Consider the following 57,671-nt stretch of genomic DNA (forward strand, 5'->3'; position numbering starts at 1 on the left):
ACCACGCAGCACGCGAACCGCGGGCCCCGGACACAGCACAGTGTCCGGGGCCCGCGGGCATTGGTAGGGGCAGGAGGTTTTTCCGGCGCCCGGGATGGGCAGTGGCGGCGCTGGACTGTCAGGGAACGGGTTCGACGTCGTTCGCGTGCTCCAGGGGTGAGGCCGCCTTGCGTCGGGGTGCTTCGGCCTCCGTCGCCGATGCAGTAGCCAGGGCCGGGCTGCGCAGTTCATCAAGCCTGACCAGGATGACGCCACCGACAATGAGCGCCCCGCCCAGGAGTTGGATGGCGCCGGGAAGCTCCCCGAGCAACAGCCATGCCCAGACCACGGCAAACAGCACCTCGGTCAGCGAAACGAAGGATGCCACCTTGGAGCCCAGGGCACGGGCCGCCATGATGCCGGATACGTAGGCCAGGACCGTTGCCAGGACTACCAGTCCGCCCAGTGACACCCACCAGGGCGCAATCCACGGGCCGAGCCTGGTGTCCGCCGTACTGAAGGCCATGGGCAGCAAGCCGGTTGCGGCGGCGAGCCACATAACGGAAGCCCCCACCATGAGGCCGCCGGACGCCAGGACTATGGGCGGCAGGGAATCGTTCTCCTTGGCGGTGATGAAGAAGTACATAGCCAGGCACACTGCCGCCGCAATTCCCCAGAAAACACCAATGACGTCGATTTTGACCGCTCCAGTGAGGTCAAGGACCAGCACGAGGCCGGCGAGGGACAACAGCGTACCGCCGAAGGTTAGCGCGCGTGGCCGCTTCCTGCTGGCAGCCCAGAGCCACAGGACGATGATGACGGGTGCCAGGTACTCCAGCAGGAGCGCGACACCAACGGAAAGCCGGGCCACAGCGTTGAAGTAGAACAACTGGCACGCGGCCACGCCGATGAGGCCGAACAGGACGATGGTGACCCAGTTCTCGCGCACCTGGTGCCACCGGCCACGCAGGGCGGGGATGGCCGGAATCGCCAGGATCAGGGCCGCACCGGTGAGGCGCGCAGTTACTGCGGCGCCCGGAGACCAGCCCGTTTCGAGCAGCGCCTTGGCGAAGGATCCGGAGAGTCCGAAGACAGCGGACGAGAACAGTGCGACTCCCAGGCCGGAGGCCATAAAGCCACGGCGTGCCGCGGAGGTGCTCGGGGAGTTGGTGGCGGCAGGCATCGTCGCCTCCTGTCAGGAGTAAAGTAGGGTAATGCTCATGACATTACGCCGGGTCCTGTAAGGAGTCAAGATGGTCTTTGCCCCTGACACCGAGGTGGCTCTCCGCACCGTGGTGAACCTGATCAACACTGCCGCCAACGGCCAGGAAACCCTGGCCACCGTGTCGGACCTGGACCGCTTCCTCGAGGCCGAAGGTTTCAGCGGATCCCGGACACGCGACGCGGCGGAACTGGCCAGCATCCACAAGCTGCGCGGCGAGCTCGCCAGAGTGTGGATCTCCGATGAGGATTCGGCGGTGGAATCCGTGAACCGCATGCTGCGTGAGGCTAATGCCCTTCCCCAACTGATGAAACATGACCAGTGGGACTGGCACCTCCATGCCACCACCCGCGAAGCGCCACTTGCGGACAGGATGGGAACCGAAGCAGCCATGGCCCTGGTGGACGTGATCCGGAGCAAGGAGATGGACCGCATGCTGGTGTGCGAAGGGGATGACTGCGATGCAGTGGTCCTGGACCTCACGCGGAACCGGTCCAAGCGATATTGCGACACCGGCAACTGCGCCAACCGGGCACACGTCGCGGCCTACCGGGCGCGCCAGGCAAAGGCGAGCTAGAGCGGACCGGCCCGTCGGGTGCGCAGGATCAGCGGCCGGTCGGTCCGTCGGCGTCGGGGGTGCCGGGCTCGTCGGAACCAGGCTGTGAGCCTTCCCGACCGGCCCGCGGAGCCGTGCCACCGAATCCATGGGAAGGCTTGCGTGCTGAGCTCAGGTTGACACCTGATCCCTTGCCGAGGTGCTCGGCATTGTCCTTGTAGCTCATCGAGAGCATCGCGGCAATGACCAGCGTAACGATGAACGCGATGCCGGCTCCGGTGAAGGCGAGGTCGAACCGAGGGGCGCGTGAACTGCCGCCCGACGCGAAGATCAGGACTGCAAAAAAGGCGAGGACGGCCCAGAACGCGGAGAACATCAGCGGCCCCTTCACCGAGGTCCGCATCTTGCGCGGTTTTCCTGGTTGCTGGTCTGCCAAGGTGATTCCTCCCCTGCAGGCACGGCGCGAAAGGCCTGCCCGGTTCGAATGTGCGGTGGTGTGTAGGGTGCGTGTGTACGGCGAAACTTCTACGCCGGGTAGAACCGTACCTGTCTAGTTTACGGCTTCGCGGCAGCGCCCCGGGCATCATGCCGCAGGGTCAGCGCGGACAGCACCCAGAGGACGCCGGCAAGGATGGCGCCGCCACCGGCGACCCCCAGCAGCGCATGCGCACCGAGGCTGATGAAGAACGGGAGTGCCGCGGCCGTTCCGAGGCCAATGACCCCGGATGCTATCCAGTCCCTGGCCAGGACGTGCCCGCCACGGTGCCGCAGTCCGCACACCAGCTCGATCGCGCCTGCGAGGCCCAGGCCCAGCGCCGCCATCACGCCGAAGGGCACGTCGCCATGGAACAGCAGCAGCGCCGCGCCACTGCCTGCCAGGATCAGTCCTGCGGCCGAGAGCAGCTTTCCAGGCGTACTGTCGCGGGTGAAGCCGGCCTTGGGGGTACCCCACAGGACCAAGGCGCCAGTGGCCAACAAGTAGGTTCCGCCCGCCCAGGCCATCACCTCAACCGACGGCGTGGCCCAGAAGATCGTGACGGCGCCGAATACCAGCGCGGCAAGGGCCCGCAACAGGACCGGCTTCCACAGGTCTTCCTGGGGAGCGGTACCGGGTGTGGCTTCTGCGGGCGTCAAAGGGCGGGTCACCGGTCCAGTTTAGTAGGCGTGGCTGCTACTGCGAACCGAGCACCATCCACCTGTCGGACCTGGCACGGGCGCCGAGAGTCAGGGCGCGGGCAGCCATGTACCCCAGCGCGAAGGCTGCCCACAGCCACCCCAGCCCGGCCAGCCCGGAAGCGCCTGAGCCCGCCACAGCCAGGAGCAGCGGGATGTAGACGGCGAGGTTGACGACGCCGGCAATCGCCAGGTACTTCGCATCGCCGGCACCGATCAGCACACCATCGAGGACGAACACGTAGCCGGCCAGGGGCTGACCGGCGGCGAGTACCCACAAGGCGACGGTCAGCACAGAGTGGACTCCGGCGTCGGACGTGAACAGAACCCCTGCCCAGGGCGCAGCCGCGGCGAGCAGCACACCCGTGACCGCACCAAAACCTATGCCCCACCTGATCATCGTTCTGGTCAGCAGGCGCGCCTTGGCAGCATTGGATGCCCCCAACTCCTTCCCAATAAGGGCCTGGGCCGCGATGGCCAGGGCATCCAGGGCGAAGGCGAGGAAGGAAAAAATGGTCATGGCAAGCTGGTGTGCGGCCAGGTTCACCGGGCCCTGGGCAGTAACCACCAGCACCGTTGCGAGAATGGCGATGCGCAGGCTAAGCGTGCGCAGCATCAGCCACGAACCGACGCGCGTCATGGCGTGGATGCCGCGCCAGTCGGGAAGCAGGGGGACGCCATGCCGCGAGGCGTTCCGCTGGACCATCACAACGTAGACGGCAGCCATGGCCCATTGCGCGATGCTGGTCCCCACGGCAGAGCCGGTCACCGACCAGCCCAAGCCGTAGACCAACCACAGGTTCAGGACAATGTTCAGGGCAAAGCCGGCCGTGGCCACCACCAGGGGTGTCCGCGTGTCCTGGAGCCCGCGGAGAACGCCCGTGCCGGCGAAAATGAGCAGCATGGCCACCAGCCCGGGCATGGACCAGCGGAGGTAGTCGGCGGCGAATACCCTGACGTCGCCGTCCGCACCCATGAGGCCCACGAGTGGATCGGCGGCTACGAAGCCTGCCGCAGCCAGCAGGATACCCAGCAGGAGCGCCAGCCACACACCGTCCCGTCCTGCCGCGAGGGCCCGGCCGAGCTGGCCGTCACCGAGCGCCCGCGCAACGGCCGGAGTGGTGGAGTAGGCGAGGAAGACCATCAGGCCGACGGCGGTGTGCAGCACAGCGGAGGCGAGGCCGACCCCGGCCAACTGGGCAACGCCGAGGTGGCCCACGATCGCGGAATCCGCCAGCAGGAACAGCGGCTCAGCAATCAGGGCACCGAAGGCGGGGACGGCGAGCCGCAGGATTTCCCGGGAGTGGCCGGCGGGAGTCTTTGCGGCAGCAGGGGCAGCTTGATGAGGCACGATTGCCAGCCTATCGGGGCCTCCGGACATCCGGCCGGCTGCCGAGACGCTCCCCCTCACGGGTTTCCGTGGAAACCATGACAAACAACACACCAAGACACAATTAGTTGACACTTCAAGTATAGGTTTGGAAGACTCGGGACATGAACACGACCTCGCTTAACACCACGGCAGTGACGATTCTTCGCGTCATCATCGGCTTCATCTTTGCCGCCCATGGCTGGCAGAAGTTCAACGAATGGACCATCGCCGGAACCCAGGCCTCCTTCGCCAAAATGGGTGTTCCCGCTGCCGAAATCGCCGCTCCTGCGGTGGCAGTCCTGGAACTTGGTGGCGGAATTGCGCTCATTCTTGGTGTCCTGACCCGGGTGGTCGCCCTCCTGCTGGCCCTTGACATGCTGGGGGCATTGTTTCTGGTGCATGCCTCTGCGGGGGTCTTCGCGGCAACCGGCGGCTACGAACTGGTACTGCTTCTGGCAGCTGCTGCCCTGGCGGTGGCGCTTACCGGCGCCGGCCGCATCTCGGTGGACCGGGCCCTGTTCGGCCGTACGAACTCCAGGCTGGCCGTGCTCGCCTAACGGCTCACATCATGATCGAACGACGGCGGTGAGCACCCGGGTGCTCACCGCCGTCGTTGTTTTGTTCCCACACATTCCGTGACGCCCGGACCGTGAGGTGCTTCTTCATCGGGGCGGGGCCGGAGCTACCCTCGGGTAACGCGGCGCCTCAGTAAGATCGCAGCATGACTGAGACCGCAGCCAACTCCGTAACCCTCCGTTTCCTGGCCGCCCCCATGGATGTGGGACACAGCGGGTCCGTTGACGCAGGGACCGTCCTTGAATGGGTGGACAAGGCCGCGTACGCTGCCGCTGTCGGCTGGGCAAAGTCCTACTGCGTCACTGCCTACGTGGGCAACATCCACTTCGCTGACCCCGTCAACAGCGGCGATATGGTGGAAGTCGAGGCCACCATCGTGTACACAGGGCGCTCTTCCATGCACATCCGTACCGTCGTCTCCTCCGGGGATCCCAAAGGCGGACCAGCGACGATGCGCAGCCAGTGCATGGTGATTTTCGTGGCCGTGGGCGAGGACGGCAAGCCTATCCCGGTGAAACAGTTTGAGCCGGTCACCGCCCAGGAAATCGAACAGCGCGAGCACGCCCTCGCCAGGGTCAAGGTCCGGGAACAGATCGTTGCAGCCATGAAGGACCAGGAATATACCGACGCCGGAACGGCCGAGCGCGTCACGCTGCGGTTCATGGCGGCCCCCACCGATGTGAACTGGGGCGGGAAGGTCCACGGCGGCATCGTGATGAAGTGGATCGACGAGGCGGCCTATGTCTGCGCGTCCCGCTACTGCGGCAAGGACACCGTTGCCGTGTTTTCAGGCGGCGTCCGCTTCTACCGCCCGCTGCTTATTGGACACGTGGTGGAGGTGGAGGCGCGGCTGGTCTACACCGGAACCAAAGGCATGCATATTGCCGTACACGTCCGCTCCGGGGACCCCAAGGGTAAGGAACTGAACCTCACCACGTACTGCCTGACAGTGATGGTGGCGCGCGACGCCGAAGGCACGTCAGTGCCCATCCCCCGCTGGGTGCCTGTCTCGGAGGAGGACAAGCGGCTGCACGCGCATGCGCGCGAGCTGCTGGAAATCCGGGGCACTGCTCCCGGAAACCGCCTGCCCAACCACTTGCTGGCGCAGGGCTAAGCGGGCCAGCACCAAACGGTACGGGAGGTCAGAAGCCGCCACCACCGGCGTCGGCCGCCATGTTGGCGAACCTCGAGTAGTGGCCCTGGAAGGCCACCACGATGTCCTTGGTGGGACCGTTACGGTGCTTGGCGATCAGGATGTCAGCCTCGCCAGCACGCGGTGACTCCTTGTCATAGACGTCCTCACGGTGCAGGAGGATCACCATATCCGCGTCCTGCTCGATCGAGCCGGATTCGCGAAGGTCAGAGACCATGGGCCGCTTGTCCTGCCGCTGTTCGGAACCACGGTTCAGCTGCGAAAGCGCGATGACCGGAACCTGGAGCTCCTTGGCCAGCAGCTTGAGCGCACGGGAGAACTCCGAAACTTCCTGCTGGCGCGACTCCACCTTCTTGCCGGAACTCATGAGCTGGAGGTAGTCCAGGATCACAAGCTTGAGATCGTGCTGCTGTTTGAGGCGCCGGCATTTGGCCCGGATTTCCATCAGCGACATATTGGGGCTGTCGTCGATGAACAACGGGGCATCGTTCATCCGGCCCATGGTGGTGGCGATTTTGGACCACTGCTCATCCTTGATGGTGCCCTTGCGGAGGTCCTGCAGGCCAATGGTGGCCTCGGCGGACAGGAGGCGCATGGCGATCTCGTTCCGGCCCATTTCGAGCGAGAACATCACCGTCGCCAGATTGTTCTTGATGGCCGCCGACCGGGCGAAGTCCAGAGCGAAGGTGGACTTACCCACGGCGGGGCGGGCGGCGATGACAATCATCTGGCCCGGGTGCAGGCCGTGGGTCAGTTCATCCAGTTCGTAGAAACCTGTGGGTACACCCACCATGCCTTCACCGCGGTGGCCCGAGGCTTCGATCTCATCCACCGTGGACTCCATGACGTCCTTCAGGACGACGTAGTCCTCGGCCGTACGGCGCTCTGCCACTGCGTAAACTTCGGCCTGCGCCTGGTTGACGAGGTCTTCCACTTCGCCATCCGAGCCGTAACCGAGCTGGACAATCTTGGTTCCGGCGTTGACCAGGCGACGCAGCACGGCGCGTTCGGCCACGATCTCGGCATAGTAGCCGGCGTTGGCTGCGGTGGGCACGGTCTGGATGAGTTCATGCAGGTACGCGGGGCCGCCGATCCTGTTGATCTCGGCGCGCTTGGTCAGTTCATCCGAGACGGTGACGGCGTCCGCAGGCTCGCCGCGGCCGTAGAGGTCAATGATGGCTTCGTAAATGGTTTCGTGGGCTGGACGGTAGAAGTCCTGGCCACGGAGGATCTCCACCACATCGGCAATCGCATCCTTGGAGAGCATCATGCCGCCCAGGACGGACTGTTCCGCGGGAATGTCCTGCGGAGGTTTCCGGCTGCCTTCTGATCCGCGGGTGCCCTCGATCGAGTCCAGATGCGTTACTGACAAAGCTGCCGTCCTCCATTGTGTGCCGCGGCGGAACCGGTCCGGCCGTGGTTAAAGCTCTTCTTCCTGCGGGTACCTGCGCCGTGGAACATCCGAAACGCAGGCACCAGGACAGGTCTATCCGAAGGCACCGACAACTGGCCATCCGGTTGCCCTGTCGGGTCCAAAGGCTTTGCGCACAAAGAGTTATCCCCAATATCCACAGGTTATCCACAGAGCTACCCGCCGCGGCGGGATCCAGGGATTCCGCCGCGGTCCTTCGCGTACTCCGCAGCAGCGTTTTCGCGTCCCAAAAACAGGTATCCCGCTACGCTAGCCCCCCTTTCCCCAAGGGCAAAGCCGCATGTACCCACGGTCTGTGGATAACCTGTGCACTAAGCGGCATAGCTTGTGCACAGCCTGTGGGTGACCCTGTGGAAACAAAAAAACTTTCCTCTCCCATAAGCCTCTGACCTGCGGGAACGTCCGTCCGGACGTGTGGAGGAAATATTCTTTTACTCAACCTTCATCCACAGCTTGCAAGCCGAGGCTGTTGACTGGGAACCGAATTCCGGGTCCAATCCTCCGCATCCATCCCTAAAGCGTGATCAATTCCATAGCACGTGCCCCGAATTGACGCCTTAGCAGGGGACCTGTATGCGAATCAAGGAATATGCTGTGGATAACCACGATCTGGCATAAGCTCTATACATGGGCGAAATACTGATGGTGCTGTTGCCTGCGTTGGTTTTGGTGGCAGTAATCTGGGCTCTCTCAACAGCCCTGAGCCCTCGTGACTCCGGAATCTCCGACGCCGAAAAATACCAGCAGGACCTCGCGATGCGCTCGGCCGAGCACTATGCCGCCCAAGTCCGTGCCGCCACTGCTGCCCGTGCCCGGCTGGAGGCCAACACGCGGCCCAGCCAGAATGAGGCACAGCAGTCACAGCAGGCGGACAACGCCCGTGCGGCATTGCACGCGCAGGCAGGCGGGCCGTCCGGCCAGCACGGGTACACAGCCCTTCCGGGCGGACAGCTCAATCCTCAATTCGCCCTGCAACTCCAGACGATGGCCCGCAGCGGGCAAAAGCTCCAGGCCATCAAACTCCTCCGCCAGGCGACGCACTTTGACCTGGCTACCGCCAAGAAGTACGTAGATCGGCTTTAGAAATGGAATCGCTTGTGATCCCCGCCCTCATCCTGGTGGTAGTTGCCGCCGCAGTGGCCTTGGGTGCCCGCGCCGTCAGCAGGCGCGTGGCGGCTTCCAACGCAGCCGGCACGGCCGCTCCCGCCACCGACCCTGTGGAGTTGGCGCGCGCGGCCGCCGCGAAGCTTACGGAGGACCAGCACCGTCGCCTGTACGCCCTCATCGCCCAAGGGCAGGCCATGGCAGCGATCAAGCTCTACTACGAGGCCACAGACGCCGGCCTGAGGGCGTCACGGGATGCCGTAGGCGCGCTGGCGGCCCACCCGCAGCCGTACCGCAGCCCCGCGTCCGCGGAGCCCGTGCAGGATCCCGACGATGACGACACCCCCCAGCGCTTCCCGTACCGCTACCGGGCCATCGCCAGCAAGGGCGACGTAACCCGCGAAGTCAGCAGCAACATGCTCAATGACGAGATCTACGGGCGGATCAGGACGCTGGTCCGCAGCGGCGACATAGAGGCCGCCGCCACGGCGCTGACCAAGCACTCTGACATCACCCTCAAGCAAGCCCGCGAGTTCATCGCGCTCCTGGAGGACTAGGGCCTAGCCTTCCTCCCTGCATTCCTCCCCGCGGCTGTGATGTCCGGGGGCTAGAAGTCGAAGAGGTCCCCCAGCCAGCCTTCCTTCTTTTTGTGTCCGCGGCGATCGTAGTCGCGGTCATGGCCCTGCTTGCCGTACTTCCGGTCGTCATATCGCGGCTGGTCATACCGCGGCTGATCACGGCGCGGCTCAAAGTTCGGGTACAGCGGAGGCGGAGTCGGACCAGGCGCCGGGACCGCCGGGCGGGCGGGCGCCTGGGATCCTCCGGCCATGGCCTCGTTGGCGCGGTCGATGATCTTATCCAGTTCACCGCGGTCGAGCCAGACGCCGCGGCACTGGGGGCAGTAGTCAATCTCCACACCACTGCGTTCACTCATGATCAGGTCAATTGAATCCACAGGACATTTCATGTCCCGGTCAACGAGTGGCGGCTCCGGATAGTTCGGCAGAGGTGTCCGGACACCGGATAGCCGCCACCGGAGCCTGCCTCAACGTCCGCCCGAGATACCCGCCAGGAGCTGTTCGAACGGCAGGGACTCCAGGGCCACCGGCTTGCGGCCAGGCTGCTCCCCTGTCAGGAGTCCTGCAAACTCGGTCGCTGCCCGCTCGATCCGGGACGAAAGGGGCGAGCCGCCGTCGTCGGTGTTTCCCCAGTCCTGCGGGCCGGCGAAGACGCCCGTGGCCGCCGTCCGGGTGCGCAGGTAGCTGAACAGTGGGCGCATCGCGTAGTCCAGGACCATCTGGTGTCGGTCGGTGCCGCCAGTGGCCCCCAGCAGGACGGCCTTACCGTCCAGGGACTTGGGATCCAGCAGGTCAATGAAGGACTTGAAGAGGCCACTGTAGGACGCACTGAACACGGGGCTGACCGCGATGATGCCCTCGGATGCCTCGACCCCGGCAATGACGTCGGCCAGGCGCGGGGCGGCATAGCCGGTGACGAAGTTGTTCGCGATGTCCACTGCGAGGTCCCGGAGCTCAACCACGTCCACCGTCACGTCGTAGCCTGCACCGGAAAGTTTGCGCTCTGCGGCAGCGGCAAGCTGGTCGGCGAGCAGCCTGCTTGAGGACGGCACTCCCAGGCCGGCGGACAGGACGGTGATGCGGCGGGTTTCCACTGTGGACTCCTGAAGTTCGATACGGACTACGATACATGCATTTGCATGTACAGAGGTAACCGGCGGTGATTCGGGTTTATTCCACGCCCCTGGCGGATCAGGGTTGCACTGGCTCACCGCGGCAGGTATCAGCTGGTGCTGGCTGGCGTGGTCCGCGTCTGCGAAACTACGAGCATGGCAGAGAACAAGACCAAGCCCACAGATGTTCCTGCGGCAGAATTCCTTGCCGAGGTGGAGCATCCGCAGCGGCGTGCGGACGGCTTCGAATTGTTGGAGATGATGACCCGCATCTCCGGGCAGGAAGCCGTCATGTGGGGTCCGACCATCGTGGGGTTCGGCACCTACCACTACAAATACGAAAGCGGGCGGGAGGGCGACGCCGCGGCCGTCGGATTCTCACCGCGGAAGGCAAACTTGGTGCTGTACGGCCTCACCGACGGACCTGATGCCGACCGGCTGCTGCCCGAACTGGGGAAGCACAGGACCAGCGCAGCCTGCCTCTACATCAACAAGCTCGACGACGTGGACCGGAACGTTCTCGAGGAGCTGATCCAGTCTGGCTACCGGCATGTCACCACGGAGCTTAACAGCCCCTAACCTGCGCACGAGGTGGCATTTGGCGGTAGTCCGGAGCGTCAACACTGCCCTGAAGTGCCCTCTCGATGCAGCGTCCGCACACAGAAAACCCCCGCCGCCGGTCAGGCAACGGGGGTTTTCGTGCAGTTCAGTGCTTCGTAGCTGTTAAAACTACTTGCCTGCGACTACGTCGAGTTCGATCACTGCGGCAACGTCGTCGTGCAGACGAACGTTGGCCTGGTAGGAACCGACCGACTTGATGTGTGCCGGCAGTTCAACCTTGCGCTTGTCGATGCGGCCAAGGCCAGCGGCCTCAACGGCGTCGGCGACGTCGCCCTGCTTGACGGTGCCGAACAGGCGTCCGGTCTCGCCAGCCTTGACAACGAGCTTGACCGGCTTGGCGGAGAGTGCAGCGGCCTGCTTCTGAGCGTCTTCCAGGGAAGCGTGCTCGCGGGCGGCACGGGCAGCCTTGATGGACTCAACCTGCTTCTCGCCACCCTTGGACCAGGTAAGGGCGAAGTTGCGGGGGAGCAGGTAGTTACGTGCGTAACCGTCCTTGACCTCGACAACGTCGCCAGCAGCACCGAGACCGGTTACTTCGTGGGTCAGAATGAGCTTTGCCATGTTAGTTAATCCCTTCCTTAGCCGCGGCCAGCGCCGGAGTAAGGCAGCAGGGCAACTTCGCGGGCGTTCTTGATTGCCTGTGCGATCTTGCGCTGTTCCTGCACCGTGACGCCAGTGACGCGACGGGCGCGGATCTTTCCGCGGTCGGAGATGAACTTGCGCAGCAATGCTACGTCCTTGTAGTCGATGACAGTGATGTCAGCGGCCTTCAGGGGGTTGGACTTTGGTTTGGGCTTACGGAGTTCAGCCTTAGCCATCGTGGAGCTCCTATTCTATGGAGCCCGTGGATATTGATCCACGGGATGGTGGTGGTCCGACGGCGGCAGTCGCTTCGGTGCCATGCGGCACTTCCGGCGGTCCCGGCGTCGGGCCTTAATTTTTGGTGGTTAGAAGGGGGGTTCGGAATCCGGGCCGTTGCCCCAGCCGCCTGCGTTGGAGACACCGGGCGTTGCCCAAGGGTCTTCCTGCGCTGCGGGCTGGTTGCCGCCCCAGTTTCCGCCGGAGTTGCCGCCCTGGCTTGCACCAGCGCCGCCTCCCCCGAACCCACCGCCGCTGTTGCCGCCGCCGAAGCCACCCTGTCCGCCGTTTCCGGCACCCCCGGCGCCGGAGCGCTGGGTACGGTTGACTTTGGCATTGGCGTAGCGCAGGCTCGGGCCGATTTCATCGACTTCGAGCTCAATGACGGTGCGCTTTTCGCCTTCTTTGGTTTCGTAGGAACGGCTCTTCAACCGGCCGGAAACGATCACGCGCATGCCCTTGGTGAGGGACTCGGCGACGTTCTCGGCTGCTTCACGCCAGACTGCTGCGCGGAGGAACAGGGTTTCCCCGTCCTTCCACTCATTGGACTGGCGATCAAAGGTGCGTGGGGTGGAAGCGATGGTGAAGTTCGCTACTGCCGAACCTGACGGTGTGAACCGCAATTCCGGGTCATTGGTGAGATTACCGATGACCGTAATGGTGGTTTCGCCTGCCATCTACTGCCTCCTTGTTCGATCCTGGATGAAGAATTCGATCCTGCGGGGTGAAGAATGAAAATCGGAGCTGAAATTACTCAGCAACAACCTTCTGCTCTTCGGGGCGGGTGATCTTGGTGCGCATGATGGTCTCGTTAAGAGACAGCTGGCGGTCAAGTTCCTTGGCGGTGTCCGGCTTGGCGGTGAAGTTCACCACGGCGTAGATACCTTCGGACTTCTTCTTGATGTCGTAGGCCAGTCGGCGACGGCCCCAGATGTCAACCTTTTCGATGGTTCCACCATCGTTGGTGATGACATTCAGGAACTTCTGAAGCGACGGCTCAACGGTACGCTCTTCGACCTCGGGGTCGATGATTACCATCAATTCGTAAGGACGCATATGTGAACCCACCTCCTTTGGGCTAAGCGGTTACGGCATTTCCGTAACAGGAGGTTCATTTGCGATGCCATGCACATGCCCGGCCACCGGAACGGAGGCAGGACGCAGCACAGACTTCAATATCTTAGTGCATTTGGACCGGATAGGCGATTCGCGCTTGACTCCACGCTATGCGCCATGGTTCCACAGTGGAAGCAGCCATGAGGATATGTGGAAAACCGAGGCTGGGGACCAGGGTCCTGTGCGCCGCAGCTAGAGTACAGAGCATGGACGCCGCACCGCTCATCGACCGCCCCGGCCCGGTCAGGCGCAGCCGGCTGCGGTTCCTGGCAATGCTGGTGGCGGGAATCGCGGCCACGCTGGCGACGGGCGCTGCCGGCCGATGGTTACAGGCCCCGGCCACAGGGTGGGCCACGGCAGCGCTGGTGTATGTCGGCTGGGTGTGGCTGGTAGTCGGGAGGATGGGTCCAAAGGAAACCAAGGCCCACGCCACCGCCGAGGACCCGTCCCGGACCACCACTGACCTGCTGATCCTGGCGGCGAACGTCGCGTCGCTGGCCGCGGTCGCCGTCGTGGTTATGGACTCACACAATGGCGACGGCGGCACGCAACTTGCTGGGGCTGCACTGGTCCTGGCCAGCGTGGCCCTGTCCTGGATGCTGGTCCAGACCCTGTTCACCCTCAGGTACGCGGAGCACTATTACGGCGGGGCGACCGAAGGCGGCGTCAGCTTCAACCAGGACGAACCGCCGCAGTACACGGACTTCGCCTATCTGGCTACCAGCATCGGCATGACGTACCAGGTCTCGGACACCAGCCTGGAGAACCCGCACATCCGGCGCGAAGCCCTGAAGCACAGCCTCCTGTCCTATGTTTTCGGTACGGTCATCCTGGCCGCCACGATCAACCTGGTGCTGGGCCCGGCGGCCTGAGGACGTCCGGAGACTTACGACGCTTGTGCTGCGCCGACGGCGGCATCCTCACCCTGCGGAGCCTCAGCTGCCGGTCCGGCCGGGCCACCCTTCCGGTAGCGCCATACCCCGATGCCAACCACCACGGCGGCCAGTGCCAGAGAGAGCATCAGGGACTCGCGCGTGGATTCCAGGATCACCATGCCGATCAGCAGCGCCACGATGCTGGCGATGGAAACCCAGGTCAGGTAGGGGAACAGCCACATCTTCAGGGCGAGGTCCTTGGCGGCGGCACCCATGCGCTTGCGCAGGATCAGCTGGGAGGAGGCAATGACCAGCCAGACAAAGAGTGCGATCGCGCCCGAAGTGTTCACGAGGAACAGGAAGACGGTCTCCGGAGCGATGTAGTTCAGCCCCACGGTGACAAAGCCGACGACGGTGGAGGCCAGGACTGCGGAGGCAGGTACGCCCCGCTTTGAAATCCGGGTCCAGGCCACCGGCGCGTCGCCGCGCTTGGAGAGGGAGAAGAGCATGCGGCTGGCGGTGTAGAGGCCGGAGTTCAGGCAGGACAACACGGAGGTGAGGACCACAATATCCATGATGGTGCCGGCACCGGGGATGCCGAACAGTTCAATTACGGCGACGTACGGGCTCTTGGCTACGTTGGCATCATTCCAGGGCAGCAGGGTGACCACGATGGCGATGGAGCCGATGTAGAAGACCAGGATCCGCCAAACAGTGGACTTGACGGCTTTCTTGACTGCGTCAACGGGGTTCTCGGACTCACCAGCGGCAATAGTGGCGATCTCTGCACCGAAAAAGGAGAAAACGACCACCAGGATCCCGGCCAGGACCGCTCCCGGCCCGTTGGGCAGGAATCCGCCATTCTCGATGAGGTTGCTCAGGCCCGGCGCCGGCACTCCGGGGATAAGGCCCATGATGGCTGCCACTCCGAAGAGCAGGAACAGCACAATGGCTGCGACCTTGATGGAGGCGAACCAGAACTCGAATTCTCCATAGGACTTTACCGATCCCAGGTTGGTCAGCGTGAGCAGGACCATCAGGATCAGCGCCCACACCCACTGGTCGATTCCGGGGACCCACCGGTGCATGATCGCGGCGCCGGCGGTTGCTTCGATGCCCAGGACGATGATCCAGAACCAGGCGTACAGCCACCCGATGCTGAAACCTGCCCAGCGGCCCAACGCCTTGTCGGCGTAGGTCGAAAAGGACCCGGTTTCAGGGTTGGCGGCCGCCATCTCGCCGAGCATCCGCATCACCAGGATCACGACAATTCCGGCAGCCATATAGGCCAGCAGGATTCCCGGGCCGGCCTGTTGGATCGCGGCACCGGACCCCACAAAGAGGCCTGCCCCGATGACGCCGGCAATGGCGATCATGGACAGATGCCGCGGCTTGAGCGACTTGGCGAGTTGTTGGTCAGCGGGCATAGGTGCGCCGTCCTTCGTGTTGGTGCGGAAATTTGGCTGCCTTGCGGGGCCATAACGACGGGGCGGGAGGCCATCGTGGTTGCTCCGTGCGGTGGATCACACGTTTTATCCCACCCTAGACGCGCACCGGGCGACGATTGATGTGCACTGGCACAGAACGCCGGAGGCCAAATCAGATGTTTCCACAGGATGGCACACCATTGCGAACCATCCACTGCCTTGCAGGCAACTTTGAAATGCTCTCGAAACCTAAGTACTCAGGGCTCCAAAACCTGAGTACTCGCGGCTCAAATTACTCTGGTGCGGGCTCTGGAACGGGGCTATATTGACATCCAACGGTTGGGTACCGTGCTGGACGTAACGAAGCGGCCAGGAATTTCCCCGGCTCACTCATGGGAATGAGTGGACGGGGCTTCGACGACACATACAGGAAGTACAAGGCAATATCGGTCTCCTTCAACGATGGATGGGGACCACATGTCGTTAATCGGGCGAAGCAAGGAGTTGGACCGGATCCTCTCAGTGATCCGGGGGCCGAAGGAATCCGCCCTGAGCGTTGTAGGCCGCCGTGGCGTGGGTAAATCCGCCCTCCTGTCCGAGATCCCGCGGCTCTCTGACTACCGGACAGTTTTCCTGCGGGCCAGTGCCTCCGAGTCCGACTGGCCGCTTTCGGGCCTCACTGCGCTGCTGAACGGAATCGATGATCCCGTCCTCAACCGGTTCGCCGATGAACTGCTGAGAAATTCCACCGCCGCACTGGATGTCCCCACGGTGTCCACGATGCTCCTGAATGGACTGCATCAGCGATCGTCCTCACGCACCGTCGTCGTCGTTGACGATGCAGACCAGTTGGATCCCAGCAGCCAAGCTGTGATCGGGTTCCTCGCCCGCCGCCTATCCGGGACGGACGTGGCACTTTTCATGAGCGTGCGTGAAGAAGTGCCGGACAGCCCGTTCGGCAGCCTCCCGGCCCTTCACCTCAAGCCGCTGAACTACAACGACACGGTCCGGATGCTGGAGTCGATTCCGGCGCGGCAAGTCGCAACAGCGGCAGTCCACGCGGTGGCTGCTACAACCCAGGGCAACCCGCTTGCCGCCGTCGAGCTTTACACCTGCCTGTTGGAGCGCCAGGCCGAGGGGAAGTACGCCCTGCCCATTCCACTGCCCTGCAAGGGGAGCTTCGAATCCGAATTCGCGGCAACGGTGGGCAGCCTGACCCCGGCCGCGCGGCAGGTCCTTGACCTGATGTCGCTGTCGTGCCGGAGCGATATCGCCACCCTGGAGAAGGTTTACAGCGACCTGTGGACTGGGGTGGACGAACTCCTGGCCAACGGCATGGTCAGCAGGTCCGGACCGCATCTGCGGATCCAGGACCAGTTGCTGCGGGGCTTCGTCTTTACCGCCATGACGCCGGCTGTCCGGACCACCAACCACCGTGCGCTGGCGGATGCTGCCGGCGAGACAGATCCTTACGCCAGGCGATGGCATCTGAGCTTTACGGCCTTGGAGCGCCAGACGCCGTTTGGCCTCCTGCGATTTGCCGTTGACCTCATCCGCAACGGGGAAGTGTCCTTCGCCGTGGAGTACATCGAGCGTGCCCTCACCATCAACCCCTGGGAAGCGGAGACTGCGGCACGGCTCGCCAACGTGGCTGAACTGCTGTTCAACAGGGGAGAGTTCGTTTATGCCAGGCGGTACCTGGAATGGGCGCAGCGTGTGACACGCAACCCCGCTCTGATCCTGCGCCTGACCGGCCTGGATTTCGAGATCCAGTTCATCCAGGGCGCCGCTGTGCGCTCCAGCATGGTGCTACGCCTGGTGAAGGAGTTCGGCCAGCACGATCCTGCCTATTCAGCCACCCTGCTGGCGATCGGTTCGCTCTTTTACGCTGAGCGGTGGGAGTTGGAAGACGCCCTCCGCCTGCTCCGCCACGCCGAGCAGTTCCAGGACGCTGCCTCCAAGGACTGCCTCGCAGTGACGGACCGTGCCAAACTCCTGATCGAAGCAATCAGCGGCAACACCGGGAATCTGGGCCGCAAGCATGACGCCGGCGCCACAGTAGCTACCCTTCTGGTGCAAGGCCGCGCCCTGACCTACGCAGAGCATTATGAACTTGCCCAGGAGGCCTTCGCAGTGGTGCGGAACTCCGTTGAGGCGAACAACGTCAACTGGCGGGAAACCGCGGACTACCTGGCCGTGGACAACGAGATCCGGGCCGGGAATGTGCGGACCGCCGTCCGGTTCATTGAAGACCTGGAACTCACGGAGCCGGAATCCAAATACCACCGCGGGATGCGGCACATCTTCCGCGTGTGGCGCGCCCACTCACTGGGCGACGAGGCGCTGGCCCGGCTTTACGTGGCGGAGGCACAGCATTTCTCCGGCGCTGAAAGCCACCCCGCCATCACTGCCCAATTGGCAGCCTGCCAGGGACATTTCGCACTCATGCGCGGCAACCTGGCCGAATCATTCGCCCAGTTGTCCCGCGCCGTGGAGATCGGCATGGCCTTCGGCAACCCGACACTGCTTCGCTGCGAAGCGGACCTGGTGGAAGTGCTGGTGCGGCTGGGACGGCACCGCGAGGCCACCCAGGTCCTGTACCGGCTCGAAAGCCGCTCCGTGGGGCTCAGATCCCCATGGTTGCTGACCGCCGTCGCACGCAGCCGAGCAATGCTCGCTGACGGTGAGCAGTCGCTTCAGCTGTTCAACCACGCACTTGAGAACAGGGGTGCCCACGACTCGCTGCTGGAACGTGCCAGGACGCTGCTCTGCTACGCGGAGCGGCTAGGGGCCTTCGGCCGGCTGCGGGATGCCAGGGACGGCCTGCTGCGGGCCAAAGTGATGTTCGACGAGGTCGGCGCCGACGCGTGGACCCAGCACGTTGATTCCCTGTTGCTGGACGAACGCGTTGAACCTGCCCGCGCCCCTGGCAACCCTTCCATGCTGATGCTCGCCGACCATGAGCGGGCCCTCGCGCAGATGGTGGCGCGGGGCATGCGCAACAAGGAAATCGCAGCCACGTTGTACGTCTCCGTGCGGACGGTGGAAGTGCGCCTTACCGCGATCTACCGCAAGCTGGGTGTGGAGTCTCGCGCACAGCTCACCGCCCTGGCCGCAGGCAAGGATTCCGCTGCCCGGGAACCCTACGTTCTGCCTGTCCTCTAGGGACCAAAACGCTGGAACCCGCAGTATCCACATTCTTCCCTTCCCGCTACCACAAAGCGCCTGCTTTTCCCCGTAATAACCGCCGTTTCCGGGCTAATTTTGCTTCACAAGTGGAACCCAATGCGGACTCTGCGGGAAGCGATGATCATGGCGGAAATTCCAGTAGCCCCTTTCCGAAGCGCGTCGTTTGGCTGGCCGGTTGAATCCTTGGCCGCGCAGCGGAATGCAACGTCGCCATTGCGTCTGCCGGAATCCTCACCGAAAGGGACCCCGCAGCCACCGGCTGCCGCCCCGGCAACGCCAGGACGCAAGGCGACGGCGGCGTGGATCTCCACCCACATCAACCTCCTGCGAATCACTGACTCGCTCGTGGTGGCCTTGGCCGTGTTTGCCGGCTACCTGCTCTCCAGCGTCGGTTTCACCCCCGGTGTAGAAAGCGACAAAGGCGGAGTCCTGACCGCCACCACGGTTACGCTGCTGTGGCTCATGGCGCTGGAAATTTATCGGACCCGCGACTCGAAAGTCCTGGGTGTCGGCGCGGACGAGTACAAGCGCGTTGCCTCCGCAACCCTGCGGATCTTCGGCCTGATGGCCATTGCCGCCGTGGTCTTTTCCGTCCATGGCGGGACCGCGTTCGTCACGGTTTCCCTTCCGTTGGGGCTGGTGGCCTTGACGGGCAACCGCTGGGTGTTCCGGCGCCGGCTCACCAAGGAAAAGGCCCGGGGACACCACCTGTCCCGGGCCATCGTGGTGGGGGAACCTGAGGAAGTCCGTTACGTGGTGCACCAAGTGGCCAAGAAGTCCGGACCCGTCTACAAGATCCTGGGAGTCTGCCTTCCCGGCGCCCGGCGCGGAGCCAGCCTGCGCGTGGATGGCCAGCAGATCCCGGTTCTCTCCTCCACGGACGACATTGCCCGCACCGCCAGGCTGACCGACGCCGACGCGGTCATCGTTGCGGGCCCTCTGCCCGGCGGAAACAAGTTCATCCGCGAACTCGGCTGGAAACTGGAGGAATGCGCCGCGGAAATGGTCCTCGCGGCCACCCTGACAAACGTTGCGGGTCCCCGCATCCACTGGCGCCCGGTGGAAGGACTCCCCCTTATGCACGTGGACATTCCCCAGTACTCGGGGGCGAAACACGCGCTGAAGAGGGTCATGGATGTGGCGGTAGCGCTGGCTGCCCTCCTTGTGCTGTCGCCACTGCTCCTGGTGCTTGCCGTGATTGTGCGGTTGGACAGTCCGGGTCCGGTGCTTTTCCGGCAGGACAGGGTTGGCAAGGACGGCACCGTGTTCGGGATGTTCAAGTTCCGGTCCATGGTGGTGGACGCCGAGGCCCGTCTGGCCGCCCTTACTGAGCAGAACGAGGGTGCCGGAGTGCTGTTCAAGCTGCGCGATGATCCGCGGGTCACCCGGTGCGGGCGGTGGATGCGGAAGTACTCCCTCGATGAACTCCCTCAACTCTGGAATGTTGTGCTCGGCGACATGAGCATGGTGGGACCCCGTCCGCCGCTGGCCCGGGAAGTCCACGGCTACGAACACCACACTCACCGTCGCCTCCTCATCAAGCCGGGAATCACCGGCCTCTGGCAGATCAACGGCCGCTCGGACCTTTCCTGGGACGAGTCAGTGCGGCTGGACCTCTATTACGTCGAGAACTGGTCCATCGCCGGTGACCTGCTGATCCTGTGGCGGACATTCCGCGCAGTACTCCGGCCCTCCGGCGCCTACTAGATCGTGCGAGAAGAAGGACAGCCATGAAGAGCTTCATTGATCCCTTTCATACACCGGCCCATCGGCTGCCGGCCCGGAAACTGTCAATCGCCGTCGTCGGTGCCGGATATTGGGGGCCGAATCTGGCCCGCAACCTTCAAGCGAGCCCCGTCTGGGACCTGGTTGCCATCTGCGACGTGAACTCAGAACGAGCGCGGGCGTTGGGTACCCCGTTTGCTGACGTTGCGGTGGTCGAATCCCTTGATGAACTGCTGGACACCTTCGAGGTGGATGCGGTCGCCATAGCAACCCCGGCGCATGCCCATTACGGGACGGTCATGACGGCTCTACGGGCGGGAAAGCACGTCCTCGTGGAGGAGCCGATGGCGGACAGCCTCAAGCACGGACTTGAGATGGTGGCCGAGGCGAAGGCAAACGGCCTTGTGCTGATGGTGGACCACACGCACTGCTACTCCCCAGCAGTACTCAAGATGCAGGAGCTGGTGCAGGCCGGCTCGTTGGGCGAGATTCTCTTCGTGGACTCCACGCGGATAAATCTGAGTCTGGAGCGCCCTGAGGTAGACGTGTTCTGGGACGTGGCGCCACACGACCTGGCGATTCTTGACTTCGTTCTTCCTGGCGGCCTGAATCCGACCGAGGTCTCCGCGTTTGGGGGTGACCCGCTTGGTATCGGGAGAAACTGTGTTGGCCACCTAAACTTCAGGCTTCGGAACGATGGCACGGCCCACTTGCACGTGAACTTGCTGAGCCCCACGAAGATACGACAAATGGTCATCGGCGGATCGCTGAGGACCCTGGTGTGGGATGACCTGAACCCGAAGCAACGGCTCAGCGTCTTCGACAGGAGCGTCTCGCTGGACCCGTCATCAAAGTCGGCCAACGAAAAGAGGACGTCCGCTACGGCCTACAGAACGGGCGATATTTGGTCTCCCGCCCTGCCGGAGCGCGAGCCCCTGGGCCAGGTCATAGAGGAGTTGGAATTCTGCATCCGCAACAAGCGTGAGTCGCGCACGGGTTGGGATTCTGCGTTGCGCATTCTCGCAGTGCTGGAAGCAGGGGCGCGGAGCCTCAGCCGTGATGGTCAAACGTCCGTTGTCGCAAGCACCGAACTGGCAGACTCAGCCCTTGCGGGGGCCGAGATCCGGAACATGAGGGCACTTTGAGCGGCCGGGTGGGAGTTTGTGGGCACGAGAAGGATAAGACCGCCGAGACAAGGAAAGTTGGTGCCCGATGACTGCGGAAACAGTCCTCGCGGGGATGAGTGCGATGAAGCCATGGCTCGGTGATGAGGAAGCACGCGCACTGGCTGAAGTTGTGGCCTCCGGTTCGATAGCCCAAGGGCCGAAGGTCAAGGAGTTCGAGAAGGACTTCAGCTCCTTGCAACACGTGCGCTACGCCGTCGCAACCTCCAACTGCACATCTGCGCTTCATCTGGCCCTCATAGTGGCCGGCATCGGTCCCGGGGACGACGTTGTGGTGCCGTCACTGTCGTTTATTTCGACGGCGAACGCGGTGACTTACGTCGGCGCACGCCCGATCTTCTGTGATGTCGACCCCGCCACTGGGAACGTGACTGCCGAGACCATCCATGCGGCACTCACCTTGGACACCCGTGCTGTGATCGTGGTGGACCAGGGCGGCGTGCCAGTGGACCTGCACCCCATCCGCGAACTGTGTGACCGGCACGAGATCACTGTGATCGAGAACGCCGCATGCGCAATCGGCTCCACCTACAAGGACAGCCCAGTGGGCACAGGGGCCGATCTGACTGTGTGGTCCTTCGACCAGGAGAACATAGTGACCACGGGTGAGGGCGGCATGCTCACGACCCGCCGCGCTGACTGGGCTGCACGGGCGCGAACCCTCCGCGACCATGCCAGGAGCGTCACGGGCATGGGCCGACCCGAATCGCTGGCGGCACTGCCCGAGGTCTACCTTGAGATCGGCTTCGACTACCGGATGACTGACCTGCAGGCCGCCATCGGAATCGTGCAGTTGGCCCGGCTCGCACAAATTGTGGAGCGGCGCCGGACCCTGGCCGGCCAGTACGTCGCCGGGCTTGCCGGGTTGAGGGGTTTGCGTTTCGTCGCGGATCCGCCGTACGGCACGACCAACTTCCAGTCCTTCTGGGTGGAGGTCCTGCCGGGATTTCCTGTCAGCCGCGAGGAGCTGCTGGGCAGGCTGGCTGACGCGGGTATCTCCGCCAAGCGGGGCGTCATGGCGGCGCACCGGCAGCCGGCCTACCGCTGGCGCGACACGGGCAACGCCAGGCTGCAGCACACTGAGCGCCTGACCGACCGGACGCTCATCCTGCCCATCTTTCACGAGCTGGACCCCGTCAGCATGAACCGTGTCATGAACACCATCCATGCCGCCGCCAACGGGGTGGGCAGGTGAGCGAGCTGATCCTGATCGCCGCGAGCGGGCTGGCCCGCGAGGTACTGGCGATGGTCCGCAGCAGCGGCCAGTACGACGTCGTGGGCTTGCTCGATGATGACAAGGAGATGGCGGGAGTCACCGTGGACGGGGCACCTGTCCTGGGGACCATCGACGATGCACCCAAATACACGCACGCTTTTGTGCTGGTGTGCCTGGGCTCCGGAAAATCGCGGGAAGCGGTGGTGGAGCGGCTCACCGCGATGGGCCTGCATGAGGCCCGGTATGCCACAGCGATCGACCCGTCCGTCCAATGTCCGGAGGGATGCAGGATCGGCCGGGGCAGTATCCTGCTTCGGAACGTGACGCTGACGGCGTCGGTCACGCTCGGTTCGCACGTGGTGGCCATGCCATCGGTCACGTTCACGCACGACGACGACGTGGCGGACTTCGCCACGTTTGCCGCGGGTGTGTCGCTGGGAGGCGGAGTGCGGATTGGCCGGGCCGCCTACCTGGGCATGAATTCCAGCGTCCGGGAACGGACGTCTGTGGGCGCCTATGCCACGGTTGGGATGGGTGCCGCCGTGCTCAGCAACGTTCCCGACGGCGAGACTTGGGTGGGTGTGCCGGCCCACGAAATCGACCGGGAGATTTTCTGCTTTGGGAACGGACGCTAAGGATCCGGGAGCCTCGCGGGACTGAGCCCTGGACCCTGGCCGCTGCCCGCGACCCTTACGCGGCAGTCCGGAAGAACAGTTCCGTCACCGCAGCCAGCCGGTGCGGGTCTTCCACGCCGCAGAGTTCGCGCGCAGAATGCATCGACAGCAGTGGCACCCCAACGTCCACGGTCCGGATCCCTAGCCGCGTGGCGGTGAGCGGGCCGATGGTGGAGCCGCACGGCATCACGTTGTTGGACACAAATTCCTGGTACGGCACCTTCGCCTGCCCGCAGAGCCGGGCCCAGAATGCGGCACCGTTTGCGTCCGTGGCGTAGCGCTGGTTGGCGTTGATCTTCAGCAGCGGGCCGCCGTTGAGTTCAGGATGGTTGGCGGGGTCGTGCCGCTCGGCGTAGTTGGGATGGACAGCGTGCCCGGCATCCGCGGAGACACAGAACGACGCCGCCAACGCCTGCCGCCGCTGGCTCACCGTGGCACCCAGGCCGTCGGAGATCCGCACCAGAACATCCTCCAGGATGGGTCCGCACGCCCCGGAACGGGAGTTGGAGCCGATTTCCTCGTGATCGAAGGCCGCCAGGACTGCGACCGGCGCATCGGCGCGGACAGAATCAGTCCCAGAAGTGGAAGCATGCGCGATGAGCGCCGCCAGCCCCGCGTGCGTCGCCGAAAGGTTGTCCAGGCGCCCGGAGGCAAAGAACTCCCCATGGGCCCCGAAAACCGCAGGCGGCTGCGTGTCCGCAATCACGACGTCGTACCCGCCAATCCGGGCGGGATCAATGGATGCACCGTCAACATGTGACGCCAGCACGGCAAGGAGGTCCACATTCGCCGGGTTGCCGAGCCCCCACACCGGGTTCATGTGCCGCTGCTTATCCAGCGTGAGGCCGTCGTTCACCGCGCGGTCCAGGTGGATGGCCAGCTGCGGGAACCGGAGCAGCGGCCCGGTCGCCGTGAGGTGCTGGGCGCCGTCGAGCATGACCAGCCGGCCGGCCAACTGCAGTTCCCGGTCAAGCCAGGAGTTCAGCAGCGGCCCGCCGTAGATCTCGACTCCGGCCTGCAGCCAGCCATGGGCTCCAGTGGTCGGCTTGGGCTTGAGCTTGAAAGAGGGGGAGTCGGTATGCGCTCCCAGGATGTTGAAGCCGGTAGCCGGCCCTGCACCTTCCGGCACCACCCAGGCGATGAGGGCGCCGTCACGAACTATGTAGAACGAGCCTGCCCCGCCTTCCCACGGTTGCAGCTCATCCAGGCCTGTGAACCCGGCCGCATCCAGCCTGCGGGCAGCCTCATGGACGGCGTGAAAGCTCGACGGCGAGGCGCTGACGTAGGCGCCAAGGTCCTGGATGTGGTCTGCGGCGTTGGAAAGGGAAGGCATGGTCTCGAGTCTAGATGGTCACATTGAGCCCGGCTGTGTATCCGGCGGCAGCCGATCCAGTCATGCTGGCAAGCTGGTAGATCCCGCCGTCGTCACCGAAGACGTTGTCCGATTGCAGAGTGGTCCGGGGAAAGTTCCGCGCACTGGTTTCATAACCGGCCGTGGCGTAGACGTCCTTGCACGCTGCATCCGTCAGGGCGATCTGTGAAACAGCCAGCACCTGCCCGGCCGAGGTGGCATTGCTCATGGACTCGAACACCTCAAAATGGATGTGCGGCCAGCGGCCCATGTAGGCGCCCGGAAAGATCGACGTGAACGTGACCTGGCCGTTCGCATCGGCCTCCTGGACCCCGCGAAGGAAGTTCTCGTTGTCGAGCCCGGAATCATACATGGAGTACTTCCCGTCGCGGTCGCAATGCCAGGCGTAGACGGCCGCACCGGCGAGGGGCACGCAGCCGTTGGAGTTGTCCAGGAGCGTGAGGGTGAAGGTCAGGGGCACTCCCTCGACCTTGGTGCTGGACGTTCCAAAGCTTGTGGTGATGTCCTGCCGGACCACGCCGGAGGCCTCCAGGACGTTGGGCCCGTTGGAACCGTCTCCGGGATATGGTCCCGCCGTTTCCTGGGGGATTTCCGCACCGCACTCGGCAATTGCGCGGGTCAGCGTGGGCGTCGGAGTGGCTGTGGCGGTTGCGGTGGGGGCGGCAGTGGCCGTGGCCGACGCCGAGGTGCTGGCTGTGGACGTCGACCCGCCGGGTGTGCAGGCCGCCAGCGCCACAGCGGCGCCGCCGGCACCGAAGAACATGCCCAGCGACCGGCGGCTCATCAGGGTGGAGAGGTCGAACTCGAGGCCACGGTCGTGGTTGGGGTGGGGCTGGTGATTGGTCATGCGTCCATACAACCGCCCTCCCCTATGCCATGCATAGAGAGTTCCTGTGAGGGTGCTGTGTGCCAGCAGGATGCTACCGGGGGATTCAGTAGTCAGGGTTGCTCGGGACCACCAGGCCGGTTTCGTACGCATACACCACGGCCTGGACACGGTCACGCAGGTGCAGCTTTGTGAGGATACGGCGGACGTGGGTCTTCACGGTGGCTTCGGACAGGAAATACCGGTGCGCGATCTCTGCGTTGGACAGGCCCTCTGCCATGGCCTCAAGCATCTCCGTTTCGCGGGGCGTCAGCTCCTCCAGCAGCGGATCACGCGGCGCGGCAGCGGGAGCAGGGCGGGCAGCACCACGGACGTATGTTTCCAGGAGCCGCTGCGTGACGCGTGGCGCAACCACTGCGTCCCCGCTGGCCACTACGCGCACGGCATGGATCAGTTCCGACGGCGCCACATCCTTTAATAGGAATGCGGACGCGCCGGCCTGGAGGCCCGCGAATGCATACTCGTCCACGTCAAAGGTGGTGAGGATGATGATCCGTGCGCCGGATCCGGATGCTGTGATGGCACGGGTGGCCTCGATGCCGTCCAAGACGGGCATCCGGACATCCATCAGCACCACATCAGGGTTGAGCTCGCGGACCTGCCTGACGGCGTCAGCGCCGTCGGAGGCCTCGCCCACGATGTGGAGGTCGTCCTCGCCCTCCAGGATGAGGCGGAAGCCCATCCTCAGCAGCGGCTGGTCATCGGCCAGCAGGACGGTTATTGGTTGGTTCCCTGTCACGTTTTGCCTTGCAGTTGGTGTGGACGGTTGAGCGGCTCAGTAGGCCCGTCATCGGGACAGGTGAGGACGGCACATACGCGCCAGCCCCGGCCGCTGCGCCCGGCTTCCACGGTGCCGGAGTAGATGCGTGCCCGCTCCGCCATTCCTGCAAGCCCCTGGCCTGGACCCGGAAGCGCCGGGCCCGAGGTGCTCGAACCTGGCCCGCCGCCGTCGGAGGTTCCCTGCCCCGCAACGCCGGCGCCGTCGTCGAGCACTTCAATGGTGACGGTTGAACCGGCCCGGGCGATGCCCACATCCACGCGGCCAAGCGACCTGCCGTAGCGCAGGACGTTCGTAAGCGACTCCTGGACGATCCGGTAGACGGTCAGCTGGAAAGCCGCGTCGCCGGGCAGCGCGGGACCGGTATGCGAGTAGTGCAGCGGCAGGCCGGCGGTGCGGAATCCTTCGAGGAGTGTCGCGAGGCTGTCACCGGAGGCCAGCGGCTGCCGCGGCGCCATCGCCCCGGAATCATCCCGCAGTACGCCCAGCACACGCCGCATGTCCGCCAACGCGGTCCGGCCTGTCCGGGACAGTTCACCGAGCACCTCACCGGCGCGGTCCGGGCTTTTCCGGACCACGACGGCGGCACCGTCTGAGAGGCTGATCATCACGGTCAGCGAGTGGGCCACGACGTCGTGCATTTCCCGCGCGATCCGGTTCCGTTCGTTCACGGATGCCAAGCTTGCAGTTCGCGCCACCCAGGCTGCGATTTCCTGCTCATGTTCCCGCCGCTGCCGCACCGAAATTCCGATTCCCGTGGCGATGACGTTGGACAGGGCGATGGTCGCTCCCGTAGCGATGCTGGTCAAAAGGTGGAAGTCACCGGGGTTACTGCCGGGGTCATGGACGAAGGAGGTGTCCATGGGTCCGACAGCGGCCAACAGATACAGCAGTGCCAGCGGAGCCGTGGCCACCGCCATGGTGACGAGCGCGAACCGGCGGGTGTGCACCACCGCCACCGCATACAGCGAGAACCATAGCCCGGCAGAGACGTTCGAACCCCACGGGTGGAGCAGGGTGACAGCCACTTCCACCACCGCTATGAAGGCAACGAGTGCCACGGGATAGGGACGCCGGAAGAAGAGGGCTCCTGCAACGGCGAGGAGGAGCACCGCAGCCAGCCATGCCCCTGACATCACAGCGTCCACCACGGTGGGGGCCACCAGCAGGGTGTAGCTGACCACCACTACGCCGTCCATCACCCGAGGGTGCTTGTAAAGGTACCGGCGGAGCAGGCCCCGGCGCTTGGCCGTGATTTCGGCAAAGGACGCGTCGGCCAAGCCGGCCGGCGCGTCCCTTACTGGTGCCGTTTCATTCATGGTCTGAGCCTAGCTGCAGCTTAGACGTCGCGTTTCTTCAGGACGATAGCGGCGAGAACTACCGGGATGACCACCCAGGCACCGAGGACAAGTGCAGCCTGCCACGCCTCGAGGGTGTCCGGCACGTGCTGCACGGCAGTCATGGGGTCGACTGTATTCCCTGGGAGGTACTTACGGGTCTGGACAAAGAACTCACCCGGGATCAGCTGGAAGGCGATGGGTGCCACGAAGAAGAGGCCAACCAAGGTCATGATGCCGCCCGCCGAGTTCCTGAGGAGCGATCCCAACGCCATGCCTATGGCGGCGACGGCGGCGACATAGAGGCTGTTGATGAGCAGCATCTTCACCGACTGCGAGCTGGCCAAGTCCAGCTTGAGGTCGTAGTTGTCCAAAATCGGCACGGAGACCAGGCCCGCAACGTATACCGAGACGGCGGTGACTACGAATGCGGTGACCATCACCACCAGCAGCTTGGCGACAAAAGCCGGCGTCCGTTTGGGCACCGCGGCGAAAGTTGAGCGGGCCATGCCCGTGGAGAACTCGGAGCTCATCAAGAGCACGCCAAGGGAGCCGAGAATGAGCTGGGCAAAGGCAATACCCGACGTCGGGACGCCGACGGCGATGTCCCCGCCTTGGGCGGCAAAAGCCGCGGCCGCTTCCGGGTCGTTCAGGGCCTGCTCTGCGAACTGGCCCGTGCCCCAGGCCGAAAGGGCGCCAAAACCAACCACTACCAGAACGGTGCAGGCGAGGAGGATCAGCGTGGACAGCAGGGTGCGGAACTTGATGAACTCGGAGTTCAGCACGCGGAAGAAGGACGGTCCCGGTCCTGTGCTGATGGCATCGCCGGTCAGTTTGCGGGAGGACGCGGAACCTGCGTGCGCACCTCGGCGGGACGGGTTGGGTTCGAGGGTGGTTGAGCTCATGGCCTAGTTGCCTCCGGGCTGGGCGGGAGCCGAGGCGCCCGTGGTGATCAGTGAGTGGTATTCGACCTCATCCTTGGTCAGCTCCATGTAGGCCTCCTCAAGGCTGGCCTGAAGCGGCGTCAGTTCGTAGATCATGACGCGGCTGTCGAGGGCGGCGCGGGCGATCTGCCTGGGATCCAGGCCCGTGACCTCGAGCAATTCGTTTTCCTGCACTTCAACGGAGACACCATCCCCGGCGAGCAGGTGCATCAGCTGGTCTGGCTGATCGGTGCGGACGCGCGTGCGGATCCGTCCCTGGCCGTTGATGATGTCACGGATGGGAGCGTCGGCAATGATCCGGCCGCGCCCGATCACAATCAGGTGGTCCGCCGTGACTGCCATTTCGCTCATGAGGTGGCTGGACAGGAATACGGTACGGCCCTCGGAGGCCAGGTATTTGACCAGGTTTCGGACCCAGACCACGCCCTCCGGGTCCAGGCCGTTGACGGGTTCGTCCAGGATGACGGTCTGCGGGTCACCCAGCAGTGCGGCGGCAATGCCGAGCCGCTGCCCCATGCCGAGCGAGAAGCCGCCGACCTTCTTTTTGGCGACGTCCGACAGGCCGGTCATCTCGATGACCTCATGCACGCGTTTCTTGGGAATGCTGTGTGTTGCTGCCATTGCCCGAAGATGGTTATAGGCCGTCCGGCTGGTGTGGACGGCCTTGGCGTCCAGCAGTGCGCCGACGTCGCGCAGGGGAGCGGCGTGCCGGGCGAACGGTGCACCGTTGACAGTCACAGTGCCCGACGTCGGCCGGTCCAGGCCCATAATCATGCGCATGGTGGTCGATTTGCCGGCACCGTTGGGGCCGAGGAAGCCGGTCACGCGCCCGGCTTCGACGGTGAAATCGACGCCGGAAACGGCCGTCTTTTCGCCGTAAACCTTGGTCAGGCCTTTTGCCTCGATCATGGATTGTTCCTTCGAACAGCAGCCAATGGCTGCGGGGATTTTCGGAGAGTGGTGTATCCACCACGCTACAGACGCAGACCATGGATTTCGCCGGTCTCAGGGATGATTCAGGGTTGAATCAGGGTAGTCCGTCCGGATGACCGGATCCCCCGCAGTGTCCACGGGCGCTCCGCAGGAAACTGGCTCAGGACTGTGGCGAGTAGTACGTCAGGTGACGGTTGGCCACCCGGAACTCCGCCGTACGGACACCGGCCAGGGCTTCGCCGTCGACGGCCAAAACCATCGGTGAGCCGTCGGATTCGACGCGGATCGTAGAGGCTTCGGACAGGTGGGTGATCCGGGAAGTAGCCACAGTTCCCGTCAGGACGGACCATAGGAGGCGGAGCCTTGCGAAGGACTCATCAGCAGTGATCATGCGGACATCCAGGACGCCGTCGTCCAGGACGGGCCTCACCAGGGGTGCATGGTCCCGTGGGTAGTAGCGGCCGCGGCCAATGTAGGCGATCCAGAGTTTGTGCCGCACGCCGTCTACCAGCAGGGTAGTTGGCGTTCCCGTCGCGAAGGTCCGGAACATGGCCACTACACCGGCCAGTGGCTTACCCAGCGCGGGCTGCAACATTTCCCGCCGCCGGACGAGGTTGGGATAGAGGCCGATGCTCGCTGTATTCAACATGACGAGCTCTGCCGTTTCAGGGTTTCCTGCCATTCCCCGTTCCACGGTCACCAGGCCTACGTCCGCCAGGGCCGCTTCGCCACGGTTGGCGGCAGTCACGGCTTCCTTAAGGTGTCCCGTGCCGGCGTCCCGGGCGAAGTGGTTCAGGGTGCCCCCGGGCAGCACCAGCAGCGGGAGGGAATGTTCGACGGCGGCGGCGGCCGCGGTGCCAACGGTTCCGTCCCCGCCCCAGACTCCCAGGGCAACTGTTCCCGGAAAGGTGGCGGTCGCCTGTATTTCAACGGAGAGGTCTTCGCCAGGCTCCACCTTATTTATATGCGCTTGGGGGAATACTTCCTGGAGCGCGCCGGCTGTTTCCTGCGTGAACGATCCCCCGAGGGTGTTCACCACGATGCTGAGTCCGGCGCCCCCGGGCAGTTCCGGAGCTTGGGTGAACGTCCGGCTCACGGCAGGAAACGGCGGGCGGACTGGCCACCACTTCCTGGTTATCAGGGCTGCGCCCGCACCGATGGCGGAGCCGAAGAACACGTCCGAGGGCCAATGCGCCCCGGTGTGGACCCGCGAGTACGCAACACCCACGGCCACAGGGGCCAAGGCGGCCCCGACCACCGGCTTCACCAGTCCGGCTCCCACGGCGAAGGCGATGGCAGAGGCCGAATGTCCGGATGGCATGGACGAACTCGTGGGTTGTGGATGGACGAACCGGAAGACCGGAAGGTGTTCAGGTAAAGGCCTGGCACGGGGCAGCAGGGTTTTGAAGCCCATATTGGTTACTGCGGAGGCTACCGCTTGGGCGATCAATCCGTGGAGGGCTGCCCGGCGGGGCTTTCCCGGGAACGCCGCCATGATGGCCGCAGCGCCCATCCAAAGCTTCCCGTGGTTGGCCGACGCGGACAAACGGCGGAAAAACACGTCATGGTTTCCGCCTGGGAATCGCGAAACCTTCCGGACGAGATGCCGGTCGAAGCGGCTAATCCAGCCGGAACCCCTGCGCCACCTGATTTGCATTCCACCACCCTACCGCCGGGAGCATTTCACCCGGGCAGGCCAGCCGCGACCTACTTCCCGCTCAGCGGCTTCGCGGCGCCCGCAAGGAGGAGGGCAAGCAGGATCGGAGCCAGAATGGCCAGCAGTGCCAGGTGGATGCCGGTCAGGTCGCCCAGGTATCCCAGCAACGGCGGACCGGCCAGGAAGGAGACATACCCCAAGGTGGATACAACCGAGACGCGGGCTGCGGCATGTTTGGGATCATCAGCTGCAGCGGACATGCCCATGGGGAAGGCCAGGGCAGCACCTACGCCCCAGAGAGCGGCGCCGACCGCGGCGAGCCAGACGTTGCCGGCCAGGACGAACAGCAGCAGGCCGGCGGCCGCAGCGGCCATGCTCGCGCGGAGGACAACCACACGGCCGTAGGCGTCGATGGCCCTGCCGCCGACGAAGCGCATTGCTGTCATGGCCAGGACGAACAGGGCAAACATGAGGGCTCCGGTCGACTCTGTGGTGCCGAGCCCGTCCACGGAAGCCTTCGCGATCCAGTCATTTCCTGCACCTTCGGTAAGGGTTGCACCGAGGACCACGACGCCGATCAGCAGCGTGCGGCCGTCCCGCCACGCGGAGGGTCCCTTGGCCGCCTTAGGTTCGCCTTCAGCCGGTGTCGCAGCTGCAATGTGTGGCAGGAAGTACCGCGGCGTCACCAGCGCCACTACGGCCACCACGCCGGCGATGACCAGGAGGTGGACCGGCAGCCCGACTCCGATGGTGGAAAGGCCGGCGCCGATCAGGGCACCTACGAAGGCTCCGCCACTGAACGCCGCATGGAACTGGGGCATGATGGTGCGGCGCATCTTGTGCTCGACGTCGGCGCCTTCGATATTTTGGGCTACATCCCAGAGACCAATGCCGATGCCGAAGAAAAACAAGCACACGGCGGTACCCGGGACGGATTCGACCGAGAGGCTGAGGGCAATCCCGACACCTGCCAGCGTTACCAGCACGCCGGCTGCCCGCACCGTGTTGGCGGTTCCCAGCCTGCCCACCACGAGGCCCGCCGTCGGAAGCGCCAGCAACGAACCGACGGCGGTGCACAGCAGGAGAGTGCCCATCTGGCCTGATGTCAGGTTCAGCGTCTCAGTGACGGCAGGGATGCGTGCCGCCCAGCTGGCGAATACCAGTCCATTGATTCCGAAAACTATGAATGTGGCGGCAGCCGCCGCCTTGAGGGACGGGCTGGCCGTGGTGCGGGTATTGATGCTCATGCTTTCACTACTTCCACCGAGAGCTTGTTGAGGTGTGCGAGTTCTTCCGCACGCAAGTCTTTGTCTGTCACGATCACGTTCACTGATTCGAGGGGCGCTACCAGTGCCATAGCGTTGGCATTCCATTTGGAACCGGCGCAGGCAACAATCACTCGGGCTGCTGACTCGAGGCCTGCCCTTTTGACAGCTGCGTCGTCGAGGTCGTGCGCGAGCAGGCCGTCTTTGAGGTTCAGGGCGCATGGCGTCACCACGGCGGTGTCGAAGCGCAAGGACCGGATGTTGGCTTCCGCCAGCGGGCCGCGAAAGCACAGCTCGCCGGGAACCAGGCTGCCGCCGGGGAGGAGCAGGGCCGGTCGCTGGCCTGCATTCGGGTCGTCAGCCGTCACCGTAGTCAGCGACCGCACGGACATGGGCATCAGCGTCAGCTCGCGGCCGCGCAGGGTCCTGGCGATTTCCGTCGCGGTGGTTCCACTGTCCAGCCACACGTGTTCCCGATCCCGCAGCAAGCCGGCCACGGCCGCCGCAATCCGGACCTTGACGGCCTGGTCTTCGAGTTCACGCTGGCCGTAGCCGGGGTTCTCACCGCTGACAATCAAGCTCCGTGCGCCGCCGTGGACGCGCCGGAGGACGCCATTGGATGCGAGCACCTCCAGGTCCCGGCGGATCGTGGCTCCGGAGGCGCCGCAAGCCACTGTGAGCTCCTCGACGGAAGCCTCGGCCTGACGGCGCAACAGCTCGCCAATCAGCCGATGGCGCTCCTCAGTCTTCATGTTCAAATGCTAACAAGATTTGATCATTTAATCATGCCTATGATCAATCCAGCTCAACGGCCTAGCGGACCCGTTCCACTCGCTTTTCGTCCCAGACAGGCTCGGTGGATTCGTACACTTTGCCGTCAGAACCAAATATCAGGAAACGGTCAAAAGTCCGGGCAAACCAGCGATCGTGCGTCACGGCGAGGACCGTTCCTTCGAAGTGGTCGATGGCGCGCTCAAGCGCCTCGGCCGAGTGCAGGTCCAGGTTGTCGGTCGGCTCGTCGAGGAGCAGCAGCGTGGCTCCGGAGAGTTGCAGGAGCAGGATCTGGAACCGCGCCTGCTGGCCGCCGGAGAGGGATTCGTATTTCTGCTCGGACTGCCCCGCCAGGCCGTAGCCGTCGAGGGCGCCGGCGGCAGCCTCGCGGCCCAGCCCGGACCGGTGCTCATCGCCGCGGTGCAGGATCTCCAGGAGCGTCTTGCCCAGGAGGTCGGGACGAATGTGGGTTTGGGCAAAGAATCCCGGCCGGATGCGGGCGCCGAGCTTCACGGTGCCCTCGTGCGGCACTTCGGCGATCTCGACATCGGACACGGGAAGGTGCTCACGCTCCGGATCCGTGCCTCCGGTCGCGAGCAGGCGCAGGAAGTGGCTCTTGCCGGAGCCATTGGAGCCCAACACACCCACACGGTCACCAAACCACACCTCGGTGGAGAACGGTTTCATCAGGCCGGTCAGTTCCAGCTTCTCGGCCACGATGGCGCGCTTGGCAGTCCGGCCGCCCTTGAGCCGCATGTGTACATTCTGCTCGATTGGCAAGGCCTCCGGCGGGCCAGCCTCGAGGAACTTCGCCAGCCGGGTCTGGGCTGCGTGGTAGCGGTTGGCCATGTCGGACCGGAACGCCGCCTTGTTCTTGTACATGTTGACGAGTTCCTTGAGTTTCACGTGCTCCTCGTCCCAACGCTTGCGCAGTTCCTCAAAGCGGGCGTTCCGGTCAGCCCGGGCTTCCACGTAGGAGCCGAAGCCGCCGCCATGGATCCAGGCGCCGGCACCGTTGATGCCCGGCTCCAGGGTGACAATCCGGCCGGCGGCGTTATTCAGCAGCTCTCGATCGTGGCTGATGAAGAAGACCGTCTTCCTGGACTCGTTAAGCTTTTCCTCGAGCCAGCGCTTGCCGGGCACGTCAAGGTAGTTGTCCGGCTCATCGAGCAGCAGCAGCTCGTCGGGGCCGGCAAACAGGGCTTCCAGGACCAGCCGCTTCTGCTCACCGCCGGACAAGCTCGACGCCGGGCGGTGCTGGGCTCTGTCAAAGGGCAGGCCCAGGGCGGCCATGCAGACTTCGTCCCAGACGGTTTCTACGTCGTAGCCACCTGCGTCTCCCCAGTCCACGATGGCCTGGGCGTAGCGCATCTGGCTGGGTTCGTCGTCGAGCTCCACCATGGCGAGTTCCGCCTCGTCCACTTCGCGGGCAGCGGCGGCCAGCGCAGGTGGAGCGGCCGATACAAGGAGGTCGCGGACGGTTGAGTCGTCCCGGACCTGGCCCACAAACTGGCGCATGATGCCCATGTTCCCCGAGCGCCCGATCACGCCTTCATCCGGAACGAGGTCGCCGGAAATGATCCGAAACAGCGTGGTCTTGCCCGTGCCGTTGGGGCCGATCAGGGCAGTTTTGGTGCCATCCGGGACCTTAAAAGTCACCCCGTTGAGCAGCTGGGTGCCGTCGGAGAGGAAATAGTCAATACCGGAAACGTCTATGTGGGCCACGCCAATAATCTTCCCACGCCCCGCGCCGCGGTCCTCGTCGGCAGGGTCAGCCGGCTGCGACGAGGAACTCCTTGAGCAGGGGCCCGGACGTGGTGGCGCCGAGGCCGCCATCCTCCACAAAGACGGCTACGGCGAGGTCACCGTGGACAGCCACGATCCAGGCGTGCGTCTTGGGCGGGTTTTCGTTGCCGAACTCTGCGGTGCCCGTTTTGGCGCCCACGGGCGCGCCCGGAACGGTGGACAGGAAGCCTGCGTGGCCGGAAGTGACCACCGCCCGCATCATGTCGGCGAGGGCTGCGGCCTCAGCGGCCGTGATCGGCTTGTCCGAGGGCTGGGACGGCGCCTCGGGAGTGACGGTCGACGACGGCGCCGCGGCCCCGTCGGTAGGCTCACCAGTGGCCTCTGCCGCGGCAGGGCCGGCGTCTGGATTCAGGACAAGCTGCGGGGAGACGGGCGCGCCCTTAGCGACGGAGCCGGCCATGACGGCCGCGGCCAGCGGTGACAGCAGCACCTTGCCCTGGCCGATCATCGAGGCCGCATGTTCGGTGCCCTCAGCCTCACCGGGGACTGAGCCCAGAAAGGCCGCTGCCCCCAGTGACGGCGCTTCCACCGCAACCCCCATGGCCATGGCGGCAGCCTCGAGCTGGGACTGGGACACCTTGTCACGCGCTCCGATGAATGCTGTGTTGCAGGAATGGGCGAAGGCATCCCGAAGCGTCACGGATCCCAATGATTCGGCGGGGTAGCCTTCGGCGTTCTTGAAGGTCCGGCCGTCCACAGTGAGGTCGGGAGGGCACTCCACCTTGGAATCCGGGGTGAGTCCATTGCGCAGCATGGCCAGCGAATCGACCATTTTGAAAGTCGATCCGGGGGCGTACTGACCCAGCATGGCGGTGTTGTAGCCGTTGCTCCCGGGACCGGAGGCGGCCGCCAGCACAGCCCCGGTGGAGGGACGCAGTGCCACGATTGCGGACGCCGGACCAACACTGGCGAGCGTGCTCTCCGCCAGCGACTGGAGGGCAGGGTCAAGGGTAGTTTTCAGGGGTGTGCCAGGCGTTGGCGCCACCTCAAAGACGACCCTGCGCGGATCCGTTGCGGCAGTCTGGATCTGTTCGGTGGTGAGGTCAGCCCGCTGGGCCCGGATTACCACGGCGTCGGTGCCGCGCAGCTGGGCGTCGTACTGCTGCTGCAGGCCGCCGATACCGGTCACGTCTCCGGCTGCCAGGGCGCCGGCTGAGGCCTCGATCTGTTCAGCCGTGGCTTCGCCGACCGAACCGAGGACTGCACGGGCAAAGGTGCGGCTGGGCGCCAAAGGCATGGTGGCAGCAATGCCGCGGGCACCAGGGATCTCGGCGATCTGCTGGTCCGTGATAGTACGTCCCTCCTCGCGGAGGGTGATGGCCAGGACAAATGCTTCAGCGCCGGAAGCGGCTACCTGCTGGGCGTAGGCAGCCGGATCGATGCCCACTAGCTGGGCCAGTTTGGTGGCAGATGCAGCCGCATCGGCAGCGCCGAGGCGGGGCTTGTCGATGCCCACATTCACCACGGGCCTATAAGTGACCAGCTTGGCATCGCCGGCACCGAGGATGTCAGCCCGCTGCGGCGATTGCGTGCCTTTGCTGAGGATCTCGCCGTCGGCCAGGTCCGGGACGAGGTCTGCCGGATCCCACACTGCCCGCCACTCGCCGTCGGACTTCTTGAGTTCCGCGGAGACGGTGTATCTCCATTCGGCTGAGGCAATGTTCCATGTGTAGTTCAGGGGGAAAGTGGCGCTGTCACCGTCGAGGGTGAGCTCGCCGGCCTCCACGGTAGGCTTGTCCGGCTCGAGGGACTTGAACACTTCCTTGAGCTGATCATTCACGGCCGCTGAGTCCCGGCCGTCGAAGGCGACTGAGCCGACGTCCAGGGCGGAAACGCCGGAGGCAAGCTGCTTCGCCGCGGCTTCCGCGTCCCCCCGCCCGTCGTCGCAGGCGGCCAGGGAGGCGCCGAGAATGATTCCAACTATGGCAAGAGACAGTTTTTTTGAGTTCCCCACGGCGTCATTATGCCCCGTTTTTGCCCATTCCCCTGCGCGACCGAACGTATGACGCCCCGCGGAACACGGTGTGAAGTAGACGTATGCCCCGAGGAAGCTGGAAAAACTTACTGCCTACAGCCCCAAGGGCGGAACGTCCAGACCAAACATGTCTTTCAAGGCATATTTTGCGGCGTAGAAGCCAGGCATGCCCGTTACACCCGGCCCCGGAGGCGTGGATGATGAGCAAAGGTAGACGCCGCGGAGGGGCGTCCGCCAAGGGACCGTGGAAATAACCGGCCTCTGAAGCAGCCCGCGCACGTCCATGAGGCCAGCGCTGAAGTCTCCGCCAATGTAATTCCGGTTGTAGCGGCCGAGCTCCGCTGCGGTTGTCACGTGGGTCTGCATCACCAGGTCGCGGAATCCGGGCGCGAAACGCTCGAGTTGCGCAGTGACCACCTCGCCCATGTCCCGCGTCGATCCGGCGGGGACATGGCAGTAGGCCCAGAGCACGTGGTAGCCGGCGGGCGCGCGGCCGCTGTCGAAGCGCGACGGCTGGGCCACCAGCACGTACGGGTGTTCAGGGTGCCTCCCGGCCGTCACCTCGTTTTCGGCGTGCGCCAGTTCAGCACGGGTACCGCCAACGTGCACTGTGCCGGCATCCGCCAGTTCGGGCGCTGCCCAGGGAACCGGTCCTGACAGGATGTAGTCCACCTTGCAGGAACCGTTCCCGTACCGGAACGACTCCAGCGACCGCCGGTACTTAGCCGGCAGCCCATCCCCAGCGATGTGGAGCAATCCGCGCGGCGCCACGTCCAGGAGGGTTGCGCGGGCACCGCCGAGTTCCCGGAGGTTTTCAACCGGACTGTCCGTATGGATCACGCCGCCATGGGCACGGATGTCATCACCCAGCGCGGCAGCAATCGACGCCGAACCCCCCACTGGAATCGGCCAGCCTTGGGCGTGGGCCAGGCCGTTGAGCATCAGCCCGGCACCTGCGGCGGCCAGCGAAGGCAGGTGTGAGACAGCATGGGCCGCTACACCGCTGAGCAGTGCGGGAGCGAGTTCTTCCCTGAACCTCGTATTCCATAACCGCGAGCCCTGCTCCAACGTGCCCAACCCGAAGATCACCGCAGCCAATGGATCCTTGGGAATCCGGAAGAGCTGGTGCTGGGTAAGGTCCATCACGCCGTCGATGCGGCTGACAATCGGACCCATCAGCTTCCGGTAGGCCTGACCGTCACGCCCCAGCCCCTGGACTGTTCGCTCCAGTGAATGGTAGGCCAACGCCGCGCGGCCGCCGTCGAGGGGGGATCCGAACGACAATTCAGGGACCACCAGTTCCACCCGGCGGGCCAGCTCAAAATCGCGGAAAAAGGGAGAGGCCAGGGCCATCGGGTGGACCGCCGAGCAGACATCGTGGAAGTATCCGGGCTGCATCAGCTCTGACGTCCGGGTTCCGCCTCCGATCGTTCCTGCCTCTTCGAAGACCTCAACGTGGAGACCCGCGCGCGCCATCACGGCGGCAGCAGCCAGTCCGTTCGGCCCGGATCCGACGACGGCGACGTCAGGCATGGCTCTTGGCCCGCCAAGGAAGGACGGATTCCGCCGGTTTGAGGATACGGATCCGCAAACGGTCAGGTGCCCCCTCAAAGGGCCCGCCTTGGGGGTCGTCCATCTCATGGCGGCGGACGGGATCGTAGCCGGGGTCGTAGATGTCCCACACCACACGGCCCATAAGATATGCCGTTGCGAGCATGTGAGCCGCGACAGCAAGGACGTAATAGGGCATATCGATATTGTGTTGCGAGGAGCCTCCGCTGGTCACCTGTCCGAGGTACATCCAGATGGCAGCCCAGTGGAGGCCCTCAATTCCCTGCCACACGAGGAAGTCCCGCCATCGCGGCCTTGCCAGGGCAAGAAGGGGAATCAGCCACATCACAAACTGGGGGGAGTAGACCTTGTTGGTCAGGATGAATGCGGCCACTATGAGGAAGGTCAACTGTGCGAGCCGGGGCCGCCTCGAAGCGGTCAGGGCAACTATGGCAATGCCGACGCAGGCCAGGACAAACAGGTTGAGGGCCAGCGCGTTGATGACTTCGGCGTCCAGGACTTTCCAGCGCAGCCTTGTTGCCACCAGGTTGTACGCGAACCAGGGTGAGCTGTAACCGGCCGGCCGGTCTTCCGTGAATTGGTAAAAGTACCGCCACCCTGCGGGGTTCATCAGCGCAATCGGTACGTTGACGGCCAGCCATGCCACCAGGGCCGCACCCCCGGTGACCACGAATGTCCGGATCCTTCCGGTCCTTAGCGCCAGGAGCAGGATGGCCCCAAAAATAAGCACCGGGTAGAGCTTGGTGGCTGTTCCCAAGCCGATCAGGACGCCCGCGAGCACCAGCCTCCCCTTCGAAAAACACAGCATGCCCAGGGCCAGCAGTCCCACGGCCCACATATCCCAGTTGATGGTCCCGGCCAGTACGATCCCGGGCGCCAGCGCCACCATCGCAGCATCCCAAGGACGGCGCCGCGACATCCGTGCGGTTGCCAGTACCGTGACGATCCAGACAGCGGTGATCAGGGTTGCATTGACGTCGAAGTAGCCGAGGATCCTCGCATCGGTGACGCCCTCACCCGGTACAAGCCAGGCAGTGGCACCTGCGATGAGCCCCATCAGGACCGGGTATTCGAACAGGCTCCCTTGGCTGAAGAACGGGAAGGTCCCGTCTCCCAGCCCGCGGTTGCGGAAGAGCTCTGGAAAATCCGAATAGCACGTTGAGTAGAACTGGCTGGGGGACTCCCAACCGTTGGCGCGGCAATAGCCCTTAATGAGGATGCTCAGCAGGGCCGCGAGCACCGTCAGGATGATCAGCACGCGCTCCACCGTGAACACCCCGGGGGAGATCAATCCGGGAGCCGAACGGACACCCATTGGCCCGCCAATGATTTCAGTGAAGTTTCTGAGCAGCAGGTCGCTGCGGCTGGGAACCACCAAGCGAGTGCGTCGCGGGTGTGCCGGCGGTTTGGTCTCCTGCATGCTTTCGAGCTTACCCGTGTGGTTCCAGGCAGCAACGACCCACAGTCTGCAGGAACGCCATTGGACTCGCTTAGCTTAAATGGGGGAGCCCACGCGTCGCCGCGTGGGCTCCTTGCGGATTGCTGCCGGTATTAGCCATCAGCTCCTCCTGGACGAACGAAGAGGGGACTGCGGCATCAGTTCATGCCGCGCATTTGCTGGTGCATCAGTAAGAAAACGTACTCACGATGGCTGTCCAGTAGGTCACCGTTGAATTCACGGGGCCTGTCGCGGACTGGTTGGGGTCTGGAGAACAGTCGCTGGATCTTTTTGATCATGTGGGTCACCTCCTTCCGAGGGTCTTTGGCAGCGTGGCTTGCAGGCTGCGAACTGGATGGTGCAGGCGTGGTGATCGTCATGGTCTCTGGCTTTCAGCAGGAATTAGGCACAACAAATAGAGCCGTTTATGGTCGCGACAATAAACGCCTGAATTTAGGCAAAGAAATGCCCGGTGCTAATTAATAGAATTCGCAGAATGCGACAATGGGGCCCCTGAGGCTGGCGCTGCAGACCCAACAGGAAGCTGGTTCCGAACTATGGGTGCTGCGCAACCACGGGGTTCCGCCTGGACCAGATGCTGACAACCGGCCACCCTGACAGGGAGGCTAGTAGGCGACTATTGCTCCACTGATGCTCGGCATCAGCAGCAATAGGCTTTAGGAGTCAGTTCGTCGGTCAAGATGGCGCGCATGTGCGACAGGGGCCGGGAACGCGGTGATGGTCATCTTCCATCCGCTAGTCAAAGTAATCATTTCTCCCAACCTCCTTTTCCGCTAAGCCGTTGCACTGACTGACTCGCCAGGCAAACGCGCGCCTTGACCCCGGCGAGACGCTCTGGGGTCAGAAATAAAATTACACTATGAATGCATCAGTTCGCCACTGAATGGGGAAACATTTCAAATTCTTTTGTAACTAAAGCCTTCTAGAGGCCCCAGCGCACAATTGCGGGAGTCTTCTTATCCCAGCCCAATGTGCAGACTTTCGCGGTACCCAATATGAAGTGGCGTCCTTCGGTGGGTGCCAATTCGAGCCAGCGGGCGGTAAGGATCCGGGAAAAGTGCCCGTGGGCGACGATCAGCACATTATCCAGGCCTGATTCGAGGACCCTCGCCACGATCTTGTCGGCGCGGGCCGCCACTTCGTCCAAGGTTTCCCCGTTGGGCACCCCGTGCGTCCAGATCAGATAGTCAGGGTTGTCCTTGCGGATCAGGTCCGAACTGATTCCTTCATAGTCGCCGTAGTTCCACTCCACGGCGAGGGGCTCGTGCTGCGCGTCCGGGAATCCTGCGAGCTCGGCGGTGCGGCGGGCACGGCGCAGCGGGGAGGTCAGGACCAGGTCGAAGTCCACCTGGTCCAGCACTTTGCGAGCCTCTACGGCCTGCTGCTCGCCCTCCACCGTGAGCGGCAGATCGGTCAGGCCCGTGTACTGGCCGCTCTTGGACCACTCCGTTTCGCCGTGGCGCAGGATCCAGAGCTGAGGCCGGGGGGTCATGGCAGAGATGTTCATTTGGGCTCCTCAGTAGCGGAAAGTTCGACGTCGGCAGGAGACTCATCGGCCTCCGGAACCGGAGGTGCTGCTTCGGGCTGCTGCGCCCACCAGGCGAGCAGCCTGGCCTCGGCATCGTCCGGCTGCAGGGGGCCATGCTCCATCCGTTCCTCCAGGAGGAACTTGTAGGCACGGCCAACGACTGGCCCCGGTTTGAGGCCCAGGATGTCCATGATCCGGGCACCATCGAGGTCGGGGCGCACGGCGTCCAGGGATTCCTGCTCGCGCAGTGCTGCGATGCGGGCCTCAAGGTCGTCGTAGGCGAAGGCGAGGCGCTCGGCTTTGCGCTGGTTGCGGGTGGTGACGTCGGAGCGGGTCAGCCGGTGCAGGCGCTCAAGCAGCGGACCGGCATCCGTGACGTAGCGGCGGACGGCAGAATCGCTCCAGCCGGCATCGCCGTAGCCGTAGAAGCGCATGTGCAGTTCCACCAGGCGGGCCACGGCTTTGATGGTGTCGTTGTCGAAGCGCAGTGTCTTCATCCGCTTCGCAGTGAGCTTTGAGCCCACCATGTCGTGGTGGCGGAAGCTGACCGCGCCGCCCGGTTCAAAACGCCGCGTAGCCGGCTTGCCGACGTCGTGCATCAACGCCGCAAACCGCAGCACAAAGTCCGGAGCCGGCACGTCGCCGTCGGCATCGGTTTCAAGGGCAGCCGCCTGTTCCAGGACCTGCAGCGAATGCTGGTAAACGTCCTTATGGCGGTGGTGCTCGTCCGATTCAAGCCGCAGGGCGGAGACTTCCGGCAGCACATACTCCGCCAGGCCGGTGTCCACCAGGAGGTCCACGCCGGTCCGGGGGTTGGCGCCGCAGATGAGCTTGACCAGCTCATCGCGCACACGTTCGGCGGAGATGATCGTGATCCGCTCGGCCATTTGGCTCATGGCGAGGCGGACGTCGTCATGCACGGAAATCCCCAGCTGGGAGGCAAACCGTGCGGCGCGCATCATGCGGAGGGGATCGTCGGAGAAGGAGGCCTCGGGGGAGCCGGGGGTGGCCAGGACGGAGCCGTGGAGGTCCCGCACGCCGCCGAAAGGGTCAATGAGCTCCAGCGAGGGCAGGCGCAGTGCCATGGCGTTAATAGTGAAGTCGCGGCGCAGCAGGTCATCGGTCAGGGAGGCACCGAACGCCACCACTGGCTTCCGCGACTCGGGATCATAGGCCTCGGCCCGGTAGGTGGTGATCTCGATCTGGAAGCCGGCTTTCCGCATGCCGATGGTTCCGAAGGCGCGGCCAATCTCCCAGTAGTTGTCCGCCCACTTCTTAATGAGGGCCACCGTCTGATCCGGAGTGGCATCGGTAGTGAAGTCCAGGTCCGGCGACGTCCGCCCCAGGAAAAGGTCACGGACCGGGCCACCCACCAACGACAGCTCGTGGCCTGCGTCGACAAACCGCTGGCCGAGCTCCAGGACCACCGGGTCAACCTGGAAATCGACGGTGTGGGATTCAGTCTTGTGATGTACGTGCGCCATAGTTACTTAAGCTTGGCAGAAACCAGAGCGTTGGCAGGCCAAAATCTCGTGAAGATCGCGCCTAATCGTTCCGGCGGGGGCAAAGTGCGTCATACGCAGTCCATCCTGATGTCATGTTCCGGTCATCAGGAACGAGCAAGAGTCGTTAGAGTGGACTTCATGGCCCATCCCGTACCGAGCGCTCCCGGCAGGAGGACAAACCCACCGTTGCCATCGGCAATCGGTGCCCATGTCGCGCCCGCCCAGCACTCGGCACCGGCCTCGCTTCCAACTGTGGAGGAGATCAGCGCCGGCGGGGTAGTAGTGGACACTTCCGACGGCGACCTCAAGGTTGCGATCATCGCCCGCCTTAACAGGGGCGGACGGCTCGAATGGTGCCTGCCCAAGGGGCACCCGGAGGGCAAAGAAAATAACGAAGAGGCCGCAGTCCGCGAAATTGCCGAGGAAACAGGCATCGAGGGCGACATCCTGGCGCCGCTGGGCAGCATCGACTACTGGTTCACTGTCAGCGGACATCGCGTGCACAAGACCGTGCACCACTACCTGCTGCGCGCCACCGGCGGCGAACTCACCATCGAGAACGATCCCGACCAGGAAGCCGTGGACGTCGCTTGGGTACCTATCCATGAACTCGCGCGGAAGCTCTCCTTTCCCAACGAACGGCGCATCGCCGACCTCGCGCGGGAAGTCCTGCCCGAACATCTTTGAGTAGTCAAAGGCACGCGCCCCGCGGCCGCGGCTTCCCGCTGCGTTACGGCAATATCGGCCTCCGGGTGAGACGATGAAGTCGATGTCCGCTACCAACTTCCCCTCCGACAACGCAGGCAATGCCGGTGAAGCAGAGCCTGCTGCCGTCCAACCCAGCGAAACGCGTTCCAGTGCCATCATGGCCGCCGGTACGCTGATTTCCCGCTTCCTGGGGTTCGGCAAGACCTGGATGCTCGGCATTGCCCTTGGACTCGGGTCCACTGTTAACGACACTTTCATCAACGCGAACAACCTTCCCAACCTGATCTTCCTGCTGGTTGCGGGCGGCGTTTTTAACGCCGTGCTGGTGCCCCAGATCATCAAGGCAAGCAAAGCGCCGGACAGGGGAGCGGACTACATCAGCCGGCTGCTGACCCTGGCTGTGCTCCTGCTGCTGGGGCTCACGGCCCTGGTGACCCTTGCAGCCCCATGGGTAATTGAACTGACCACGCAGGGTTACTCGCCACAGCAGAAGTCGCTTGCGGTGGCTTTTGCGTTCTGGTGCCTGCCACAGATCTTCTTCTACGGCCTGTACGCGCTGCTCACCCAGGTCCTTAACGCCAACGGAGCCTTTGGCCCTGCCATGTGGGCACCCATCCTGAACAACCTCGTGGCCGTCGCTGGCCTGGGAATGTTCATTTGGATCTTTGGGGCCAACATCGCCAACCCGCACACGCTGGAAAACTGGGGTTCCTCGCAGACCCTTCTTGTGGCGGGTTTTTCCACCATTGGTGTGGTGGCCCAGACCGCCATCCTGCTGGTGCCGGTATTCCGTCTAAAGCTCAAGCTGCGTCCGCGGTTCGGCTGGCGGGGAGTGGGACTTGGCCAGGCGGCAAAACTCAGCGTGTGGACGCTGCTGACGGCCGCCGTCGGGCAGCTCGCCTTCCTGTATGTCATGCGTATCGCCACAATTCCCGGAGCCGAGCGGCTCAGGCTTCAGGCTGCCGGTGATCCGGCGGCCGCCATGCTGCCCGGCAACGCCGTGCTGGAGGTGGCCAGCCAGCTGTATCTGCTTCCGCACTCCATCATTGCCATTTCGCTGGCCACAGTCCTGTTCAACCGGATGACCCGCGCCTCCCAGGACGGCAACCGGGACGAGCTCCGTGATGCCCTGTCCCACGGGCTGCGAACCATGGCTGTCGCAACTGTTTTTGGCGCGCTGGCCCTCTTCGCCCTGGCGGGACCGCTGGGCATGTTCTTCTCGGGCGGCCCCCGGCAGGACGGCGTGATGCTGGCCCAGACGCTCACGCTCCTGGCGCTCAGCACGCCCTTTATGAGCGCAAACTTCATGATGTCCCGTGTCTTCTACGCCAATGAAGATGCCCGCACACCGTTCTATATTCAGCTCCTGCTGGCCCTTGTCTATGTTGTGGGCGCCTTCGCCATCCAGTTCCTGCCCGTCGGCCAGATCATCTACGCCATCGCCATCCTATATATGGTGGGCAACATCCTCTCGGTGGTGATCAGCGCCTATTTCCTGCGCCGGCTGCTGGGACACCTCGACGGTCCGCGGATTGCCAATTCATATATCCGGATGGGGTACGCCGCGCTGGGATCCGCCGTTGCGGGCGCCGGCGCGTTATGGCTGATGGGCAGTTACAGCCCGGACGGCTTTGCCTGGACCAACCAGGCAACCGCCCTGGTGACCCTCGTCGTCGTCGGGCCCATCATGCTGGTGGTCTACGTTTTCCTGCTCAAGATCTTCCATGTCTCGGAGTTGCGCGACCTTCTCCGCCCGCTGCTGGGACGCCTTGGTCGGTCCAAGTCCGCCGCTCCCACTGACTCCGGCCCGGAGACGCCGCCGTCGTCCGGTTCAGGGGGAGCCCACTCCGGAACGGGACGTCCGACGCCGGAACGCGCCACGGTCTCGGTGGACACCGGCCTGATTCCCCGGATTTCCGGCGAGTTTGACTCGGTCTCTTTCCGGGCGGGGCCAGTGCCGGAGCCTTCACGGGACCACGCCCCCCACGCCGTTCCTCCTCCAGCCGACTCCGACGACGGATCCGGCGGTGGATACTTGCCGGCGGAAGACGTGCCCGGCACAGCCAGGCGGGGCCTGCTGCGGGACGAGATCCCGTTGCCCGGCCGGCGGACCTTCCAAGGGCCAGCGGGGCAGAACCCCCACTTCAAGCCGCGACGGCCACGAAAAAAGTGATATAGCCGGGGTTATCAGCTGCCTGTCTCCACCGGCCGCCACAGCCCATCGGCTAGGATCGAAAGTGAACAAGGGTTGTTGCAGTCAAGCGTCAGCCGGCCCGCCGGCAGGCCCTGGAACGGCAGTGGCACCATCCACAAGCCGGCAATTTCCCGGACAGTCTAGGAGGAACACGTGTCCCACCCGATCGATGTTGGATCAGTACTCGGCGGCCGCTACAAGGTCACAGCCACGGTATTGACTTCACACGACCAGGATCTGGTGCTGGACGGGGTGGACCAGGTTCTCAACCGTCCAGTCAGCATTCTGGTCGCCGGCCCGGAAAATACCGAGCAGGTTGCCCAGAGCGCCCGTGAAGTTGCCACCGGTGAACGGCCCGGCACCGTCCAGGTCCTTGATCTTGGTGTCACGGAAGCAGCCACCTACCTGATCACCAATCACACTTCCGCCGCAGACCTGCTGGACCTTGTGGTCGCCTCCAACCCGCCGTACGTAGAGCCGTTTTTCACGGATACGCTCGGCAGTGAAATCTTTGGCCAGGCACGGTCACATGAACCGGAACCGTACGACGACGAAGAGAACGTCGACGCCGGCTACATCAAGTATTCGAATGATCACCCAAGCCAGGTCGACCCTTACCGGGCCAACCAGCCGGTGGTTCCGCCTAAGCCGCCCGCCCGGCCCGCTTCGACCCCTGCTGCTGGCGCGGCCGCCGGAGCGGCCGGTGCTGCTGCCGCCGGCGTTGCCGCTTCCGGAGCCGCGTCCCAGCATGCCACCTCCCCACAGCCGCTCCAGCCGAACGGCCCGCAGCCCAATGTGCCGGTAGCCGGGGGCTCCGGTTCCGCGGACAGCACCAGCGCGGCCTCACCCAAGGTCTCCCTGTGGAACGAAGAGGACTACAACTACGGTACGGACCAGCAGGAAGCCGCCTATGATGAGCCGGCAGCGAACACCGCGCCCCGCCAGGCGGATCGTTCCTCTGGGAAGTTCCCCGCTTTTGCCCGTTCTGCTGCGCCCGCAGCGGCAGCGACATCCTCCGCCCCCGCAGACGAACCCGAGACCTACTACGACGACGACGAGCCTGAGCGCGAGCCCCGCTCCATGCGCTGGCTGGTCGGGGGCCTGCTCGCCGTGGTCCTCATTGCTGGACTCGTCTTCGCTGTGACCAATCTGGGAAGCCTGTTCCGCTCTGATCCACAGGCAAACACCACTGCCACTGGCTCAAACGCGGCTCCTTCGGAATCCGGTCCGGCCAACCCGACCGCGACTTCGACTGCGCCAGCTGCACCTCCCGCCATCGAGGGCATTACCCGCCAGGGTAATTTCGATTTTGCCGCCACCTACGATGTGGACCTGGTGAAAGCGTTTGATGGCAATGCCGCCAGTTACTGGTCTGACATGGAGTTTGCCACTGAGGGATGGGGCGGGCTGGCCTCTGACGGAGTGCCGCTGTTCATTAAGCTGAAGAGTCCGGCCACTGTTTCCTCTATCACCCTGACCCAGCTGGGAGCATCCGGCGGTAACATCAGCGTGTTTACGAACGACCGGCCATCCTTGGATGGCGCCAAGCAGGTGGGGACCAACAGTTTCACCTCCACTGATCTGACCATGCCCCTCGCTGAACCTGTGGACGCCCAGTACGTCATTGTGTCCATCAAGTCTTTGCCCAAGCTGGCTGCACCTAAGACGCGATATGGCTACGGCATCCGTCTTGCCGAAATCAAAATCCAGTAGTTCACGCGTTCTTGTCGTTGCAGTCGAGCCGCGCCAGTTCCCCTTCACTCTTGGGGTAACAGGCGCGGCTCTGCTGTCTGCAGACGGTAATCTGGTATGGCGTCGTTGTTGAGGTGACTTTGCACCGTTACCGGATGGTTCCTTCGTTTACCGGCGCCCGGAATATTCAGCAATGCGATTCAGTTGTGCCATGTGGCCACCTCCACGGGGTGGCGCATCAATTAAGGAAGAGGTTCACCGTTCAGTGAGCAACGCAGAAAACACCGCGTCCGAAGTACGTGATGTCATCATCGTCGGCTCGGGCCCGGCTGGTTACACGGCCGCCGTCTACACGGCGCGTGCCAACCTCAAGCCCTTGCTTCTGGCGGGCTCCGTCACCGCTGGCGGGGAACTGATGAACACTACCGACGTTGAGAACTATCCGGGATTCCCCGAGGGCATCATGGGCCCGGACCTCATGGAGAACTTCGAGAAGCAGGCGGCGCGGTTCGGTACGGAGATCCAGTTCGAGGATGTCACCGCACTGCAGCTTGAGGGCGATGTCAAGACCGTCACGATCGCCACGGGTGAAACATTCCAGGCACGCGCAATCATTCTCTCGACGGGATCCGCCTACCGTGAACTGGGACTACCCAACGAGAAGCGACTTTCCGGCCATGGCGTCAGCTGGTGTGCAACCTGCGACGGTTTCTTTTTCAAGGACCAGGACATCGCAGTCATCGGCGGGGGAGACTCCGCCATGGAGGAAGCGCTGTTCCTGACCAAGTTCGCAAAGTCTGTCACCGTAGTCCATCGCCGCGATTCGTTGAAGGCTTCGAAGATCATGGCTGACCGCGCGCTGGCCCACGAAAAGATCAGTTTCATCTGGAACAGCACCGTGGACGACGTCATTGGCGAGAACAAGGTTACGGGACTGAAGATCAAGAACCTCCTGGACGGGTCCGTTTCCGACCTCGCTGTCACCGGGGTCTTCGTTGCAATCGGCAACGACCCCCGCACTGAGCTCGTGAAGGACACCTTGGATATCACGCCCGCCGGCACCATCGCCGTCGAGGGCCGCAGCTCTAAAACCAGCATCCCTGGCGTCTTCGCCGCCGGAGACGTTGTGGACCCCACTTACCGTCAGGCCATCACGGCTTCCGGTTCGGGCTGTGTGGCAGCCATAGATGTAGAGCACTACCTCGCAGACCTTCACGCCTAATTCGCGTATCCACCCTTTGAAGAGAGAGAAAAGGTTATGAGCAACGCAAAAGACGTAACTGATGCAAGTTTCGGCACGGACGTCCTGTCAGCGGACAAGCCGGTCATCGTGGACTTCTGGGCGGAGTGGTGTGGCCCTTGCCGCAAACTGGGCCCCATCCTCGATGAGATCTCCGTGGAGTACAGCGAGAAAGTGAACGTCGTCAAGGTCAACGTTGACGACAACCCGGCCATCGCTGCTGAGTATGGCATCACGTCCATTCCCGCCGTTTACCTGTTCCAGGATGGGCAGGTGAAGAACACCGTGATTGGCGCCAAGCCAAAGCAGTTCTTTGAGAAGGAATTCGCGGACGTCCTGTCCTAAGGGTTCTCGCTGGAACTGGGCTCATCGCCCAGCCGCCGGATGGCCACCGCTTTCAAGCGGTGGCCATCCTCTTTTAAGCGGCTGAACTTACTAAAATCCACCACTTATGCCGCGGTCTGCCGGGTTATGTGTACATTTTTGGTTTAATTCGGAGTGCGTTTGTTGTCCTAGCCGTCCTGAGTGTCACTTTCTGGACTTGCCTGCAACTGGGGGAGCGCTGGGCGAACTTGGTGAAGTTCGACTTGTGTAGGCACGGCTCCGAGCCCGTGTTTCACGTGAAACATTGCGTGGTCTTGAGTGGCAAGAGACGGATTCTGTGCAGCGTGCGGTGGAGGGCGCCCAATCAGATCTGACATCTCGATGGAACCCCGAGCAGACCAGCGCTCGATGAGCATCAGCTCAGGAAGCCGGCGCTCGTCATGGGGCCGGAACTCTCCTGGATCGCGCGACGTAACTCAAAGCGACACCCCGTCATTTCTATCGGATGAGCAAAAGGTGCCATAAGCGAATGGGAGGGTCTCACACCGGTGGTGAATCAGTTCCTTAGGGCTGAGCTAAAGAATGACTTGGCGCCGCACTTCCTACGCTAGCCGTACTTTGACTTCACAGTTGCCCCAACTAGGCTCCTCGCGGTGGTCTGCTACATTTTCCAAAACCATCCAAGGCTGTCGAGCGCTTGTGGTATCCCGTGGATGACCGATTCGCGCACCTCATCGGAGGTCCCTGCCAGTCGGCGTAATAGCGTGTTTCACGTGAAACATAGCGAGTCATCCCTCCTGCACACAGCGGCACAATTGGACGACCACATGATCCACGGATGCACATCCAGTCCAACATTCCCCAGAATTCTGGTTGCGCGACACCTCCAAGAGAATGGAAAATCGCCAAGGATCAATGACAACAACCGGATATGGCTAACATCCAAACCTGGGTAAGCACCGAACTGTCCTCTTCGACAGTTGCCCACCCTGTCTTTTTGCAAGTCGCGATTACTGCAACGGTCGGTTGCTTGCCGCAAAGTCCGGTGGCAATGTCCGGCTCTGCCGATCGGGGCAGGGGACTTGGGCCCCTCGGGATAGGGGACCGAGTCGGAACGTCGATCTGCAGCAACGGGCGCGTCCAGGGTTCCTGAAACACCCGCCATAACGCCAATTCGTCCGCGGCCTCCACGACTCCAGGTTCGCTTGTGCGCGGCCCAAGGCAACTCATGGCACAATGGCCGAGGTTTCTGAATCTGGCTGATCCCCATCGATTCATCCTGTCTCTTGAGCCCACCACCTGAGCTTCTGGTGCAAACTCTGGGCGACTACAGAACAGCCCTACTTAATCTGGCACCAGCTTCAGCCAAGCAAGCCAGCCCGATTCTAGAAAGCCACATTCGGGCATATCGCCACTGTGGACGGGGAGGAGGACCTATCCACTGCGCGAGACAGGCCACACGTCCGCCGGCGCCAATAATCGAAGGCCCGTGTTCGGCCGCCAGGCGGTACGCCGCCCGCATTCTCTCCTTGTGCGTTTTCGTAGGGGCTCAGCGGCCCAATGGACAACGCGTCGAGTATTTTGTCCGCGTCTGCTCAACTCACCATGTCCTTGAAACCAGGACACCAGGACAATGCCACCAGGGCCACGACGCCTCCTTGGCTGTTTCACGTGAAACAGTACTCAAGCAGTGGCAGCTGCTCACCGTGGCGGTACCTCGCCTTTGCTTAGCTATATCCATCCCGCCACCAATCCGCAATAGTCCGTATCAACAATGTCGGCTTGCAAGTTCGTTGACACTACTTCGCTTAGCCCTAGCCCTGCACTTTGTAAACCCAACGCCCGGGGCAGACGGCAGTACGTTGGCTCACGGACAGAGCAGACAGCCTTCCGGTACGCCCTTCGGCCTTAGCTGCCGGTATGACCCTTCGGCCTAGTGCTGCTGCCGCGGTGCATCAGTGCATGCGATTTGCAGCCGGCTCGGAGCTTATAGGAGCCCTTTGGCGGCTGCTGGCGCCACGAGCGTGGCCCGGACGGACGCAATGTTTCACGTGAAACCCTAGCCGTTCTCGGCTGTAAGGAACCGAAAGCGCGAGGCACACATGACGGAGAAAGCAGTCGCTTCGACGGCAAGACCCCCAGACATGCACCTGCCGAAATGAGCGGCGCCTGACCCCTTCGCACCTTAGGTACTAAAAAGGGCAGTGCTAGTCCCTTGCGAGCCTCACTTCCCGAGCGTCATAGAAATATCCGGCATCAGCCGGCGAGTGCACGACTCCGCTATGCCGTTCGCCAGCTCCCGCCCAGCGGAACGCAAGGCACCCCGCCGCAGGTCCCGCAGAGAGGGCGATATCCAGTACCGGTCAGATCTACAGCCATGCACAACCTTCCGTCGGTCTGTCATTCGGCAGCGAGCTCCTCTAACTAGACGGTCGGGTCCTGGTTGCGCGGACAACCTAAGGCAAGCAGCAACCCTCCACTGTCGAACCCATATGGAGGCACTCGGAGGGGAAAGCGGTGCCTAGCATGCCGTGATCCATTCCACTGCAGCGACCGAATCTGGAACGCACATCTCCCATACTGTTCCGCCAACGGAACAAAGCACTGACTTTGAATCAGTTAGGCTGGTGGCTCCGCCTCGGTGGGGGCCAGTTTGTCAACAGGCTGCATGCTTATCCCCAGAAGTTATCCACACCATTATCCACAGGCTTATGCACAAGCTGATTTTTGAGGAATTAATCACAGAAACGCAGGACCGCCGTTCCTTGTCTTGCCCTGAGATGAACGGGCGGAACTCCCCGCCACCAGAACGCCCCTCGCCCCCACTTCTGCGCTATTATTCGGGCCCTTCAAGCCTGAAAATCAGCTCCAGTAAGCGAATATCCCGGTATTTCCGCCCGAGCCGAGCCAACCTAGTGTGTTTCACGTGAAACAGGCGGCCATCCGGTGAGTGGGGATCATCCAAAGAGTACCCACACGACAAACCGGGCGTCGACACCGAAGTGCCTCGCGGTGTGTCCGGCCGTCTTCTATCCACAAAGTTATCCACAGTGTTATCCACTGCACAATACACAGGTCGTCCCCAGACCAGGTCGACCCAAACCTCTCGTCTAAGGGGTCCGCCAGGCCTTCAGGGAACCAACGCCCTACTCCTCACCAGTAGCATCCATAGTTCTTTTCCGTCCGGACACATGGAGTGGACAGCTCACCAACTACCTCCTGGAGTCAAAGACCACACCGCGCCCCACCTGGGACGGGCCGGCTGGAATCGGACGAATACGTCGATTCTCCACTTTGCGGTCAAGCGCACCGGTGCCGCGAGTCCGGAGCCAACTCCTCCTCCTCCAAGCGGCAGTCCCTCAATTCCTTCGTACGGTCGCTCCGTTGGTCGTTGAGATCAGCTGTCAATTGGCGGTTCAAATCCTGTCCCACGCTCGGCCGGGCAATAGATGCGAACTTCTACCGGGCAATCCAGTGGACGGACCTTGGGCATCTTCTGCACATGAGGTGGATGATCCGCGCAGCTACGCACACTTAGCGTCGGGGCAAATCCGTCTGTGGTTCTAGCCAGATTTCCTATTTGGGCAGGTCAGTCGGCTGTCCGACATCAGCATTTGTCTGCACTCCTGTTCGCGGGGTGCTGGTTCCTGCCTGCTGATTCGCCAAGTTCTGTGTGGCAACGGAACGCCACGGGACCGGTCCTGAACCGAGGGCGCCCAAAGAGGGGGAGTGCCGACCAGCTCCCACCCGAAGTGGCCATGTCTTCGCCTGCATTTGCAGCGTGCGAAAATCGTGCGTCTTTGGGGCTTTGGTCCCGGGCTGCCGCACCGATCGCCAATTGTGGAGAACCCAGTCTCCAAGGTCAACAACGGGGTGAACCAGGCTCGGCCGGCGATGAGGCGGCATGGTCGGTCCGACAACACCGGCGGGTAGGGGACCGTCAGCCTGATTGGCCTGCGCCCTCCACATGATGTCCGTTCCGAAGGCTACAAAGTGTCACGGTCGGGTTCATCGGGACGAAGGCTGGTTCACAGCTCAACAGGAGATTTTCCTCTGCATACCGTGACTCAGTACGATCCAACGCACAGACTGAATCGAGTCTGCCCAGACCCACTCCGACGACGAATCTTGAGGCAACAAGGTGTCCCAGGCCAGAAGGAGGTGGTTATGGGCTCCGACGCTCTGTGTGTTGGCAGCTCAGCGCCTTCCCATGACGACGGACCCCTCTGGGGCATGGCGAATGGCCCTTAGCACGGCTGTTGGGCCGCCCAATGAGGGCGACCTTCCTATGGCCTGCAGAGCGGGCCAGGTCCCACCTCCGGGAAGCAGATGGGCCCAGAAGACGGTACAGGGAGTGTGGGATCTGGAGGCCATCAGATACGGGCAAAGCAGGCGCGCTGCCACATGATGAACAGGTATAGGTTCACTGCGCGTGCAGACCTGGGAGCTTTCTCGCCTGGGGTAGTGCTGTTTCACGTGAAACAATCCGCCGAATGAGGATTCCCCGGGCAGAACAAGGCATGTCTGCCGCGAACGGAAGGAATGCCCGCACTCCGGCCGCGGCCGGCATACCCTTAATAGTTCGATGTTTGGACCTGGCTTATAGACGTACATTCGCCCGATTGCGGCCTCCGTTAGCATCCCGGGCCGCCGCGACCACGCAGGAACTATGGATCCAAGGAGCCCAAGCTCTGGGGTGGCCGCCAGGTTAGACGTTCCTAACAAATTGGATTCCGGCATCGGGGATCAGGCATTCGCCCTCTTCCACGCATCCAAGCCGTGTGTTTCACGTGAAACGACGGGATATTCCGGCTCGTCGTGCTCCCACGGTGCAATCCGCTGGGCGACGATCACAGAGATCACGTCCCACAACTTTAGAACCCTTGTGCCTCTGACAGAACGGTGCCCGTCCATCAAACAGAAAGTCCCGGAAATGGCGCCGCTCAGTGGAGAAGCCCCCTAAAGACTATTTCCACGTCCGAATTCGATGAGCTCTGGGCTCGCCTCGCAGAGTATCCGAGAGGCCTCGAAAGCCTTCCCGTTTCGTTCGCCGTGAGAGGTCAAGGACTCACATAGAAGACAAATTTCAAAGCGATCCGTCCAAGAACTCCATGGAAGAAGCCCGAACATTGTGGCACTCAGCGCTCAATGAACGGGAACGCTGAAACGGAAGCAGCGCCATGCTGAATTTATGCGTGCAACCTATAGAGTCAACCCTCAGCGAGGTCCAATAGGGGTCGAGCCTGATGCCGTCGCTGCCCATGGCCCCGAGCATGCGTAGGGAATGCAACGTCTTGGAACTGGCATCCCGAAAGTCATCTATGGTTTAGTGCTCACCATAGCGAATCGCGCAGGCCCTCATGGAAACGAAGACAAAGAAGGGGGCCTGTTTCACGTGAAACAGGCCCCCGCATCCGTAGCCCTCTTAGTTGTCCTGGCCCGGAGCCAAGACCTCCATGATCCTGTTTAGGTCCTCAACGCTTGCAAATTCGATGCTGACCCGTCCTTTACGCACTCCAAGCGAAATCTTGACGTTTGTATCCAGGCGGTCTGAGAGCGATGAAGCCAGGTAATCAAGCCGTTCGTGGCGGGCGCCAGGGCGCGGAATGTTGTTCTTGGCTGGCTTCGCCGGGTCCTGGTAAAGAGTGACCGCTTCCTCGGTAGCACGCACGGACATACCTTCGGCGACGATCTTTTGCGCCAGGCGTTCCATCGCTGCAGCATCGGGAAGCGCCAGCAGAGCCCGCGCGTGGCCCGCAGACAGAACACTTGCAGCCACACGCCGCTGGACCAGTGGTGGCAGCTTCAGGAGGCGGAGCGTATTAGACACCTGCGGCCGGGACCGTCCGATCCGGTCTGCAAGCTGTTCGTGAGTGGTGCCAAAATCTTCAAGAAGCTGCTGGTAGGCCGCAGCCTCTTCCAGTGGGTTGAGCTGGCTGCGGTGCAAGTTTTCCAGCAGCGCATCGCGGAGAAGATCATCATCTGTGGTGTCACGGACGATCGCGGGGATAGTTTCCAAGCCGGCGGCTTGGACAGCCCTCCAGCGGCGCTCACCCATCACCAACTCATATGGTTCACCACCGGATTCGGTTGATGTGCGCACCACAATTGGCTGGAGGACGCCTATTTCGCGGACTGAGTGGATAAGCTCCGCCATGTCATCTTCATCGAAGACGGAACGAGGCTGTTTCCGGTTCGGGTGGATGTCACCCACGGGAATTTCGGCGAACCGCGCTCCGGGCACTTCCACCAAGTCAACACCGTTGTCGACCTGCTGGGTGTCCTCGGAAATGGCAACTGTTGTCCCGGCGGGGGCCTCGTCCTCGGCAAGCTTGGGGGTGCTGGTCTTCGCGGCGGCCGTCCGCGGCTTCGACGGTTCTTTCACAGCTGCCGGCTTGGCCTCAACTTTAGGCGTAGCTCGCGGCGCCGTCGTGGCCGCGGCCGATTTCCTGGCCGTGGGCGTGGCCTCAGTTTCAGCCTGGGCAGCGACAGCCGCGGGGTCGGCTACGGCGGGCGTCTTCCCAGACGGCATACGGTCGGCGTCATCCTCTACCGAGGTGACTTTTTTCCGGCCTTCAGGAAAGAAGAGATCCACTGGCCGGGACGCTGCAGCCCCGTTGCCCGACGCACTGCCAGAGGCGGAACTTGGAATGAGTGCGCCAAGACCGCGGCCTAAGCCCCGTCGCTTTTCGCTCATGGATAAATCCCTCCAGTGGTAGAACCTGACAAAGCCCGGCTCCGGTTGTTGCAGTTTTCGAAGATTCTAGCGTTCAGCAATTTCAGCTGCGGCTTCCAGGTAAGACAGGGCTCCACTGGAGGAAGGATCGTAAGTCATCACGGTCTGCTGGTAGCTTGGCGCTTCCGATATCCGGACGGAGCGTGGAACCACCGCACCCAATACCTGGTCCGGGAAGTGCTGGCGAACTTCTGCAGCTACCTGCGCCGCCAGGTTAGTCCGGCCGTCGTACATGGTCAGAAGAATTGTGGAGACTTCCAGGTCAGCGTTCAGGTGCTTCTGGATCATCTCGATGTTCTTGAGCAACTGGCTCAGGCCCTCGAGGGCGTAGTACTCACACTGGATTGGAATCAGTACTTCGCCAGCGGCGCAGAAGGCATTTACTGTGAGCAGCCCCAAGCTGGGCGGGCAGTCAATGAAAATGTAGTCCAGGCGTTCTTCGCCGTTCTTGGCGCGGGCCTTGGCATAAACATCAATGGCCCGGCGGAGCCGCTGTTCGCGGGCCACAAGGGAGACGAGTTCGATCTCCGCGCCGGCGAGATGGATGGTGGCGGGTGCACAGATCAGGTTGCTGATATCAGGGCAAGGCGCCACAACGTCGGCGAGCGGGAAATCGTTGATCAGGACGTCATAGATACTGTCCACATCGGCATGGTGCTCGACGCCCAGTGCTGTAGAAGCATTGCCCTGGGGATCGATGTCAATGACCAGGACGTTCAAGCCGGCCGCTGCCAGGGCTGCTGCGATGTTTACGGTAGTGGTGGTCTTGCCAACACCACCTTTTTGGTTTGAGACCGTGAAGATCCGAGTCTTCTCGGGTTTGGGCAACTCCCTGCCCAGAAGGCGTTCCCTGCGCTTGGTCTCATGGGCAAGTTCTCGGGCGATCGGGCTGGAATCGTCCATTGAGTCAAAAACATTGGTTTTACCGGAAGTGGTTGTTTCACGTGAAACAGCCACCATCGTTGCAAGTTCAGCAACCGGATTCGGGTGAATTCCACCTCGTCCTGGTGCGTATCCCGGCCCAGCAACTGATCGTGCTGACCCCAAAGACACAAACGGGGGAATCCGTTGTGTGGAGGCTTCGCTACTGGTCACTGGGACACACTCACTCTCGTTCAGCTTTTTGCTGCCGTTGTCTAGCCTAACCGCTTCGCCCTGCAGACCAAGGTTACCGGGGCCCGGCGCTAGGCAATCTTTTGGGACTTATTTACAACGATGCGGACCACGGTGGTGGGCTCCTCCAAGAGATGCTCACCCACCGTGACCACGGACGTCTGGACGCCACCGAGTTTCCTGATGACCTTGGCGGCTTTTTCAATTTCCTCGCCCGCGCTGCGGCCCTTGATAGCCACAACCTCACCCTTGCCGCCAAGCAGGGGAATAGTGAGTCCAGCCAGGTTACTCAGTGCTGACACCGCACGGGCGGTCACAACATCGGCATTCACATGGCCCACGGCGAGCTCCGCCCGCGTTCGCATGACCGTCACGTTGGCCAAGCCCAGGTCATCCACCACTTCCTGGAGCCAGAGCACCCTGCGTTCGAGAGGCTCAATCAGGGTCAGTTCCAGGTCCGGACGGGCGATGGCGAGGCACAGTCCGGGGAGGCCTGCACCGCTTCCGACGTCGGCAACATGGCTCCCGTGGGCGATCTCACTTTCGATGACCGCGCAGTTCAGGACGTGCCGGCTCCACAACCGCGGGATCTCTCGCGGGCCGATGAGCCCACGCTCCGTTCCAGAGGTAGCCAGGTGCTCCACGTATCGCTTAGCGAGGTCCAGCCGGTCGCCGAAGATCTTCTCTGCGGCCAGCAGTTCAGCTGCCGTGATATCAACCATGATTAGCTGTTC

49 protein-coding genes are annotated in these 57,671 nt (G+C 63.3%); 19 read left to right on the forward strand and 30 right to left on the reverse strand.

The window, feature by feature from the left end:
* Window positions 1–118 precede the first annotated feature (118 nt).
* A complete protein-coding gene (locus tag ACLKOZ_RS03060) occupies window positions 119–1,162 on the reverse strand; it encodes an EamA family transporter (RefSeq protein WP_436472721.1) in 1,044 nt (347 codons plus the stop codon).
* A gap of 70 nt (window positions 1,163–1,232) precedes the next feature.
* Here ACLKOZ_RS03060 and ACLKOZ_RS03065 point away from each other — a divergent pair, with 70 nt between their 5' ends.
* Window positions 1,233–1,778 carry a CGNR zinc finger domain-containing protein gene (locus ACLKOZ_RS03065; RefSeq protein ID WP_436472723.1) on the forward strand — a complete coding sequence of 182 codons (546 nt, stop codon included), beginning with the start codon at window positions 1,233–1,235 and terminating at the stop codon, window positions 1,776–1,778.
* Window positions 1,779–1,806: 28 nt separating this feature from the next.
* Here the strand turns inward: ACLKOZ_RS03065 and ACLKOZ_RS03070 are convergent, their stop codons facing one another.
* The 3 genes from ACLKOZ_RS03070 to ACLKOZ_RS03080 all read right to left on the reverse strand — a co-directional run bounded on the left by ACLKOZ_RS03070 (window position 1,807) and on the right by ACLKOZ_RS03080 (window position 4,281).
* Window positions 1,807–2,193: a hypothetical protein gene (locus tag ACLKOZ_RS03070; protein ID WP_337345131.1), complete on the reverse strand. Its 387-nt coding sequence runs from the start codon at window positions 2,191–2,193 to the stop codon at window positions 1,807–1,809.
* 119 nt (window positions 2,194–2,312) lie between these two features.
* Window positions 2,313–2,903, reverse strand: coding sequence for a hypothetical protein (locus ACLKOZ_RS03075; RefSeq protein WP_436472725.1), 591 nt, complete (start codon window positions 2,901–2,903; stop codon window positions 2,313–2,315).
* Between the two features lie 25 nt (window positions 2,904–2,928).
* Window positions 2,929–4,281: an MATE family efflux transporter gene (locus ACLKOZ_RS03080; RefSeq protein WP_436472727.1), complete on the reverse strand. Its 1,353-nt coding sequence runs from the start codon at window positions 4,279–4,281 to the stop codon at window positions 2,929–2,931.
* Window positions 4,282–4,424: 143 nt separating this feature from the next.
* Here ACLKOZ_RS03080 and ACLKOZ_RS03085 point away from each other — a divergent pair, with 143 nt between their 5' ends.
* Together ACLKOZ_RS03085 and ACLKOZ_RS03090 are read left to right on the forward strand one after the other, a co-directional pair.
* On the forward strand, window positions 4,425–4,859 hold the full coding sequence (locus tag ACLKOZ_RS03085) for a DoxX family protein (protein ID WP_436472729.1): 435 nt from the start codon (window positions 4,425–4,427) through the stop codon (window positions 4,857–4,859).
* Between the two features lie 164 nt (window positions 4,860–5,023).
* Entirely contained in the window at window positions 5,024–5,992 is a 969-nt protein-coding gene (locus tag ACLKOZ_RS03090) for an acyl-CoA thioesterase (protein WP_436472731.1), read from the forward strand.
* Between the two features lie 28 nt (window positions 5,993–6,020).
* Here the strand turns inward: ACLKOZ_RS03090 and dnaB are convergent, their stop codons facing one another.
* Window positions 6,021–7,403: a replicative DNA helicase gene (gene dnaB / locus ACLKOZ_RS03095; RefSeq protein WP_337345136.1), complete on the reverse strand. Its 1,383-nt coding sequence runs from the start codon at window positions 7,401–7,403 to the stop codon at window positions 6,021–6,023.
* 687 nt (window positions 7,404–8,090) lie between these two features.
* Between dnaB and ACLKOZ_RS03100 the strand changes: the two genes are divergently transcribed.
* Both ACLKOZ_RS03100 and ACLKOZ_RS03105 read left to right on the forward strand, forming a co-directional pair.
* Window positions 8,091–8,546, forward strand: coding sequence for a hypothetical protein (locus tag ACLKOZ_RS03100; protein WP_337345137.1), 456 nt, complete (start codon window positions 8,091–8,093; stop codon window positions 8,544–8,546).
* A 2-nt stretch (window positions 8,547–8,548) separates the two neighbouring features.
* The gene (locus ACLKOZ_RS03105) at window positions 8,549–9,124 is read left to right on the forward strand and encodes a hypothetical protein (RefSeq protein WP_436472734.1); all 576 of its coding nucleotides are present in this window, start codon (window positions 8,549–8,551) and stop codon (window positions 9,122–9,124) included.
* A 50-nt stretch (window positions 9,125–9,174) separates the two neighbouring features.
* On the opposite strand, the gene ACLKOZ_RS03110 is transcribed toward ACLKOZ_RS03105, so the two are convergent.
* Together ACLKOZ_RS03110 and ACLKOZ_RS03115 are read right to left on the reverse strand one after the other, a co-directional pair.
* Window positions 9,175–9,534, reverse strand: coding sequence for a zf-TFIIB domain-containing protein (locus tag ACLKOZ_RS03110; RefSeq protein WP_337345139.1), 360 nt, complete (start codon window positions 9,532–9,534; stop codon window positions 9,175–9,177).
* Window positions 9,535–9,612: 78 nt separating this feature from the next.
* Window positions 9,613–10,239, reverse strand: a complete 627-nt coding sequence (locus ACLKOZ_RS03115) for an FMN reductase (RefSeq protein ID WP_436472736.1) — start codon at window positions 10,237–10,239, stop codon at window positions 9,613–9,615.
* 174 nt (window positions 10,240–10,413) lie between these two features.
* Here ACLKOZ_RS03115 and ACLKOZ_RS03120 point away from each other — a divergent pair, with 174 nt between their 5' ends.
* Complete coding sequence (locus ACLKOZ_RS03120; protein WP_436472738.1) at window positions 10,414–10,836, forward strand: DUF1801 domain-containing protein; 423 nt, start codon at window positions 10,414–10,416, stop codon at window positions 10,834–10,836.
* 150 nt (window positions 10,837–10,986) lie between these two features.
* Here ACLKOZ_RS03120 and rplI read toward each other — a convergent pair whose 3' ends face one another.
* The 4 genes from rplI to rpsF all read right to left on the reverse strand — a co-directional run bounded on the left by rplI (window position 10,987) and on the right by rpsF (window position 12,792).
* The gene (gene rplI / locus ACLKOZ_RS03125; protein WP_050057159.1) at window positions 10,987–11,439 is read right to left on the reverse strand and encodes a 50S ribosomal protein L9; all 453 of its coding nucleotides are present in this window, start codon (window positions 11,437–11,439) and stop codon (window positions 10,987–10,989) included.
* Between the two features lie 17 nt (window positions 11,440–11,456).
* Window positions 11,457–11,696, reverse strand: coding sequence for a 30S ribosomal protein S18 (rpsR, locus tag ACLKOZ_RS03130; RefSeq protein ID WP_003800144.1), 240 nt, complete (start codon window positions 11,694–11,696; stop codon window positions 11,457–11,459).
* Between the two features lie 129 nt (window positions 11,697–11,825).
* Complete coding sequence (locus ACLKOZ_RS03135) at window positions 11,826–12,413, reverse strand: single-stranded DNA-binding protein (RefSeq protein ID WP_337345142.1); 588 nt, start codon at window positions 12,411–12,413, stop codon at window positions 11,826–11,828.
* Between the two features lie 73 nt (window positions 12,414–12,486).
* Window positions 12,487–12,792 (reverse strand): 30S ribosomal protein S6, encoded by a 306-nt coding sequence (gene rpsF, locus ACLKOZ_RS03140; protein WP_050683795.1) that lies wholly within the window; start codon window positions 12,790–12,792, stop codon window positions 12,487–12,489.
* Between the two features lie 266 nt (window positions 12,793–13,058).
* On the opposite strand from rpsF, the gene ACLKOZ_RS03145 reads away from it, so the two are divergent.
* Window positions 13,059–13,724 (forward strand): DUF1345 domain-containing protein, encoded by a 666-nt coding sequence (locus ACLKOZ_RS03145; protein ID WP_436472742.1) that lies wholly within the window; start codon window positions 13,059–13,061, stop codon window positions 13,722–13,724.
* A gap of 14 nt (window positions 13,725–13,738) precedes the next feature.
* Here ACLKOZ_RS03145 and ACLKOZ_RS03150 read toward each other — a convergent pair whose 3' ends face one another.
* Window positions 13,739–15,154: an amino acid permease gene (locus tag ACLKOZ_RS03150; RefSeq protein ID WP_436472744.1), complete on the reverse strand. Its 1,416-nt coding sequence runs from the start codon at window positions 15,152–15,154 to the stop codon at window positions 13,739–13,741.
* Window positions 15,155–15,631: 477 nt separating this feature from the next.
* Here ACLKOZ_RS03150 and ACLKOZ_RS03155 point away from each other — a divergent pair, with 477 nt between their 5' ends.
* The 5 genes from ACLKOZ_RS03155 to ACLKOZ_RS03175 all read left to right on the forward strand — a co-directional run bounded on the left by ACLKOZ_RS03155 (window position 15,632) and on the right by ACLKOZ_RS03175 (window position 23,103).
* Window positions 15,632–18,319: an AAA family ATPase gene (locus ACLKOZ_RS03155; RefSeq protein ID WP_436472746.1), complete on the forward strand. Its 2,688-nt coding sequence runs from the start codon at window positions 15,632–15,634 to the stop codon at window positions 18,317–18,319.
* 147 nt (window positions 18,320–18,466) lie between these two features.
* On the forward strand, window positions 18,467–20,050 hold the full coding sequence (locus ACLKOZ_RS03160) for a sugar transferase (protein ID WP_436472748.1): 1,584 nt from the start codon (window positions 18,467–18,469) through the stop codon (window positions 20,048–20,050).
* A 23-nt stretch (window positions 20,051–20,073) separates the two neighbouring features.
* Complete coding sequence (locus ACLKOZ_RS03165; RefSeq protein ID WP_436472750.1) at window positions 20,074–21,213, forward strand: Gfo/Idh/MocA family protein; 1,140 nt, start codon at window positions 20,074–20,076, stop codon at window positions 21,211–21,213.
* Between the two features lie 67 nt (window positions 21,214–21,280).
* Window positions 21,281–22,447: a DegT/DnrJ/EryC1/StrS family aminotransferase gene (locus ACLKOZ_RS03170; RefSeq protein WP_436472752.1), complete on the forward strand. Its 1,167-nt coding sequence runs from the start codon at window positions 21,281–21,283 to the stop codon at window positions 22,445–22,447.
* A complete protein-coding gene (locus tag ACLKOZ_RS03175; RefSeq protein ID WP_376044893.1) occupies window positions 22,444–23,103 on the forward strand; it encodes an acetyltransferase in 660 nt (219 codons plus the stop codon). The genes ACLKOZ_RS03170 and ACLKOZ_RS03175 overlap by 4 nt, the downstream gene beginning before the upstream one ends.
* Window positions 23,104–23,158: 55 nt before the next feature.
* Here ACLKOZ_RS03175 and ACLKOZ_RS03180 read toward each other — a convergent pair whose 3' ends face one another.
* From ACLKOZ_RS03180 to ACLKOZ_RS03240, 13 genes are all read right to left on the reverse strand, one after another.
* Window positions 23,159–24,475, reverse strand: coding sequence for a M18 family aminopeptidase (locus ACLKOZ_RS03180; protein ID WP_436472755.1), 1,317 nt, complete (start codon window positions 24,473–24,475; stop codon window positions 23,159–23,161).
* 10 nt (window positions 24,476–24,485) lie between these two features.
* Entirely contained in the window at window positions 24,486–25,361 is an 876-nt protein-coding gene (locus tag ACLKOZ_RS03185) for an intradiol ring-cleavage dioxygenase (protein ID WP_436472757.1), read from the reverse strand.
* Window positions 25,362–25,446: 85 nt separating this feature from the next.
* Window positions 25,447–26,082, reverse strand: a complete 636-nt coding sequence (locus ACLKOZ_RS03190; protein WP_376044906.1) for a response regulator — start codon at window positions 26,080–26,082, stop codon at window positions 25,447–25,449.
* A gap of 53 nt (window positions 26,083–26,135) precedes the next feature.
* On the reverse strand, window positions 26,136–27,497 hold the full coding sequence (locus tag ACLKOZ_RS03195) for a sensor histidine kinase (protein ID WP_436472759.1): 1,362 nt from the start codon (window positions 27,495–27,497) through the stop codon (window positions 26,136–26,138).
* Between the two features lie 20 nt (window positions 27,498–27,517).
* On the reverse strand, window positions 27,518–28,420 hold the full coding sequence (locus ACLKOZ_RS03200; RefSeq protein ID WP_436472761.1) for an ABC transporter permease: 903 nt from the start codon (window positions 28,418–28,420) through the stop codon (window positions 27,518–27,520).
* 3 nt (window positions 28,421–28,423) lie between these two features.
* Window positions 28,424–29,368 carry an ABC transporter ATP-binding protein gene (locus tag ACLKOZ_RS03205; protein ID WP_436472763.1) on the reverse strand — a complete coding sequence of 315 codons (945 nt, stop codon included), beginning with the start codon at window positions 29,366–29,368 and terminating at the stop codon, window positions 28,424–28,426.
* A 184-nt stretch (window positions 29,369–29,552) separates the two neighbouring features.
* Window positions 29,553–31,049, reverse strand: coding sequence for a bifunctional phosphatase PAP2/diacylglycerol kinase family protein (locus ACLKOZ_RS03210; RefSeq protein WP_436472765.1), 1,497 nt, complete (start codon window positions 31,047–31,049; stop codon window positions 29,553–29,555).
* Window positions 31,050–31,099: 50 nt separating this feature from the next.
* A complete protein-coding gene (locus tag ACLKOZ_RS03215; RefSeq protein WP_436472767.1) occupies window positions 31,100–32,296 on the reverse strand; it encodes an MFS transporter in 1,197 nt (398 codons plus the stop codon).
* On the reverse strand, window positions 32,293–33,066 hold the full coding sequence (locus ACLKOZ_RS03220; protein ID WP_337345158.1) for a DeoR/GlpR family DNA-binding transcription regulator: 774 nt from the start codon (window positions 33,064–33,066) through the stop codon (window positions 32,293–32,295). Before ACLKOZ_RS03220 ends, ACLKOZ_RS03215 begins: the two co-directional genes overlap by 4 nt.
* 61 nt (window positions 33,067–33,127) lie before the next feature.
* Entirely contained in the window at window positions 33,128–34,810 is a 1,683-nt protein-coding gene (locus ACLKOZ_RS03225) for an ABC-F family ATP-binding cassette domain-containing protein (RefSeq protein ID WP_337350450.1), read from the reverse strand.
* Between the two features lie 46 nt (window positions 34,811–34,856).
* The gene (locus ACLKOZ_RS03230) at window positions 34,857–36,845 is read right to left on the reverse strand and encodes a penicillin-binding transpeptidase domain-containing protein (RefSeq protein WP_436472770.1); all 1,989 of its coding nucleotides are present in this window, start codon (window positions 36,843–36,845) and stop codon (window positions 34,857–34,859) included.
* 114 nt (window positions 36,846–36,959) lie between these two features.
* Entirely contained in the window at window positions 36,960–38,399 is a 1,440-nt protein-coding gene (locus tag ACLKOZ_RS03235) for a phytoene desaturase family protein (RefSeq protein ID WP_436472772.1), read from the reverse strand.
* Window positions 38,392–39,858 (reverse strand): glycosyltransferase family 87 protein, encoded by a 1,467-nt coding sequence (locus tag ACLKOZ_RS03240; protein WP_436472774.1) that lies wholly within the window; start codon window positions 39,856–39,858, stop codon window positions 38,392–38,394. The genes ACLKOZ_RS03235 and ACLKOZ_RS03240 overlap by 8 nt, the downstream gene beginning before the upstream one ends.
* Window positions 39,859–39,937: 79 nt before the next feature.
* Between ACLKOZ_RS03240 and ACLKOZ_RS03245 the strand changes: the two genes are divergently transcribed.
* The gene (locus ACLKOZ_RS03245; protein WP_436472776.1) at window positions 39,938–40,111 is read left to right on the forward strand and encodes a (Fe-S)-binding protein; all 174 of its coding nucleotides are present in this window, start codon (window positions 39,938–39,940) and stop codon (window positions 40,109–40,111) included.
* A gap of 89 nt (window positions 40,112–40,200) precedes the next feature.
* Window positions 40,201–40,359 carry a hypothetical protein gene (locus ACLKOZ_RS03250; RefSeq protein WP_436472778.1) on the forward strand — a complete coding sequence of 53 codons (159 nt, stop codon included), beginning with the start codon at window positions 40,201–40,203 and terminating at the stop codon, window positions 40,357–40,359.
* Window positions 40,360–40,819: 460 nt separating this feature from the next.
* Here the strand turns inward: ACLKOZ_RS03250 and ACLKOZ_RS03255 are convergent, their stop codons facing one another.
* Window positions 40,820–41,404 (reverse strand): histidine phosphatase family protein, encoded by a 585-nt coding sequence (locus ACLKOZ_RS03255; RefSeq protein ID WP_066288602.1) that lies wholly within the window; start codon window positions 41,402–41,404, stop codon window positions 40,820–40,822.
* Entirely contained in the window at window positions 41,401–42,909 is a 1,509-nt protein-coding gene (locus ACLKOZ_RS03260; protein ID WP_436472781.1) for a CCA tRNA nucleotidyltransferase, read from the reverse strand. The genes ACLKOZ_RS03255 and ACLKOZ_RS03260 overlap by 4 nt, the downstream gene beginning before the upstream one ends.
* A gap of 207 nt (window positions 42,910–43,116) precedes the next feature.
* On the opposite strand from ACLKOZ_RS03260, the gene ACLKOZ_RS03265 reads away from it, so the two are divergent.
* The 5 genes from ACLKOZ_RS03265 to trxA all read left to right on the forward strand — a co-directional run bounded on the left by ACLKOZ_RS03265 (window position 43,117) and on the right by trxA (window position 49,109).
* Window positions 43,117–43,617, forward strand: coding sequence for an NUDIX hydrolase (locus tag ACLKOZ_RS03265; RefSeq protein WP_436472953.1), 501 nt, complete (start codon window positions 43,117–43,119; stop codon window positions 43,615–43,617).
* An 82-nt stretch (window positions 43,618–43,699) separates the two neighbouring features.
* Window positions 43,700–45,811 carry a murein biosynthesis integral membrane protein MurJ gene (gene murJ / locus ACLKOZ_RS03270; RefSeq protein ID WP_436472783.1) on the forward strand — a complete coding sequence of 704 codons (2,112 nt, stop codon included), beginning with the start codon at window positions 43,700–43,702 and terminating at the stop codon, window positions 45,809–45,811.
* Window positions 45,812–45,985: 174 nt separating this feature from the next.
* Window positions 45,986–47,545: an ABC transporter substrate-binding protein gene (locus ACLKOZ_RS03275; RefSeq protein ID WP_436472785.1), complete on the forward strand. Its 1,560-nt coding sequence runs from the start codon at window positions 45,986–45,988 to the stop codon at window positions 47,543–47,545.
* 244 nt (window positions 47,546–47,789) lie between these two features.
* Complete coding sequence (gene trxB, locus ACLKOZ_RS03280) at window positions 47,790–48,746, forward strand: thioredoxin-disulfide reductase (RefSeq protein ID WP_337345167.1); 957 nt, start codon at window positions 47,790–47,792, stop codon at window positions 48,744–48,746.
* A gap of 36 nt (window positions 48,747–48,782) precedes the next feature.
* Complete coding sequence (gene trxA / locus ACLKOZ_RS03285) at window positions 48,783–49,109, forward strand: thioredoxin (RefSeq protein ID WP_131132027.1); 327 nt, start codon at window positions 48,783–48,785, stop codon at window positions 49,107–49,109.
* Window positions 49,110–54,513: 5,404 nt separating this feature from the next.
* On the opposite strand, the gene ACLKOZ_RS03290 is transcribed toward trxA, so the two are convergent.
* The 3 genes from ACLKOZ_RS03290 to rsmG form a co-directional block, all read right to left on the reverse strand.
* Window positions 54,514–55,785 carry a ParB/RepB/Spo0J family partition protein gene (locus ACLKOZ_RS03290; RefSeq protein ID WP_436472788.1) on the reverse strand — a complete coding sequence of 424 codons (1,272 nt, stop codon included), beginning with the start codon at window positions 55,783–55,785 and terminating at the stop codon, window positions 54,514–54,516.
* A 66-nt stretch (window positions 55,786–55,851) separates the two neighbouring features.
* Window positions 55,852–56,919 carry a ParA family protein gene (locus ACLKOZ_RS03295; RefSeq protein WP_436472790.1) on the reverse strand — a complete coding sequence of 356 codons (1,068 nt, stop codon included), beginning with the start codon at window positions 56,917–56,919 and terminating at the stop codon, window positions 55,852–55,854.
* A gap of 89 nt (window positions 56,920–57,008) precedes the next feature.
* Complete coding sequence (gene rsmG / locus ACLKOZ_RS03300; RefSeq protein WP_436472792.1) at window positions 57,009–57,659, reverse strand: 16S rRNA (guanine(527)-N(7))-methyltransferase RsmG; 651 nt, start codon at window positions 57,657–57,659, stop codon at window positions 57,009–57,011.
* Window positions 57,660–57,671 lie beyond the last annotated feature (12 nt).

Origin of the sequence: Arthrobacter sp. R4, from assembly GCF_051365025.1 — a bacterium.
Taxonomy (GTDB): domain Bacteria; phylum Actinomycetota; class Actinomycetes; order Actinomycetales; family Micrococcaceae; genus Arthrobacter.

Excerpts from the sequence above, each read along its gene's own strand:
- ACLKOZ_RS03060 (WP_436472721.1), bottom strand. The coding sequence starts at position 1,162 with ATGCCTGCCGCCACCAACTCCCCGAGCACCTCCGCGGCACGCCGTGGC.
- ACLKOZ_RS03065 (WP_436472723.1), top strand. The coding sequence starts at position 1,233 with ATGGTCTTTGCCCCTGACACCGAGGTGGCTCTCCGCACCGTGGTGAAC.
- ACLKOZ_RS03085 (WP_436472729.1), top strand. The coding sequence starts at position 4,425 with ATGAACACGACCTCGCTTAACACCACGGCAGTGACGATTCTTCGCGTC.
- ACLKOZ_RS03090 (WP_436472731.1), top strand. The coding sequence starts at position 5,024 with ATGACTGAGACCGCAGCCAACTCCGTAACCCTCCGTTTCCTGGCCGCC.
- ACLKOZ_RS03100 (WP_337345137.1), top strand. The coding sequence starts at position 8,091 with ATGGGCGAAATACTGATGGTGCTGTTGCCTGCGTTGGTTTTGGTGGCA.
- ACLKOZ_RS03105 (WP_436472734.1), top strand. The coding sequence starts at position 8,549 with ATGGAATCGCTTGTGATCCCCGCCCTCATCCTGGTGGTAGTTGCCGCC.
- ACLKOZ_RS03110 (WP_337345139.1), bottom strand. The coding sequence starts at position 9,534 with ATGAAATGTCCTGTGGATTCAATTGACCTGATCATGAGTGAACGCAGT.
- ACLKOZ_RS03120 (WP_436472738.1), top strand. The coding sequence starts at position 10,414 with ATGGCAGAGAACAAGACCAAGCCCACAGATGTTCCTGCGGCAGAATTC.
- rplI (WP_050057159.1), bottom strand. The coding sequence starts at position 11,439 with ATGGCAAAGCTCATTCTGACCCACGAAGTAACCGGTCTCGGTGCTGCT.
- rpsR (WP_003800144.1), bottom strand. The coding sequence starts at position 11,696 with ATGGCTAAGGCTGAACTCCGTAAGCCCAAACCAAAGTCCAACCCCCTG.
- ACLKOZ_RS03135 (WP_337345142.1), bottom strand. The coding sequence starts at position 12,413 with ATGGCAGGCGAAACCACCATTACGGTCATCGGTAATCTCACCAATGAC.
- rpsF (WP_050683795.1), bottom strand. The coding sequence starts at position 12,792 with ATGCGTCCTTACGAATTGATGGTAATCATCGACCCCGAGGTCGAAGAG.
- ACLKOZ_RS03145 (WP_436472742.1), top strand. The coding sequence starts at position 13,059 with ATGGACGCCGCACCGCTCATCGACCGCCCCGGCCCGGTCAGGCGCAGC.
- ACLKOZ_RS03150 (WP_436472744.1), bottom strand. The coding sequence starts at position 15,154 with ATGCCCGCTGACCAACAACTCGCCAAGTCGCTCAAGCCGCGGCATCTG.
- ACLKOZ_RS03155 (WP_436472746.1), top strand. The coding sequence starts at position 15,632 with ATGTCGTTAATCGGGCGAAGCAAGGAGTTGGACCGGATCCTCTCAGTG.
- ACLKOZ_RS03160 (WP_436472748.1), top strand. The coding sequence starts at position 18,467 with ATGGCGGAAATTCCAGTAGCCCCTTTCCGAAGCGCGTCGTTTGGCTGG.
- ACLKOZ_RS03165 (WP_436472750.1), top strand. The coding sequence starts at position 20,074 with ATGAAGAGCTTCATTGATCCCTTTCATACACCGGCCCATCGGCTGCCG.
- ACLKOZ_RS03170 (WP_436472752.1), top strand. The coding sequence starts at position 21,281 with ATGACTGCGGAAACAGTCCTCGCGGGGATGAGTGCGATGAAGCCATGG.
- ACLKOZ_RS03180 (WP_436472755.1), bottom strand. The coding sequence starts at position 24,475 with ATGCCTTCCCTTTCCAACGCCGCAGACCACATCCAGGACCTTGGCGCC.
- ACLKOZ_RS03185 (WP_436472757.1), bottom strand. The coding sequence starts at position 25,361 with ATGACCAATCACCAGCCCCACCCCAACCACGACCGTGGCCTCGAGTTC.
- ACLKOZ_RS03190 (WP_376044906.1), bottom strand. The coding sequence starts at position 26,082 with ATGGGCTTCCGCCTCATCCTGGAGGGCGAGGACGACCTCCACATCGTG.
- ACLKOZ_RS03195 (WP_436472759.1), bottom strand. The coding sequence starts at position 27,497 with ATGAATGAAACGGCACCAGTAAGGGACGCGCCGGCCGGCTTGGCCGAC.
- ACLKOZ_RS03200 (WP_436472761.1), bottom strand. The coding sequence starts at position 28,420 with ATGAGCTCAACCACCCTCGAACCCAACCCGTCCCGCCGAGGTGCGCAC.
- ACLKOZ_RS03205 (WP_436472763.1), bottom strand. The coding sequence starts at position 29,368 with ATGATCGAGGCAAAAGGCCTGACCAAGGTTTACGGCGAAAAGACGGCC.
- ACLKOZ_RS03210 (WP_436472765.1), bottom strand. The coding sequence starts at position 31,049 with ATGCAAATCAGGTGGCGCAGGGGTTCCGGCTGGATTAGCCGCTTCGAC.
- ACLKOZ_RS03215 (WP_436472767.1), bottom strand. The coding sequence starts at position 32,296 with ATGAGCATCAATACCCGCACCACGGCCAGCCCGTCCCTCAAGGCGGCG.
- ACLKOZ_RS03220 (WP_337345158.1), bottom strand. The coding sequence starts at position 33,066 with ATGAAGACTGAGGAGCGCCATCGGCTGATTGGCGAGCTGTTGCGCCGT.
- ACLKOZ_RS03235 (WP_436472772.1), bottom strand. The coding sequence starts at position 38,399 with ATGCCTGACGTCGCCGTCGTCGGATCCGGGCCGAACGGACTGGCTGCT.
- ACLKOZ_RS03240 (WP_436472774.1), bottom strand. The coding sequence starts at position 39,858 with ATGCAGGAGACCAAACCGCCGGCACACCCGCGACGCACTCGCTTGGTG.
- ACLKOZ_RS03245 (WP_436472776.1), top strand. The coding sequence starts at position 39,938 with ATGGGGGAGCCCACGCGTCGCCGCGTGGGCTCCTTGCGGATTGCTGCC.
- ACLKOZ_RS03255 (WP_066288602.1), bottom strand. The coding sequence starts at position 41,404 with ATGAACATCTCTGCCATGACCCCCCGGCCTCAGCTCTGGATCCTGCGC.
- ACLKOZ_RS03260 (WP_436472781.1), bottom strand. The coding sequence starts at position 42,909 with ATGGCGCACGTACATCACAAGACTGAATCCCACACCGTCGATTTCCAG.
- murJ (WP_436472783.1), top strand. The coding sequence starts at position 43,700 with ATGTCCGCTACCAACTTCCCCTCCGACAACGCAGGCAATGCCGGTGAA.
- trxA (WP_131132027.1), top strand. The coding sequence starts at position 48,783 with ATGAGCAACGCAAAAGACGTAACTGATGCAAGTTTCGGCACGGACGTC.
- ACLKOZ_RS03290 (WP_436472788.1), bottom strand. The coding sequence starts at position 55,785 with ATGAGCGAAAAGCGACGGGGCTTAGGCCGCGGTCTTGGCGCACTCATT.
- rsmG (WP_436472792.1), bottom strand. The coding sequence starts at position 57,659 with ATGGTTGATATCACGGCAGCTGAACTGCTGGCCGCAGAGAAGATCTTC.